A 57,671-nucleotide genomic window follows, 5' to 3' on the forward strand; every position below is an offset into this window, starting at 1 on the left:
CGCCCTGTGCCGAAAACACGACAAGCGCCTGCCCCGTGGAATCTTTCCTTCTGGAGCAGGCGCTTGCCTGGAGTGCTGCTGCAGTGTGCGCAGACATGTTCTTCCGGTTAAATATGTTTACAATAATGGGGGGGGTAAAATCACCCTTTTCCGCTTCTCTGTGTCATTGTCAATGTGCCGGATGGTCTTCATAAGCCGTCTTTTAGAGTTGATGATAGTTGCCTTAAAGTTGCATTATGTGACAAAGGTACATAATAATTCGGAAGAACAAAGGGATGAGGGTGTGTTTTTTCAGTTAAAGGAGTTAGTCTCTAAGTATATGTTGAAATTTATTTGTGTATCTCCGGCGATGTCTTTACCCCACTCAGAACACCTTCTGAAGGGGCTGCTTCTCCGACACCGGGGAACGAGGGGTTCGGCACCGGGGAACCCCACCTCCGGCACCGGGGAACCCCGCCTTCCCCGGTGTCGGAGAAACCGGAAATCAGCACAAGTCATCGGCTTGTCAACAAAAATCAGAAAGCATCTGCCCGAAGAGTGGCTCGTCGGCTTATTTTGTATGGTAAGAATCTGCGCCGCCACATACAAGGACAGACGAAAGCAGTCGGTCCTGTACGAGCCGCACGGCATACGGTCACCATGTAGCTTGATAGTCGAAATGTATCATCCGGTCGGAAATGTCATACGCTTTTCTGGCAAACTCGGCTTCTGCCGGGGTGGGCTCTTCTCCTACCACCTCCATTTGGGGACTGACGGCGAATGCTTTCTTGCGCGGGTCGAGGATGCTTTGTCCCAGTCCGCTCCAGTAGTAATCGTCCAGTTGGAGCAAGTTCAGCAGGGTGGGGTACATATCTATTTGCCCCATCACTTTGTCGTAGCGCATGCTTACCGGAGAGTTGATGATGATGAACGGGGTGAATGTCTTGTCGGACACGACCCCCTTGCCGCCGGGCGCGTTGCACAATTCTTCGCGGTAAGCGGCCAGCCCTTCGTGGTCGCCGGTGATGACGATAAGGGTCTCGTCGTACTGTGGAAGCGTTTTCAGGTACTCCACGAATTTTCCTATCGCCTTGTCTGTGTAGCGTGCGGTGGTCATATAGTCATTCATCTTCTGCGGGATGGCGGGAGAGAAATGGATTTCTTTCAGTTCCTCGGGCAGCTTGAAGGGGGCATGGCCGGAGTAGGTCACCAGTTGCATGTAGCATTCTCCCCCTTCCTCCATATTTCCCCGTTCTCTATCTTGCGGCTGCATTGTTCCAGGAAAGAACCGTCTCCGGTGCGCTTGTGCGTGCCGAAGGCCTCTGTCAGTTCAAAGTCATGGTAGGCTATGATGGTGTCGGTCCCGAAACTGTAGGCTATGACGCCCTGGTTCCAGGTAGACACCTTGTCGATGGTCAGGAGGTAGTTGCGCGAGTTCTTCTGCCGGTGCATGGCTTTTTGCAGGGTTCCGTAGGTGTGGTGCGGATACAGGCTGCTGTATGTGCCGCTGTTGATGGGCAGCATGCCGGCGCAAAGCATCAGCTGTGCGTCGATGGAGCGTCCCCCTTTCACCTGGGTCAGCATGTGGGGAGCGTATAGGGTGGTGGAGTCTTGCAGCAGCTTGTTGAGGTATGGAGTAATTTCCTGCCCTTCCACTTCCCTTTCCAGCACCCAGCTTTCAAGAGATTCTGCCAGGATGACGATGCAGTTGTTGCGGATTCCGATACGTCCGGCCAGGGGGCGATGTTCGGGCTTCCGGCTCAGCCACTCCTCTATCTCTTGCTTTATCTGCGGGGTGGGTTCCTGTTTCCGGTCAATGAGGTCGTAATACAGGTTTCCGAAGACGGTGTACATGGAAGTGGTGCTTGCGCAGAGGTAGGCTTTCTGGCGGACGGCGTTGTACGCTTCCTTGAATCCTCCTTTAGCCAGGGTGGTGGCGGCAAACAGCAGGATGCCGATTCCCAAAGTTCCTCCGTAATACTTGTATGATATTCTTCCGGCAGTATCTTTTTTGTAATGCCGGTAAAGGAAGATACCGGCAATGGTAGACAGAGGGAAGAAGATGTCGTACCAGCGGAAGGAGTCGAGGACGCTTCCGGTGAAGTCGGCAAGGTTTCCCGAAAGCCCATAGCTGGCAAGCGGTATGGCGGTATAGTAAGTGCGGAAATACATCAGGTTGACAATGAGCAGCACGTCCAGCAGCAACATGGCGGCTATCTCTGTCTTCCAAAGCCGGAAGAACTTGTAGGGGGCAAGCAGGATGAGCGTGGCTATTATCTTGGTCGCATAGAATTCGATGGTAGAGAATGAAGCGAATGTGGTGGGTATGCTCCAGATGAAATCGAACAGCAGGAATTTGAAAAAAATGATAATTCCGAACAAAATCGCTACTTTGTCTGTTACTCTCCGATGATTGTCGGAGCAATGAAAAAGATTTCTTCTCATAAAACAGTTTTTTTTAAGTATAGGGCTGCAAAGGTAGTAAATCGGGAGGACAAAATGCTTCATAAACAGTTACTTTTGAATAAAAGTACATAAAACTCGCATTTTTTTTCCCGTTGATGCAGTATATAAGGAATTCTTGTATTTACTTTGCAGATGTTTGAAGCAAAGAAAGCAGAACCTCTATAAGATTAAGACTTGACTTTATTGTCCTATTGGTAATTTGGGTGACATTTTGTTGTCACTGTGATATTTTAATTATATGAAGAAACATTACTTATTTTTCGTTTCAGTAGCCTATTCCTATCCTATACTTCGCCCGCTTCAAGAGGAAATTTGGCGTAGAGGAGATGACGTTGCATGGTTTATCGAGCCGGATTGCCCCGTTCTGTTGACCCAAGACGAGAGGTGGCTCCGTTCTGTCCGCGAAGTGATGGATTATGAACCTATTGCCGTTTTCGCACCGGGCAATTATATCTATGATTTCTTCCCCGGGGTGAAGGTTTCCCTTTTCCATGGTTATCCCATCAACAAGCGTGGCGATGAGAAGGACGACCACTTTTCCGTTCGCGGCTGGTTCGATGTATATTGCACGCAAGGAGAGTCGAGCACACTGCCCTTCAAGGAACTTGAGAGGAAATACGGTTTCTTCAAGGTGTACGAAACCGGCTGGTGCAAGGCGGACACTTTCGTGAAGGAGCGTGCAAACACCTCCCGCCATACCCGTCCGGTGGTATTGTATTCTTCGACGTTTACCAAGAGCATCACTTCCGCTCCCCATCTGTTAGATGCCATCCGGCGAATGGCGCAAGAGAAGGAGTGGGACTGGATTATTTCGTTTCACCCCAAGTTCTCGGATTCGGAACTCCTTAAGAAATACAAGGCATTGGCCGCTTCCTGCCCCAACGTTACCTTCCACGAGGGCGGGCTTGTGGATGCCCGGTTGCTGAACAGCGCGGATGTGTTGTTGTCCGATGCTTCGTCTGTCATTGTGGAGGCCATGATGCTGGACAAGCCGGTGGTGACCTATTGCAACACCATGCCGGGCAGCCACCTGCTGAATGTGACGGAGGCGGATGCGGTGGAAGGGGCTATAGAAAAGGCCATTTCCCGTCCTGCCGAGCTGATGGAGCAGATTCGCGCCTACGTGCACAAGCATGAAGCGCATCTCGACGGCGAGTCTTCTTCGCGGGTATTGGATGCGGTGAACAATTATATCTGGTACTATCAGGCAGGCTGTATAGCAAGCCGTTGAACCTGTTGCGCAAATTCAAGTTGCGTTGGCGGGTGGGCTATCCGTTGGTATCGTCATTAGGAATATGGTAACTGCTGTGCTTTATGGATGATACCGGTTCATTGCCTTTGATAAGCATTATAGTTCCGGTCTATAATGTGAAGGAATATTTGGAGAAGTGCCTGCAATCCGTTTGCGGGCAGACTTACCGGAACTTGGAAATCATATTGATTGACGACGGCTCTTCCGATGGTTCGGGAGAGCTTTGTGATTTTTTTGCCCAAAGGGACAAGCGGATAAAGGTTATCCACCAGACGAATGCAGGCCAGAGCGCAGCCAGGAATAGAGGTTTGGCGGTGGCTCAGGGTGAATACCTTGGTTTCGTGGATAGCGACGACTGGATTGAGCCGGATATGTACGAATTCTTGTACCGCTTGCTGAAGGAGAATGAAGCGGATATATCCATTTGTTCGCATTATAGGGATAAAGGAAAGAAGAGTGTGGCGAAGTATGCTTCGGGAGAGCAGTTTGTGTTTACTCGTGATGAGGGTATTCGCGCTCTGGCAGTAGACAAACATGTCAGAAACTATATGGTGGATAAATTGTTCAAACGCAGTCTGTTTGCGGGTATTTTCTTTCCTGTCAACCGTGTTTTTGAGGATTTGGCTATTTGCTATCGGGTGTTTTACGGAGCAGAGAAGATTGTGATGCAAGATACTCCTAAATACCATTATATGATACGGGAGGGGAGTACGATGCAGAGTAAGTATAATCCCCAGAAAGAATATAACCTTTTTCAGAGCGTCTACGAACAAGTAAAGTTTATATTGGAAAAAGGTATATGGGATAAAGCTGGAATTTATGTCATGCGTCGTGGGATACGTTTACTGGACCATACAATGATGATAAAAAACTCGATTTCCACCGATGAAATCATTTGTGATGTGATTGTCAAAATGCATGAATTTGACTGTGTTGGCTATAGACAATTGGGCTTTTCCCTTTTTTTAAAACGTTATCTTATTTATAATCATAAAGATTTCTATCGAAAAGTTTATCGATTGATAAGGTCAATCTTTAAATCGAAGCGTCATAAGTATTAAAGTTGATTGAGTATGGCTGAAATAAAGATATCTATTATAGTTCCGGCATATAATGCGGAGAAATATCTGGAACGTTGCCTCGATTCATTAGTAAATCAGGATTTGCCGACCGGGGAATATGAGGTGATCGTAATTAATGATGGTTCGACGGATAGAACTGAAGCTATTTTGCATGAGTATTCCGGTCGTTATTCTAATGTTCATTACGTGACTATAGAAAATAGAGGTGTCAGTGAAGCGCGGAATTATGGTTGTCGGGAGGCCAGAGGAAAATATTTCTTATTTGTTGATGCGGATGATTGGATTCAAAGTAATGTCTTACAATATGTTTATGACTCTCTTGAAAAAGAAGAGTTGGATATCCTGGTAATGGATTTTCAGTATTGGGATGAAAAAGGAAAACTTCCCAAAGAGTTTAACCGAGTGTCTGATGAAAAGGTTTTGTCTGCTCAAGTTTGGTCTGGAACGGATTTTATGCAACAGTTTTTGCCACAAGTGGTCTGGTGCAATGCTTATAGAGCCTCTTTTTGGCAAGAACATAAATTGAAGTTCTTGCCCATTCGTCATGAAGATGAAGAAATTATTCCCAGAATCTTCTTTTATGCAAGGCGTGTAAAATATTCATCTATAATTTTCTATCATTATTATAAGAATTCAGATTCGTTTATGATGAATTATGATGAACACGCTTCTCTTTATATGCTTCAGGCTATGGAGAGCTTGGAAGCATTCAGACAAAAGAATGTGAAAACGGAAAAAATGAATAGTTTTTTTAAAAATTTGATTGCAAGAAGACTATTGACTACTTTTCGTATAGGAATAAGAAAAGGGATACCGGCAAGATTCCAGCATGAGATGATTGTGCAGATGAAAGCAAAGGGACTGGCACCGTTACCTAAAGGAAAGGGAATTATGCATATCTTTTTATATAAGTATGCCCCTTCTTTATTTATTGCATATTATCGTAATAAAGAGAAACGAAAAAGAAAATAACTTTTGGACTGAATGATAGCTTTTTATGATGTAGGGAAAGTGATTTGCATTAGAGTCTGAGTTGAAACTAATTATGAAGCGAATTTTATTTTTTCATGAAGTGTTTCCTTGTGGAGGAGCAGAAAGGGTTACAATTGATATAGCTAATTATCTATCTGGCTATGGTTATGAAAGCTTTGTGGCTTTATGCCATAAAACGTATGATGTAGCTGGTATAGAAGTCATAGAACTTCCTGATAAGGACATTAATTCGTTGGAGAATGCAAATGCTTTTATTGAAATTATAAATTCACTCTTTATTGATGTTTTTGTATTGCCTATACATCTTCTGAAACATCTGGATTACATCATGGACGGTGTTCATTGCAAGCTGGTATTTGCGCCGCATAGTATTCCTTTATGGGAGGCTGTGGCAAAAGTGGCAGATAAAGGAAAACGCGCCGAAGGTTCGTGGTTGAAAATGTTGAAGTGGCGTTTTATAACTTGTCCAAGGGAAAAATGGTTCCCAAAATATGATAAGCCGTTTATTGAACAACATAAAAAATTGTATGGGCGGGCTGATGCATATGTTGTATTGTGTGAAGACTATAAGCATAGACTGATAAAGAAACTCGGTGTACCTTTTGAGAACAATAAATTTCACGTGATACCCAACTCTGAAAGGCAAATTCTTTCGGTCAACCATCATAAGAAGAAACAAATATTATTTGTAGGGCGCTTTACTTATGTTGATAAACGTGTGGATAGGTTGATTGATGTTTGGAAGCGGATTTATAAACAAGTGCCGGATTGGGAGCTGCTTCTGATTGGTGATGGTGTTGAAAGGCAGAATCTTCAGCAGAAAGCTGCTGCCTGCAATTTGCAAAGGATCCGTTTCTTGGGCTATCAGGAAGATGTGTCCGGTTTTTATAGGGATGCATCGGTGCTGTGTCTGACATCTACTTTTGAGGGGTGGGGGCTTTGCTTGACGGAAGCGCAGGCGAATGGAGTAGTGCCCGTGGCTTATGATTGTGGCGCCGGAGTGCGGGAGATAATTTCACCGTCAGGAGTGAATGGATTTCTTGTATCGCCTTTTAATCAATCTAAATATGCGCGAACACTGTTGAAGCTATTGAAGAACCCCGATATGTTGAAGCAAATGCAGCAGAATGTTGTCGTGAAAGCGCAAGAGTACTCTCCGCAGATTGTGGGAAAGAAATGGAAAGAGTTGTTTGAATCTTTGTGACAGACTAAAAGCTTTGATGTATGAATAATGATGCTTTGCCATTGGTTTCTGTTATCATACCTGTTTTTAATACAGAGAAATATATTGAGGATTGCATTTTTAGTGTGATAAATCAGAACTATAGTCGATTGGAAATTATAATAGTGAATGATGGGAGTACTGATGGCAGCCGTTCAATAATCCGGAAATATATGGAAGTTGATAGGCGTATTGTTTGTATAGACAAGAAAAATGAAGGGCTGCCTCTTGCTAGGAAAACCGGAATATTGAAGGCAACCGGGAAATATATTCAGCATCTTGACAGTGATGACACGTTGATTGATGGGGCTATTGAAAAGTTAGTATGTAGGGCAGAAGAAACTGATGCTGATATTGTTGCATCTTCTTTCCTTTTTTGTTATCCGGACAAAGAGCCTATTCTTTCAAAGCCTTATACATTCGGTGAGATTTCAGGAATCAGTTATTTTAGGCAGAAATTGAATTTGCAGGCTTATTGGAGTGTGTGGTCTCATTTTCAAAAGCGTTCATTGTTTCTTAACAACAAGATTGAAACTATCGCCGATATATCGATAGGTGAGGATGCCATCATGATGACACAATTGATTCTGGCGGCTGATAGAATTGTTTCTTTGAATATTCCTACTGTTAATTATTTTAGAAATTCGTCCTCGATGTCTTGTCTGCCGAATGAGGAAAAGTATAAGGACTTCAGGGCTTATCAACGATGGATTGAGAAATATGTGTCGGCTAAAGGCTTGTCGGAACAATTGGGAAAGGAGATTGCCTATATGCATCTTCAGACTACATATACGAGTCTTTATTGGAAACAATACGGGGATGTTGCAGATGACATGAGACGGTTGGTTGCTGATGTGAAGCGATACCCGGATTTGGTTGAAAATCTGTCCAGGCGGGAACGTAAGCTGTTGAAGGCTTACAAGCTTTCAACCTTTTGGGGGAATTTGAGGGTGAAATATTATATCTTAAAAAATAAACTATAGAATGAATATATTGCACAAGATAAAATGTAAAATATATCGTTTTCTTCTGAAAAATGGAATATTGGCTTCTAAGGTGGTACTTTTGATGGATGGTGGGGTCTGTTCACAGATGCATCAGTATTTGTTAGGGCATGTTTTTAGCCGAAAAGGTTATAAGGTGGAGTATGACTTGACCTTCTTTAAGGAGTGGGGGAGCGATATGGATTATCATTTTGTCAGAAACTTTGATTTATTGAAAGCCTTTCCCTACTTATCTGTCGAGGAGGCCTCTAAGGTAGCTGTTGACGTGTATAAGAGGAAATATTACAATTTAGGTAACAATACGTTAAGTCGGGAAAATGACTTTTCATTTCTACAAAAGAAGCCTCCTGTCTATTTGGGGGGATATTATCATGTCCCGGCTGACATTTGGCTTCCTGAATTCCGGTCGCTTTTTAGGGTGATGCCCGAAGTGCTGGATGAACAGAATAGATTGCTGTATTCCAAGATTGGTTCATGTGCTTGTTCCGTGGCAGTTCATGTAAGGCGTGGGGACTTGAAAGTGGAAATTCCGGCTTACGGAAAACCTGCTTCATTGGAGTATTTCAAGTCGGCGGTGACTTATATGCAGGGCAAGGATAAGTCTTCTTTCTTCTATTTCTTTTCGGATGAGCCGGACTGGGTGAGAGATGAACTTATTCCACAACTTCGTTTGACGGAGGGTAGTTGTAAAGTAATTGATGTGAACGGTTCGGATAAAGGATATATGGATTTGTTTTTGATAGCTCGTTGTAGGCATCAGATTACCAGTAAAGGGACTTTGGGCAAATACGGTGCTCTCTTGGGTGATAATCCGGAAAAAACGGTAGTGCTTTGTGATGATAAGGTGGAATATCCGTGGAAGGAACTGTTTCTGAATCCGGTGTTTTTATAAAACCACTTCGTTGTCGTTCCCAATAGAATGAATAAGATGGCGTATATTTGCAAATTATAGAAATTTTAAAATCAGCATGAGACCTAAACTAAGCATTATAACTGTAAACTTTAATAATAACAGTGGTCTAAGCAAAACGTTGGAAAGTGTCAGACACCAGTCTTTTTCCTCTTACGAGCATATTATTATTGATGCCGGTTCCAAGGATGGTAGTCTGGAAACAATCAAGCAGTATGCGGAAGGAAACCCACATGTGACATTCTGGGTGTCAGAACCGGACAAAGGGATATACGACGGAATGAATAAGGGAATAGAACATGCTGGTGGAGAATACTTGCAATTCCTTAATTCCGGTGATTTTTTGGTGGGAGATGTTTTAGGTCAGGTGGATTTTGATGGGACGGAATACATTTATGGCGATGTAAGGGTTGCTGTTTCGGCAAATAAGACGATAGATGTGCAATCTCCTTTTCCTCTCGACCTTGTTTTCATTTTACTGAAAGATACAATTTGTCATCAAGTGTGTTTCATTCATCACTCCCTTTTCAATAATCAACGATACAGAACAGACTATATCTTGGCATCCGATTGGATTCATATTGTAGAGAATATCATCCTGAAAGGATGCAGTTATAAACGTGTGCCGATATGCATTGCCGAATACGATGGAAATGGAATTAGTGCGTCCAGTGGGTCTTTAGGGGTGGACGAACGGATGCGTTGGATAAAGGATAATATACCGGCAGCATTTTATGATAGCTTGCTGGAACTCGATAGAACCCGGATGGAACTTAATGAGTACAAGAATTCTGAGTTAGGTAAAATAATCCCCATAGTGAGCCATACAAGGAGGTTCTCCAAACGTGCCCGGAAACTCGTTCTGTTCTTGTATAGAATAAATTCCATCTTCTCGTCTTCGTCAAAGCGGAATAAGAATCAGATAAAAAAGAAGTAGTGGCATGGATGTTGTGATATGTGTTTCTTCCAAAGACTGCTTGATTGTTAAGAAGACTATTTTTTATATTCACCGGAATATAGAAAGCGATAATATCTATCTTATAACAGACAAGCATAGTTTCGGTTTCTTCTCAAAAAGGTTTCGGAGCAGATATAATGTCAGCCTGATTGATGAGGAAGAAATTGTTGCGGACCGTCGGCAGCTGGAGGGAATAGCTAGGCGGCACTTCACATGCGAGTATAGATTCGGATGGTATTACCAGCAGTTCCTCAAGATGGAATTTGCGCGTAGCCGATACGCCAAAGATTATTATCTGATATGGGATAGTGACACCATACCTCTTAATCGGTTATCCTTTTTTACCTCAAATAAAATGATATTTACTCCGAAAACAGAATATCATGAGCCCTACTTCAGAACGATGCAGGCACTCATCGGCTATGATAAGGCTACGGACTATTCATTTATTGCCGAACACATGCTCGTTTCTGTTCCTATTATGAAGGAGCTGATTCGGAAGATGGAAACTTCCGGTATTCCGGGCGATTCATGGTTTGAGAAGGTTATCAATGCAACTCCTGCGGATGAGCCAAATGGATTTTCTGAATTTGAGACTTATGGAACCTATTGCCGTGCTAATTATCCGGATTGTTTCATCTTGAAGGAACTCCGTACATTCAGAGAAGCAGGAAGCATTTATAGTCGTAGCATCTCTAAAAGAAAGCTCCGGAAATTATCCAGGAAATACGATACTATTTCGTTGGAGAGCTGGAGCACTCCCCATAAGTTCGTTAGAAGATTTTGCAACGATATGGGGGAACATGTGTTCTATCCATTGATGAAACTGATTTCAAAATTACGGTAAAACTGAAGGTGTGAAGCTGAATACTTTGGAGGAGGTTAGTCAGAAATAACCTGAAACCCTTTTCCATTCCCCCGTTTTCTTGTATCTTTGCGACCTCATAATTCACTTAACTACAAGCAATGAAGGAATTTCTGCAGCTGATGCGGCGCTTTGTGTCGCCTTACAAGAAGTATATCGGTTGGGCAATCGTGCTCAATGTACTGTCTGCCATATTCAACGTATTTTCATTCACATTGTTGATTCCTATTCTTAATATCCTCTTCAAAACGGGGGAGAATACCAAAGTGTACGAGTACATGGAGTGGGGGAGCGAAGGCATCAAGGAAGTGGCGGTGAATAATTTCTATTACTACGTCACCCAGATGATTGAGACACACGGACCGCAGATGACATTGCTGTTCATGGGACTCTTCCTTGCTTTCATGACTATGCTGAAGACTTCCTGCTATTTCGGCTCTTCCGCCATTATGATTCCCCTTCGTACGGGAGTGGTACGCGATATCCGCGTGATGGTCTATTCCAAAGTGATGCACTTGCCGCTCGGCTTTTTCTCTGAAGAACGGAAAGGGGACATCATTGCACGTATGAGCGGTGACGTAGGCGAAATTGAGAACTCCATTACCAGCTCACTGGATATGCTGCTCAAGAATCCTATCCTGATTCTGCTTTATTTTTCCACTCTGATTGTAACCAGCTGGCAGCTGACCCTGTTTACTGTCTTGGTATTGCCGGGTATGGGCTGGCTGATGGGAAAAGTCGGCAAGAAACTGAAACGCAAGTCGTTGGAAGCCCAAGGGAAATGGAGTGATACCATGTCTCAACTGGAAGAGACGCTTGGCGGACTGCGTATAATCAAGGCTTTCATAGCCGAAGACAAGATGGTGGACCGCTTTAAGCAATGCAGCGACGAGCTGCGTGATGCCACCAACAAGGTAGCCATCCGTCAGTCGTTGGCACATCCGATGAGCGAATTCCTCGGTACGCTGCTCATTGTATTGGTGCTGTGGTTCGGTGGTTTGCTCATTTTGGGCGAAAGCTCTTCCATCGAGGCATCTACATTCATATTCTATATGGTGATTCTGTACAGCATCATCAATCCGCTGAAGGACTTTGCCAAGGCAGGATACAACATCCCGAAGGGTCTGGCATCCATGGAACGTGTGGACAAAATACTGAAAGCCGAGAACCCCATTAAGGAACCGGTAAACCCGTTGCCGCTGCATGGGATGAATGACCGGATTGAATTTAAGGACCTCTCCTTCAGTTACGACGGCAAGCGCGAAGTGCTGAAGCACGTCAATCTGACGGTGCCCAAGGGGCAGACCATTGCACTTGTCGGCCAGTCCGGCTCCGGCAAATCTACATTGGTGGATTTGCTGCCGCGCTATCACGATGTGCAGTTAGGTGAGATTACAATTGACGGCGTGAATATCAAGAATTTCCGCATCCACGACTTGCGCGCGTTGATAGGGAACGTGAACCAGGAGGCCATTCTGTTCAATGACACCTTCTTCAACAACATTGCCTTCGGTGTGGAAAATGCCACCATGGAGCAGGTGGTCGAAGCGGCAAAGATTGCCAATGCCCACGACTTCATCATGGAGACCGAGCTCGGTTATCAGACCAACATCGGCGACCGTGGCGGCAAGCTTTCCGGCGGACAGCGCCAGCGCATCAGCATTGCCCGTGCCATCTTGAAGAATCCGCCTATCCTGATACTCGATGAGGCCACTTCAGCACTCGATACTGAAAGTGAACGTCTGGTGCAGGAGGCTCTGGAACGGCTGATGAAGACCCGTACCACGATTGCCATCGCCCACCGCCTTTCCACCATCAAGAATGCGGATGAGATTTGTGTACTCTATGAAGGTGAAATAGTGGAACGCGGCAGACACGAGGAGCTTCTCGAGAAGAACGGCTACTATAAGAGACTGAATGATATGCAGTCTCTCTCATAGAAATAAAATTCTGCGTACTTTGCTTCCACCCGCTTGTGCTAGGCTGTTATGACTAAATAGGAAGTTAATTTCCTGCAAACAGCCTATTAATTCTTCTTTCTCTTCTATATTTCTTACGCAGAAGCTATGATGCAGGTGGGTGTTGGCGGCTGCCGGCAGAGTGTTTCACGGCCGTTAGGCGATGATGAATAAAGGGCGTTCTTTTACCTTTTACGCTTTTTTAATATCCGCTTGCTTCCATTCTATCACTAATTATCCTATTTTTGCAAAGAACACATACATAAACATTGCAAATATCATGAAAAAATTATATCCAACGTCTACGACGACAGCTACTATGACTATCAGTCCAAGTACTCTTAATCATGTAATTCAATCGACCCCGATAATACTATAACTGTAAATATTTAATATTCGCCTACCATGAAAATAAAAGTTGGTTTGATAGGGTTCGGCAGAATGGGGCAAATGTATTGGGAGGAAATGCAGAAAAGCGGTCGATGGGAGATCGCATATATCTGCGATACCGATCCGGCCTCCCGAGAATTGGCAAGAAACCTTTCCCCTTCATCCAGAATCATATCCGATGAACAAGAAATCTTTGACGACCAGAGTGTAGAAGCTGTTGGTCTTTTTGCATTGGCAAATTCCAGAAAAGAACAAATAGAGAAAGCTGTCCGGAGCCATAAGCATATCCTGACGGAGAAACCCATTGCCGATACCATTGACAAGGAATGGGAAATTGTGGACCTGATTGAAAAGTATGACCGCATTGCCGCTGTCAACCTTTATCTGCGCAACTCCTGGTATCACCAGGCTATGAAGCAGTTTATCGATGAAGGCGAGATTGGCGAACTGGCCATTTTGCGTATCTGCACATGACTCCGGGACTGGCGCCGGGTGAGGGACACGAATATGAGGCCCCGCCTATCACGACTGCGGCATGCACTACATAGACATTGCCCGCTGGTATGCCGACAGTGAATACAAGACCTGGCATGCGCAAGGTATGCGGATGTGGGACTACAAGGACCCTTGGTGGGTACAGTGCCACGGTACGTTCGAGAACGGCATCGCCTTCGATGTCACACAAGGATTCGTCTACGGACAACTCTCCAGAAACCAGACTCATAATGCATATACGGACATTATCGGTACAAAAGGTATCGTGCGCATGACGCATGATTTCCGGACTGCCGTGGTGGAACTTCACGGCGTGAACCGTACGCTTCGCCTGGAGAAACCGTTTGGCGGGAAGAACCTGGATAAGCTATGCAATATTATGGCCGACTCCATCGAGAGCGGGAAACGCGATCCGAGATTGCCGCAGATGCGCGACTCGGCCATTGCTTCCCAATATGGATGGACCTTCCTGGAGGACGCGCGCCGCCACGACCTGCCCGGCATAGGCGACTTGCAGACGCTGGAGGAAATCAGGGAGCGCCGGAGGCATATGAAAGAAGGTTACGGACTGCTCCGTCCGAAGAAGACGGTAGTCTGATGCCTACTGTAATAGGGATTGTTTTAAAACTCATTATATTAACCGATTTTAAAATCTAAAGAACCATGTCGAAATTTACAAGAAGAGAATTTCTTAAGACCGGAGGTTTAGCTTTGGCGGGTCTTACCATTGCTCCAAGCAGCATTTTGGGTAAGAGCCACGGACACGTACCTCCCAGTGACCGTTTGAACATTGCTGCCGTAGGTATCGGTGGCATGGGACACACTAACATTAATCATGTAAAGGCTACGGAAAATATCGTGGCGCTTTGTGACGTAGACTGGCGCTACGCGAAAGGTGTGTTCGATGAGCTCCCTAATGCGAAGAAGTATTGGGACTATCGTAAGATGTACGATGAGATGGGCAAGGACATCGATGCCGTTATCATCGCTACTGCCGACCATACACATGCCATCATCACTGCTGACGCCATGACGATGGGCAAACACGTATATTGCCAGAAGCCGTTGACGCACTCTGTATACGAGTCCCGTCTGCTTACCCGCCTGGCTGCTTCTACGGGTGTAGTTACCCAGATGGGTAACCAGGGTTCCTCGGATGAAGGTACCGACCTGGTGTGCGAGTGGATATGGAACGGCGAAATCGGTGACGTGACGAAGGTGGAATGTGCTACCGACCGTCCCATCTGGCCGCAAGGTTGAATGTGCCGGAGAAGGAAGACCGCATTCCCAAAACCCTGAACTGGGATTTGTTTACCGGTCCTGCCAAGATGAATCCATATAACGAAATCTATCATCCCTGGAACTGGCGCGGATGGTGGGATTATGGTACGGGTGCTTTGGGCGATATGGCTTGCCACATCCTGCACCAGCCGTTCAGAGCTTTGAAGTTGCTGTATCCTACCAAGGTAGAAGGTTCGTCTACATTGTTGCTCAATGCCTGCGCTCCGCAAGCACAGCACGTGAAGCTGACTTTCCCCGCACGCGAGAATATGCCGAAGGTGGCTATGCCCGAAGTGGAAGTTCACTGGTATGATGGTGGCATGATGCCCGACCGTCCGAAAGGCTTCCCCGAAGGAAAGCAACTGATGCAGAGCGGTGGCGGTCTGACCATCTTCCACGGAACGAAGGATACGCTGATTTGCGGTTGCTACGGACAGAATCCGTGGTTGCTTTCTGGCCGTGTGCCCAATGCACCGAAGGTTTGCCGCCGCGTGCCGAAGGCTATGAGTGGCGGTCATGAGATGGACTGGGTACGTGCTTGTAAGGAAAGTGCTTCCAGCCGCGTAATGCCTAAGTCTGACTTCTCCGAAGCCGGACCGATGAACGAAATGGTGGCAATGGGTGTACTGGCCATTCGTCTGCAGGGTCTGAACAAGACACTGGAATGGGACGGCGCCAACATGCGCTTCACCAATATCGGCGATGACGAAACATTGCGTACAGTCATCAAGGACGGCTTCAAGATACACAACGGCCATCCGAGCTTCGACAAGACATGGACAGACCCGGTAAATGCCAAGGCTTTTGCAGAAGAGCTCATCAAGCACAACTACCGCGAAGGCTGGAAGTTGCCCGATATGCCCAGATAAACATTAAAAAGAGCATCGGAACTTGGTTTCTGATGCTCATAAACGAATACTAATCATTTAATTTTTCAGATTATGAAGAAAATATATTATCCTTTGGCTTGTTGCCTTATCGGAGGTATGCTCGCCTCTTGTGGTGGCGGTGCAAAGAAATCGAACGCTACGGAAGAAGCCGCAGCTTCCACTACAACTACTTTGTCTTACTCCAAATCCTTGAAAGCCGACGAAACCGAAAGCTTGAATCTGCCGGTAGACGCAGATGGTTACATTACTATCTTTGACGGAACAAGCTTCAACGGATGGCGCGGTTACGGCAAGGATAAGGTGCCTTCCCGCTGGATTATCGAAGACGGTTGTATTAAGTTCTGCGGAAGTGGTACAGGTGAAGGTCAGACCGGTGAGGGGGGCGACTTGATTTTCGCTCACAAGTTCAAGAACTTTGAGTTGGAGCTGGAATGGAAGGTTTCCAAAGGTGGTAACTCCGGTATCTTCTATTTGGCTCAGGAGGTCACTTCCAAGGACAAGGACGGCAACGAAGTGTTGGAACCCATCTATATCTCTGCTCCCGAATATCAGGTGTTGGACAATGCCAACCATCCTGATGCCAAACTGGGCAAGGACAACAACCGCCAATCGGCTTCTCTCTATGATATGATTCCGGCTGTTCCGCAGAATGCAAATCCTTTCGGCGAATGGAACAAGGCCAAAATCATGGTATATAAAGGCACCGTGGTTCACGGTCAGAACGATGAGAATGTAGTGGAATATCACTTGTGGACCAAACAATGGACTGATATGTTGCAGGCTAGCAAATTCAGCGAAGAGAAGTGGCCCTTGGCATTCGAGTTGCTGAACAATTGCGGTGGTGAGAATCACGAAGGTTTCATCGGATTGCAAGATCATGGCGATGACGTATGGTACCGCAACATCCGTGTAAAGGTTCTCGACTAATCCTTTCTAAAAAAGATAGTACTATGAGAATCAAACATATGATGATCTTGTCAGCATTGTGCTTATCCATGATGGCCACAAGCTGTAGCAGCCAGAGCACGGAAACGACGCCGGAAACGACGAAAAAGGAAGTAGCCATCCAACTCTACTCTGTAAGAGACTTGGTGAAGGACGGCAGTAACCTCGACCAGATTCTGAAAGACTTGGCTGATATGGGCTATACCAGTGTGGAGGCCGCCAACTACAATGACGGTAAGTTCTACGGCAAGACTCCCCAGGAGTTCAAGCAGATGGTGGAAAAGAACGGTATGACCGTGCTTTCTTCGCACACTACCCACGGGTTGTCGGACGAGGAACTGGCTTCGGGCGACTTTACGGAAGCCTTGAATGGTGGGACCAGTGCATTGCTGCCCATAAGGAGGCCGGTATGGAGTATATCGTGACTCCGTATCTCTCCGTTCCCAAGACATTGAAAGACTTGCAGACCTACTGCGACTATTACAATGAAGTGGGCAAGCGCTGCCAGGCTGCCGGTCTGAAATACGGTTACCATAATCATGCCCATGAATTCCAGAAAGTGGAAGACAAGGAGCTGATGCTGGACTACATGCTGCAACACACCAATCCCGAATATGTATTCTTCCAGATGGACGTTTACTGGGTAGTGCGCGGCCAGAATAGCCCGGTGGATTACTTCAACAAGTATCCCGGACGTTTCACCATGCTCCATATCAAGGATCACCGCGAGATTGGACAGAGTGGTATGGTAGGTTATGATGCTATCTTCAAGAATACGGATGTTGCCGGTGTGCGCCACATCGTAGCTGAGATTGAGAAATACAGCTGCCCCGTAGAAGAGAGTGTGAAGCAGAGTCTTGACTACTTGCTTGATGCTCCTTTCGTGAAGGCATCGTATAGCAAATAAAACCTGTTTCACCACAGATTACACGAATTTGCACTGATTGATATTGCAGGTTATCAATAGGCTTAATTGATGCTGCGGATCTGTGTAAATCTGTGAAATCTGTGGTGAAATTATTTTATTTCCTTCCGAAGTCGGCCGGAATTTCTCCCCATTGCTTTGTTTCCCATTTCAGGATGCGGGTGGTATAGGTGTTTTCGCGCAACCACTTCTCCGCACGTTCTATCAGGCGGAAAAGCTCTTCGGTCTTGGCGTCGCGCGGCAGTTTGGTCTTGCATTTTTTCTGTTTTATCCAGTTGATGGCGTTTACGCTGTCGCTGTAGATGGGCATGTCGAAACCTTTCTGTTTCAACAAGGCAAGTCCGTGGACAATGGCGAGGAATTCGCCGATATTGTTGGTTCCATACATCGGCCCGAAGTGAAAGATTTCCTGACGGCTGGCGACGTGTACTCCCCGGTACTCCATGGCACCGGGATTTCCGCTGCAGGCGGCGTCTACGGCAAGGCTGTTTTCTGCAACGGCGGCAGGAAGGGGAGCGTCGGCGTCGGGAATGGTCTTGGCAGGAGAAGGGGCCGACCGCTTGATGTACGCGTACGGCGAAGAGGCAAAGGCTTTTTCCGCTTCCTCGCGTGATTCGAACGACTTGTATTTTGCTCCTTCGTAGCCTTTGGTCTGCAATTGGCAGTCTGTCCAGGAAGTGTAGATACCCGGGCTGACTCCCGCCCATACGACGTAGTATTTTTCTTTCTTCATAACTGCGGACAAAGGTAAAAAAAGAAAATCCGAACAACTTACTCTTTTATTTGTTTCTTTCTATGGTGGATATAAAATAAATAAGAGAAAACTCAATAAAAAAAGAAAGGACAAAAAATGAAGAGAACATTTGCAGAAGCCATGGCGCATCGCCGTAGTTATTACTCTATCGGCAGCGATTCGCCGGTACTGGATGAAGAAATAGTACACGTTATTCGTGAAGCCGTAAAGAATGTACCGTCAGCTTTCAATTCACAGTCTACAAGAATTGTATTGTTGCTGGGCGACGAACATAAGAAATTGTGGAACATCGTGAAGGAAACCCTGAAAGCGCGCATCTCTGCCGAGGCTTTTGCCAAGACGGAAGCCAAGATTGACGGCTGTTTTGCCAGCGGACACGGTACTGTGCTCTATTTTGAGGACACTTCTGTAGTCAAGAAGCTGCAGGAAGCATTCCCTTCCTATAAGGATAATTTCCCCACTTGGTCACAGCATACTTCCGCAATGCACCAGTTTGCCATCTGGACTATGCTGGAAGATATGGGGTTGGGTGCTTCTCTGCAACACTATAACCCCTTGATTGACGACGAGGTACGCCGCACCTGGAACCTGCCCGACGACTGGATGATGATTGCACAGATGCCCTTCGGTACACCCACCGGTGAGCCGGGAGAAAAGGAATTCGAAGATTTAAGCAAGCGTATCAAAATTTTTCTCTGATACAGAGGCGTTTTCAGCTTGGAATTGCTACCTTTGCAGGAAACCTGTAACTCGTAGCAGATATGATACGTATTTTCTTGACCGGCTACATGGGAGCCGGTAAAACTACTTTAGGAAAGGCTTTTGCCCGCGAAATGAATGTGCCGTTCATTGATTTGGACTGGTACATCGAAGAACGTTTTCACAAATCAATCCGTGAATTGTTCACCGAGCGGGGAGAAGCCTCTTTTCGTGAATTGGAGCGAAACATGCTGCATGAAGTAGGGGAATTTGAGGATGTCGTGGTCTCTACCGGTGGCGGTACTCCTTGTTTTTTTGACAATATGGAGTATATGAACGGTTGCGGGCAGACGGTGTTCCTGGATGTACACCCCGATATTCTGTTCCGCCGGCTCCGGGTGGCGAAGCAGCAACGCCCCATCCTGCAAGGCAAGACGGACGAAGATTTGCGCACCTTTATTGTGGAGGCGCTGGATAAGCGTGAGCCTTTTTACTCGCAGGCCCGTTATCGCTTTGATGCCGGTTATCTGGAAAGCCGCAGCCAGATTAGCGAATCCGTGCAACGGTTACGCCAACTTTTAGGACTTTAATCCCTTGTAAATGTGTATTTTTCAGTCCGAGGAGCTGGATATATTAGATTTATGTGTATTTTTGTCACCCCCTTTATAAGACACACTATAGTGGGAAAATAGTAAATTGTAAATAGTCTAATAGTAAATGTACTGATGAGAAAATGGCGTATTGAAGATTCAGAAGAGCTGTACAACGTAACTGGTTGGGGCACTTCGTACTTTGGTATCAATGACAAAGGTCATGTTGTGGTGACACCGCGTAAGGATGGAGTTGCCGTCGATTTAAAAGAGTTGGTGGACGAGTTGCAGTTGCGCGATGTAGCGGCTCCGGTATTGGTGCGTTTTCCCGATATTCTGGACAACCGTATCGAGAAGGTGTCCTGCTGCTTCAGACAAGCCGCCGACGAGTACGGGTATAAAGGAGAGAACTTTATTATCTATCCCATTAAAGTGAATCAGATGCGTCCCGTGGTAGAAGAGATGATTAACCATGGGAAGAAGTTCAATCTGGGGCTGGAAGCGGGTTCAAAGCCGGAATTGCATGCTGTGATAGGGGTCAATACAGACCCGGGTTCCCTCGTGGTTTGTAACGGATATAAGGACGAGAGCTTCATTGAACTGGCACTGTTGGCACAGAAAATGGGCAAACGCATTTTTCTTGTTGTAGAGAAACTTAATGAGCTGAATCTTATTGCCAAGATGGCGAAGCAATTGAAGGTGAAACCTAATATCGGTATTCGCATCAAATTGGCTTCCAGCGGAAGTGGCAAATGGGAAGAAAGCGGAGGAGATGCCAGCAAGTTCGGCCTGACATCCAGTGAACTGCTCGAAGCGCTGGACTTCTTGGAGAAAAAAGATATGAAGGACTGTCTGAAGCTGATACATTTCCATATCGGCAGTCAGATAACCAAGATACGCCGCATCAAGAATGCTTTGCGTGAAGCTTCGCAATTCTTTGTGCAGCTGAACAAGATGGGCTTCAACATCGAATTCGTGGATACCGGTGGCGGTATGGGAGTTGATTATGACGGTACACGCTCTTCAAGCAGCGAAAGCTCCGTCAACTATTCCATCCAGGAATATGTCAACGATGTGGTGTCGACTTTCGTCGACGTTGCCGACAAACACGGGTTCCCTCATCCCAATATCATTACCGAAACGGGACGCAGCTTGACTGCCCATCACTCCGTGCTTATCTTTGAAGTACTGGAAACAGCTTCTCTGCCCGAAATGGACGACGACTGGGAACCGGGAGAGGATGCCCACGAACTGGTGAAGGAACTGTATGACATCTGGGACAACCTGAGCCAGCGCAGTATGCTGGAGCCCTGGCACGATGCGCAGCAGATACGCGAAGAGGCACTCGATCTTTTCAGCCATGGCATCGTCGACTTGAATACGCGCGCACAGATAGAGAAACTCTATTGGAGTATATGCCGCGAAATCAACTCCATTGCCAGCGGCATGAAGCACTGTCCCGAGGAATTCCGCAAGTTGAGCAAGCTACTTGCCGACAAGTATTTCTGTAACTTCTCGCTATTCCAGTCATTGCCCGATTCCTGGGCTATCGACCAGATGTTCCCCATCATGCCCATACAGAGGCTGGATGAAAGACCCGACCGCGAGGCTACTTTGCAGGACATGACTTGCGACTCGGATGGCAAGATTGCCAATTTCGTCAGTTCGCGTGCCGATACGACTACCCTGCCGTTGCACTCGTTGCGCGACAAGGAGCACTATTATCTGGCGGTTTTTCTGGTCGGAGCTTATCAAGAGATTCTGGGAGATATGCACAATCTGTTCGGTGATACGAATGCCGTGCATGTATCTGTCAATTCCAAAGGCTACACCATCGACCAACTGATTGACGGCGAGACGGTGGCTGAGGTGTTGGACTACGTGCAATATAATCCTAAGAAACTGGTACGTACGCTGGAAACTTGGGTGACGCAATCCGTCAAGGAAGGGCGCATCTCTGTGGAAGAAGGAAAGGAATTCTTGTCTAATTACCGTTCCGGACTGTACGGATATACTTATTTGGAATAAAATGGAGAAACTGACTGTAATAAAGGTGGGTGGCAAGATTGTAGAAGAGGAAGCCACCCTCTATAAGTTATTGGATGACTTTGCAGCCATCGAAGGCTACAAGGTCTTGGTACACGGAGGCGGACGCTCGGCCACGAAGCTCGCCGCCCAACTGGGTATTGAAAGTAAAATGGTGAATGGCCGCCGTATCACTGATGCCGAAACGCTGAAGGTGGTGACAATGGTATATGGCGGACTGGTGAATAAGAATATTGTTGCGGGCCTGCAGGCGCGCGGTGTCAATGCACTGGGCTTGACGGGAGCCGATATGGATGTAATCCGTTCGGTAAAGCGTCCCGTGAAAGAGGTGGATTATGGGTTTGTGGGCGATGTGAAGCAGGTGAATGCTGCTTTCCTTGCCGACCTTATACATAAAGGGGTAGTTCCCGTAATGGCTCCGCTGACGCACGATGGCGAAGGACACATGCTGAATACGAATGCCGACACCATTGCCGGAGAGACGGCAAAGGCTTTGGCGGGTTTGTTCGACGTAACCTTGGTGTTCTGCTTTGAAAAGAAAGGTGTGCTGCGCGACGAGAACGACGATGACAGCGTGATTTCGCAGATAACGCCGGAAGAATTCAAGCAATACGTGGCAGATGGAGTGATTCAAGGTGGCATGATTCCGAAGTTGGAGAACTCTTTCGAAGCGTTGAATGCCGGTGTGTCCGAAGTAGTGATTACCTTGGCTTCGGCGATAGGAGAAGAAGGAGGTACACATATCAAGTTATGATGATGTCTCATCACAAATTACACCGATTGGTACAGATGAATGTTGCAGATTATCAATGGTATAGAATAATTCTGTGTGAATCTGTGTAATCTGTGGTGAAAAAAAATGCCTTTACCCTGTAACTTTCTGAATACTTAACCGTCAATTTATTAGAGATGCAAGAACTCAGCTTTCGTAATGACATTCTCCCGCTGAAGGATAAGCTCTTTCGGCTAGCCTGAGAATTACGTTCGATAGGGCAGAGGCAGAGGATGTTGTGCAGGAAACGCTGATAAGGGTTTGGAACAAGCGTGACGAGTGGCCGCAGTTCGGTTCTATCGAGGCCTATTGCTTGACAGTGGCAAGGAATTTGGCAATAGACCGTAGCGAGCGAAAAGACTCCCGCACTGTGGAGCTGACCCCTGAAATGGAGCAGGCCTCCGATGCATCGAGCCCTTACGAAAAGCTGGTGAACAAGGAACGAATGACGTTGATACACCGGCTGATAAACAAGCTTCCCGAAAAACAGCGGTTGATTATGCTGCTTAGGGATGTGGAAGGTAAGAGCTATAAAGAAATAGCAGCGGTCCTGAACTTGACCGAGGAGCAGGTAAAAGTGAACCTCTTCAGGGCGCGGCAAAAAGTAAAACAAACGTTTATTGATATAGAAGGTTATGGACTCTAAATATATAGAACAACTCTTGGAACGCTACTGGCAGTGCGAAACTTCTTTGGAAGAGGAAGCCTGCTTGCGTGCTTTCTTTAGCGGAAACGATGTTCCCGGGCACTTGCTTCGCTACAAGGATTTGTTTGTATATCAGCAGCTTCAGCAGGAAGTGCATCTGGGAGAGGATTTTGATGCCCGGGTGCTTGCCGAAGTGGAAGTTCCGGTAGTCAAGGCAAAGCGCCTGACATTGACCGCACGCTTCATGCCGCTGTTCAAAGCCGCCGCAGTAGTGGCAGTGGTCCTTTCGATGGGGAATATGATGCAACATTCATTTTTCTCGGATGTGGAGGAGGTGGCAGCAGCTGATACTATCGGTAAACAGATTTCCGCACCGTCGGTAGCTCTCTCGGGAGATGTGGCCGTGTCTCATGAGAAGCAGGTGATGGACAGCCTGCGCCGGGTAGACAAGGAGTTGGAAATCAAGGAATAGATATTTTCATTTGCTTTTAAAATAACATTTTCATTTGCTTTAAACATAATAGTTAGTGTGCTTTATTAAAACAACTTGAGGCTGTGAAGTTTCAATTCTCTCAAAATCTTATAAAAACTAACTAAGATAGAAGGGACGCCGCGTGATGCAGCGTCCCTTTATTGTTTTGGTAGTGAATTATTGTTTACAGTACATTGGGTTTGGAGTCTATCGTTTTTTTTTCTCAACTTTGCGCACTTCAAATGTATATATAATAAGACTATGAGAAACATGCTATATATCTGTATAATGTTTTTAGGCATTATATGCTTTATAGGTTGCAAGGACCCTAATGGCAATAAAATACTTCTGGCGCAGGCGGACTCCTTGTTGCAGAGCCGTCCGGACAGTGCCTTGAAATTGCTCAATTCTGTAGAAAAGGATGTCCGCTTTTCAGAAGCGGAGTGGATGCAGTTCATTTGGAACTGTGCGCAGGCCCGTCACCGTATGGGCATGTCGTTGGTGGAAGATTCGCTGTTGCCCGGTGCAATAAACTACTATCGTGAGCGGAAAGACTCTTCCCGCATGTTCGACAGCTATTTGCTGGAAGCCGCCTATTACAAATGGATGAACCAGGAGGAACGCATGAACGAAGCGATTGAAAACGGCTTGAATTATGCCGAAGCCCGGAAAGACACCTTCTGGCTCCTGCTCTTTTATCGGGGAAAGGCGGAGATAGCCTATCTGAAGAACGATCACAACCAGGTGATAGGACTGATGGAAAAGATACTGCAATATGCCGATAGGCTGTCTGTCCACGAGCACTGTTCCGTGCTCTACAATTTAGGGCTCAATATGGCATTGGTCAATCATCCTTCTTCTTCCGATTATTTTGAGCGAAGCGTTGATATGTCGTTGGCGGCTGCTGATACCGTTGCGGCTTGTCACTATATGAGGAATTATGCCACAGCGCTTGCCAATAACCGCGAATACGTCAAATCCAATGACCTCCTGCGCCGTGTCAAACGTCTGATGCCGGCAGTGGGCAGCCATGTGATGCTGCAAATTACCTTTGCCGAAAACTTCCTTAATCTTCATCAGCTTGATTCTGCCCGTTACTACTGGAACCAGGCATGGGCCAATGAACAGAATCACGGAGGAGATAAAGCCGAAGGCTTTTCCGTACGCAGTGCATTGGTACAGCTGAAAACCGTTCTGGACTATACTTCCGGTACACCTTTGGATATTATCAGCTTCGGCAGGTTTGCTGACTCCGTCAGAGTAGAGATGAGGAATAGAAACAGCGTGATAGAGCAACAGTTGGAGACCAAAAATAATCTTCAGCGGTTGAACTACGAGCTGATAATCAAGCGGCAAAAGACACGGATGTATTCTGTACTGGTTGCCATTCTGCTTGTCGGGGCGCTGGTATCTTTGAGTTTTTATATCCGCAACAGAAGGAAACGCCTTGTCGAAGCCGAAGAACGTATTGATGCGCTGACCCGCCTACTGGAAGATGCCCAGAAAGCATCGGATAACCAAGAGGAGAATAGCGACGCTTTCTTCAAGAAGTTGCTTCTGCAGCAGCTGGGTATCATACGGCTTGTTGCCAATACGCCTACCTCACAGAACCAGGCATTGCTGAAACTTATCTCAGGCATTAGCAATAAGGAGATTCCGGTGGAGGGACTGCTTGCCTGGGCGGACCTTTATCCGGTGATCGATAGACTATACGACGGATTCTACTCCTGCATGATGGAAAGATTCGGACAACTCTTATCCGATAAGGAAGTGCAGATATGCTGCTTGCTCTGTGCAGGTTTCTCCACCAAAGAAATTGGAGTAGTGACCCAACAGACAAGTGCGACCATCTACGTGCGTAAAACTTCCATCCGAAAGAAGATAAATGCAGGCGAAAAGCAGGATATTGTGGAGTGCATAAGAGGCATTTAGACCGGAAGAATCCGAATTAAGACTTTTATAATATATTGTTATTGATAATCAGAATTTTAAGTACCGAGTATTAAGACTTTTAATAGTGCGATTTAGTAGGAGTTAAGCGACTTTTCGCCTTAACTTTGCATCAAATCAAAAAACAAAAAGTCTTATGAAAAGTACATTCAGAACAATGACAATCGCAGCGTGTTTCGCACTTGTATCTCTTACTTCATGTTACTTCCCCGGAAGCGACCAGTATAAAATAAAGTCGGCAACCAAGGAATATGTTAAGTCGCAGTTAGGCGAAGGTGAGAAATTCCGTTACGGATACCTGGAGCGTAAGTGCGGTCGTGACGTAGACGGCAGGTTTTGCAAGTATGCCGAAGTGCACTATGAAGTGATAAGTGCGTCGGGTGAAACTTCAGAGAAAATGCTCTTTCTGCTGATGTCGGAACATTGTGATTCCGTATTGGATATCTCGGAGGAGAGAGACAAGGAGTGGACTAATAAAGAATCCCTCTCGTCAGAAGAAATAAAGGCAATCATCAAATCAGCTTTGAAAGACAGACTCTAAAACACCGGCATTTATGAAAAAGATTCTTATTATAGCTATTGTATTCCTATTAGGCAATCTTGCCGCCATAGCACAAACAGTAAAAGTAAACGGCACAGTTATCGACGAACAAAACCGACCGGTGGAATTTGTCAATGTAGTCATGATTTCTTTGCCCGACTCTTCATTCGTTACGGGAAGTACTACGAATGGAAAAGGCAAATTTACCTTGAAAACTACTGCCAGTTCGGATTTTCTGCTGAAACTCTCTTATATCGGCTACGTCAATGAGCAAATTGTCATCAAGAATCCCCAAGGCACTGTAGAGATGGGGGATATCATCTTGAAAGAACAGTCGGTATCACTGGACGAGGTAGTGGTATCGGGCAGCAACATCACGCAGAAAGTAGACCGTATGGTGGTAGTGCCTACGGCTACTGCGCTGAAGAACTCTTATAATCCGTATGACCTGATGCTGAATCTTGCCATCCCGCACTTGAAGGTAGACGCCCTCACCAAAGGGCTGGAAGCCAACGGTGGCAACGTGCAGACCCGCATCAACGGCATTGTGGCTACCGCTACCGAAGTGGCAGCCCTTCTGCCCAAAGACATTGTAAGAATAGAATTCATCGAGAATCCGGGAGAGCGGTATGGCGACAACAGTCTGGGAGCAGTGGTCGACATCATTGTCCGCCGCCGCGAAACGGGCGGACTGGTCAATATACAGGCCACCAACGCTCCCCACAAGCTGTTTAGCGATGACAATGTAGTGGCTAAATTCAATCATAAGAAGTCACAATGGGGTTTGTTCTATAATCTGTCTGCCCGCAACTTCAAGAAGATGTACACGGATATAGATGAAACCTATGTCTTGGAAAACAAGACCGTACACCGCGTGCAGGAGGGACTCTACGACCAAAACAAGCACTTCACCCACAACATCGACCTCTCCTACAACCTGACCGAGCAGGACAAGTACGTATTCAACGTGGTATTCCGCAACGGCATTTATGACGCCCCCTTCCTCAACCAGTCTAACAAGCTCTACAATGCCGGCAATACTGACAGCTATATCTTTGCCAAGCTGAAGAACAGCCAGTCCAGCTATACCCCTGCGCTCGACCTCTATTACCAGCGTACATTGCCAAAGAATCAGATGCTTACGATGAGCGTAACCGGTACGCTGATGCACACCGACAACAACCGGCTCTATAACGAATATACCCCCCAGAACGATAACCTGGCAATGATTGAAACAGACGTGACCGGAAACAAACGTTCCATCATCGGCGAAGCCATCTACGACAAGCGCTTCAAGTCCCTTGTATTCAGTGCCGGACTGCGCCACTACCAGATGTATGCCAGGAATGAGTATGCCGGTTCCTCGCCCGTAGTGTCGGAAATGAACCAGGCAAAGACGGCAGCCTTTGCCGAGGTGCAGGGAAATATCAAGAAAGTGAGTTATGGAGTAAGTGCCGGGCTGACCCGCTCTTATTTCAAGGAAGGAGGAGAGGACCATGCCTATTACACCTTTACCCCCACCGTCCGCCTGAACTTTGCACCGCATAAGAACGGTAACATCAACTACCGCTTCAATGTCGACCCCAAGATACCTTCACTTAGTGCATTGACCAATGTGGAGCAGGCGATAGATACCATCCAGATAGTACGCGGTAATCCGGCATTGGAGACTTACAGTGTTTTTAACAATACGTTGAACTACTCCTATATGAAGCAGAAGTTCGTCTTCATGCTGAATGTGACACATGGCTATCATAAGAATATCATCATGGAGAGTGTGTTTGCCGAGGGAGACAAGTTGGTTTCGATGAACGAGAATCAGCGTTCTGCACAGTTTCTGCGCTTTGGCCCTTCTTTCACATTCCGCGGACTGAACATCGGTAGTCTGAAGAACTTCCTGACACTGAGTATAGACGGTGGATTTACACGTTACTGGTCCAACGGCAATACCTATACCCATACGTACAATGACTTCTATTACAATCTGGGTGCTGTGTTCAATTATAAGCAGTTCTCTCTGTTGGGACAATTCAGTAAAAGGGCGAACGAGCTGGTGGGGGAAACGATTTATAAGGGTGAGAACCAAACTGCCATTCTAGCTACTTATACCCACAAGCGCCTGCAGCTGGGTGTAGGGATGATGTTCCCGTTCACCAACAATTACAAGACGGGCAAGGAGCGGGTAAGCAAAGTAGCACCCTATACTTCGTGGAGCCATGCGAAAGAGGTCGGACAAATGGCCATTATCAAGCTGAGCTATAACTTAGAGTTCGGCAAGCGTTACAAGTCATCCAACAGACGTATCAATAACAGCGACAATGAGTCGGGTATTCTGAATGTAGACAAATGATAGTTGTTCCCATGCTTCGGAGGTGTGGGGTGATAAAAGAACGAAGGACTTCCTCGCGGGAGTCCTTCGTCATTTTTATAGGTAATTATTTGAGAGAGAATTTAGTTTAGGTTTATAATCATCAATCTTAAAGTCTATATTTTCCAATGTTAGAGCTTATACAGCCCTTTCTTCGGATAGTCCAGTTCCGGATTACCCTTGTAACCTACACTGCCGCTTCCGCTGGTGCGTACTTTCAGGAAATCTGTGGCATGGCACTTGATGTCGCCTGAACCGGCAACACTGGCAGATGCTTTCTTGGCAACGAAATCGGAAGCAAACAAATCACCCGAACCTGCTACACTGTATTCAGCTTCTTGGGTGCTGCCACTCAGGATAGCGGTGCCCGAACCGGCAACGGATGCTTTGGTGAAGTTGGCTGTTACATTGTTCAGCTTCATGTCACCTGAACCTGCAACGGATACTTGGAGATCATTGCAAGTGATGTCGCTGCTGTTGATGTCTCCCGAGCCTGCGATGGAAATATCGAGGTCTGTGCAGGAGATGTTGTTTCCACTGATGTCACCCGAACCGGCTACGGAAATTTTGAGGTTGTCCGTCTTCAGTCCGTTTTTCAGTTTCACGTCTCCCGAACCTGCCACGCAATGCCGTTCAACTTTTCTGCGGACACACGTACTTCCAGCTTGTCATAGGAGACGTTGACGTTCTTCTTGAAGCCGATGTAGAGGGTATTGTCCTTGACACGGATATCCAGTAAGTCTACAATGTTGTCCGAGGTGTATACTTCCACTGACGGTTTGCCGGACTTCTGCGTGTAGGTCACGTCGGGGCTGCCGGCTACACTCAGCTTGGTGAAGTTGTCCACTTTTATGTCTTTGGTTACATAGTTTTTGCTTGCCTTGACCGTCTTGCTGCCGAAGCCTCCGGAACGGTATGTGTGTTGTTGTGAACAAGCAGTTGTACTGAATGCCAATAAGGCGATTGCGATAAATGTTGTTAGAGCTTTCATATTCTTTTGTTTTTTGTGATTCAGTGTTTATTAGTTAGACGTGATTTGCCTTGAAAAAGTTGCATGTAGAAATACTTTTTTCAAAGGACGCTCGGTCATCATACTTTAATCAATTATTGTGCCACAAGTGTAAGTCGCTGATAACTAAAGTATAATAACTTTTGCATAGTGTTCATTATCGGACACTCCGTCCGTTTTTACTAAGTATTTACTTGCTTTTTCGGACGATTCTTTGTTCATTTGCAAAACTTGAAGGTCAGTATTCACCACAGATTACACAGATTTGCACAGATAAGCATCTTTGGTTATCAGTAGATTAAGCTTATTCTGTGTTAATCCGTGTAATCTGTGGTGAATTTTGACAACATCCCCAGAGAGACTTTGATTTATGACAGTAAACCGCATTATAGAAGATAAAGAGCTTGGCCCTTTGTTTGTCCGGGTCAATGCCCGGGCACGGCGTCTCACTTTCCGTACAAAGGAAGATGGAATTTACGTGACTGTGCCTCCCCGGACTTCTCTTGCCGAGGTAGAGAGTGCTATCGAGCAGCTTCGTCCGCGTCTGAAAGCTGCCAGACAGAAGCAGGTCAGAAAGCTGATTGATTTGGATTACCGCATTGATACGGAGTTCTTTAAACTGACGTTGGTCAGCGGACAACGGGAACGGTTCTTGTCCCGTTCGGAATTGGGGGAAATGCAGATAATCTGTCCTCCTGATGCCGATTTCTCGGATGAGAATCTGCAGGCTTGGCTGCGCAAGGTGATTGAAGAGGCTCTGCGCCGGAATGCGAAGATTATCCTTCCTCCCCGTCTGTATATGCTCTCCATGCAGCACAATCTGCCTTATAAAAGTGTGAAGATAAATTCCAGCAGCGGGCGTTGGGGAAGCTGTTCCACGCGTGGCAATATCAATCTGTCCTATTACTTGATACTTCTTCCCAAGCATCTGATAGACTACGTGCTGCTGCACGAACTGGCGCATACCCGCGAGATGAATCATGGGGAGCGTTTTTGGGCGTTGCTCGATGGGATGACTGATGGAAAGGCACAAGCATTGAGAGCGGAGCTTCGGAGGTACAGAACGGAGATATAGAGGAACCGCTTCTTTTTTGAGCCTATTGTAACTTCTTTTCTTGATCTGCAATGAGGCTGTAAAAGCATCTTCTTTTTGTTTTACTAAAACTCTCCGGACGATTTACTAAATCTTCACCAACGTTTTAGTAAATCGTTACCCAAGATTTACTAAAACGTTTTCTCCTGCCTTGCAGCACATTCTGCCGATGTTTTTGGAAATTATCTTGAAGGAATGGAAACTGTAAATTTTTGTAACTGATTATCTTCTGATGTAGTAGCTGCTATTCCTGTGCCAGCTGCTTCACTTCTTCCCCTTCCTTCTCAAAGCGGTATTCTCCTCCTTTTTCGCTTAGTTCAAATAGGGAAAGCTTTTCGGTTGCATTGTTCACAATCATCAGTGCGCTCTGTTCGGCAAAGCGTTTCACTTCGATGGTGAAAGGTTCTTCTGCAATGGTGCGGTTCACCAGCAGGCTGTCGTTGATGAATATGGAAGTGGAATCTCCGGCAAATCCTTTCGTCAGTGTGATGGTGTATGTCTCGATGAAGTTGCGTTCTCCTTCTTTCCGTTGTTGCAGCCTCATGCTCATGTAGACAAAGATGACAACTACAAAAATCACGGCGAAAGCAAGGATGCCGTTGCCTATCATAAACTGCTTGTTGGTATTAAGACGATGTGCCATATACGGGTTAGTTTTAAGAGATACTGCAAATGTAATGAAAAAAAATGAACCGGAGGATAAACATTTGAACAAATAGGAAAGAATGCTTTGAGGGCAATTTGCTAATATTGCGGTCGTAAAAACAAATTGTTAAAGATACAATGAAATTGAATTTTGCTTTTTGGCTCATGTTTTCTGTAGTTGCACTACAGATGAAAGGGGCTGGCGGAACCCATGAAGGGCTTCCTCCGTTTGTTCGTTTTCCTGGATTGGAGCAGGAAGTTTACATTACGCGTGATACGTGCAAAAGTGTAGAGGGACGTTTTCCCGGCTTTTCCCCTTTTTTCGTGATTTATCCGGACAAGCCGTGCGATGCCTCCGAAGCGGCGGCGTTGACGGATGAATTGGGTATTGCGTCCTATGCTCACACCTACTCGGGGACGGTTTGTGTGATGAATCCCTTGGGAAAGGAGTATGACGTGGTGAAGGATTTGGAAGCTTATAAGAGTTTCCTGAACAAGATGCGTGTTTTTACTAATCTGAAGATAATCGGTATAGGTAAGGGAGCGACGTTTGTCAATAAGACTGTTGCCGCACATGCGGGTGCTGTTGCTGGTATTGTATCGCTGAATGGCCGACCGGGCAAGACGGTTGAAGGTGCTGCCCCTGTTCCTGCTTTTATTGCCGGAACACACAGTCGGCAGGTAGCGGCTGCCTATATCTTGCAGAACCAGGCGGAATTGGTGCGGAAAGAAAACGGGTTGGCTTGTTATGCCAACCGGAAGGAGCCGTTACAGCAAGTTGTGGTAAGTGCAAACAAGTACACTTCCCTGAAAGAGGCTTTTGCAGAAGCCTGGAAGACATTGCTTTGCAAGAACTACCGTTTCAACAATTACGAACATACCTGGTACACGGGAGCTCAATTTGACCAATATGGTACGTATGAGCTGGAGCCGTATATCATGCCTGAAGATTGGGGAATTACTCGTTGTGTGATGAAGAAAGACCTTATCGGGACGGGCGATTTCCTATGGTATGAATTCCATCCGGAAGCTACTTTGAAGGCAGAAAAGGCTTCTGTGCCGTTGTTGCTTTTGCTGCATGGCAACAACAATGATCCGCGTACGCAGGCTGAGACATCCGGCTTCATTGAGTTGGCGGCTGAGGAAAACTTCATTGTTGCCGAACTGGAGTGGCAGGGCAACGGTTATGCTCCTATGGGGTTGGACGGCATCGAGCAAGTGGTATATCATCTGTTGAAGACCTATCCGCAGATAGATCCTTCGCGGGTATATGCCGAAGGGCTTTCGGCAGGCGCTGCCACAGCGACGGGGCTTGGTATACGCAAGTCGCACGTGTTTGCCGCTGTGGGTGCCCAATCGGCGGGGCTGACTCCCGACCGGTATATGTTCGGTTATAATGGCGAAGCGTTGATGAACGAGGCAGTGCAGAAACGGGGCAGTGTGGAGACCGCTTATTTTTCTGTGACGGGTACGGACGACGAAGTGGTGCCTTTTGTAAGCGAAAGCAATTGGCGTACCAATGCCTTCTTCTGTGCCTGGACTGCCTATCAGACCATGAACGGCATGGAGGTGAGCAGTCGGCCTGACTTTTCGAAAGATGCCACCTTCGGCATGGCACTGAAGGATAGGGAAGTGATTTCCACCAACAAGCGGGTCACGATGGAAGCGGGAGTGCTTTACAAGGGAGACATTCCGCTGATTAAAGTCGTAGCTGTGAATGACTACGGTCATTGGAACTTCAAGCCTGATGCACGGTTGATGTGGGATTTCATGAAACAATTCTCTCGTGACCCTCGGACGAAGAAGCTCGTTTATAGTAAGCGGTAATTGGTAGTTTCTATCGGACTATAAAAAGAAGAAAAACATGAAAAGAAATTTAGTGATATTTGTCCTGCTGTTGGTTTGTATGGCTATGGGGGCGCAAACGGTATTCAAGAATGAAGAGGTAGAAGTTTCTTTGCTGAAAGAGAAGACTTGGGTATTCTCCACTTGGGACTATACTACCATGTATCTGATAGAGGGCGAAGACAAGGCCGTGCTGATTGATACCGGCACGCGTTGTGCGGATTTGGATAAGATTGTGGGACAGATAACCGGGAAACCGCTGGAAGTAATCGTCACCCACATGCACCCCGACCATGCCGGCTGCATCAAGTATTTCGATAAAGTATGGATGCATCGGGCCGATACGGTGCTGGTGCCCCAGCATGCGGCGGATTATCAAGGAGAATTCCTCTATATGGAAGAAGGACAAGTGTTCGACTTGGGTGGACGCAAGCTGGAAGTGGCATGGATGCCCGGGCATACGCCCGGCTCGGTGGTACTCCTGGACAAGGCAAACGGAGACTGTTATTCGGGTGATGCGTTCGGCTCGGGTGAAGTATGGCTGCAGTGTGTGCCGATGTCTCCCATCGCCACTTTTCATGAGTCGTGTTGCCGTATGGAAAAGCTCATGAAGGAAGAGCACATCCAGAATATCTGGTGTGGACATTATCCTTATCTGAAATCCTCTTTACCGCTGGCCTATATGCAGACGATGATATGTATTTCCCACAGGCTGATGAATGGAGACCAGGAAGGCTCGGAACCTTATTCCAACTATTTCATCAAGATGCCTCCCACTGCGAGGAAGTTGACCGAAGGCCGGGCGATGATTGTATATGATTCGACTAATATTCCGGAAGTCCGGTAGGCTATTCCTGCTTTATTTTAAGACGTAACTTTTTTATGCACGAGATGTATATCTCATGTGTCTCGAAATGTGTATCTCGTGTTGTATGAGATATGCATCTCGTGCATAGAAAGACCGGTTGATAGAAGAATGAGGGTTATACCTTCATTCCTGAGAGGCATAATCCTCATATAATAGGCTAAGTAGCCGCGCCCTTCTATTTGCCATATTCGCTCGGACTCACCCCGAACTGTTTCTTGAAGCTTTTCGAGAAGTGGGACAGTGTGCTGAATCCCGTCAAGTCCGCAATTTCCGAGACGGTGTATATTCCTTCCGTTATCAGTTCAGCGGCACGGTTCAACTTGTAGGTCTTGAAGAAGGTGCTGGGGTTTTCGCCGGTCAGTCCTTTTACTTTATAGTAGAACTTGGTGCGTGATATTCTCAGCAGCTCGGTCATGCGGGCAATGTCCAGTTCGGGGTTGGAGAGTTCGCTCTCCATCAGGTGGTAGAGTTCGGTCATGAAGACATTGTCTTGTGGGGAAAGGATGTTTTCTTCTATCTTGTCCGTCTGGGTGGCTCTGCCAAGCATGTTACGTGCTTTTTCACGGTTCTTGAGCAATGACTTGATGAGTGCCAGCAGATAGGTAGGGTCGAAAGGCTTGGTCACGTAGGCGTCGGCTCCGGTATTCAGTCCTTCCACTTGGTTTTCCATTGTGGCTTTAGCGGTTACCAGAATCACCGGCAGGTGGCAAAGCAGCAGGTCTTCCTTTATTTCCCGGCAGAGTTGGTAACCATCTTTTCCCGGCATTACCACATCGCTGAGGATGAGGTCGGGAGCTTCCTCGCGCATGGCTTTCAGTGCGTCGTCGGCATTGAAACGGCATATCACCTTATAGTGAGAGGAGAGGAGCATACGCAGGTAGTGGGCCACTTCGGTATCGTCGTCCACAACCAGTACGTTGGATTGCTTTTCGTCGGTGTCGGCCTTGTCTCCGGTAAGCTGCGAGGTAGAGGTGAGCGGGAAGGCTTCCGATTGGTTGCTTTGTTCGGTAGTCCGTTCATCCTCGGCATACACTGCATCGTTGACGGGCAGTATGAAGGTGAATACGGCACCGCTTCCTTCGTCGGGCTGCCGGGCTTTCAGTTGTCCGTGATGAAGTACGGCCAGGCTGCGGGCATAGTATAAACCGATGCCGGTTCCCCAGTTGTAGGTTCCTTCTGCTTGGTTTCCTATCTGGTAATAGCGTTCGAAGATTTTCTCTATCTTGTCTTCAGGGATGTTCTGTCCCGTATTGGCTACGGATACTTTGATGTATTGTGTGGCTCTATCGTCCGGCTGCAGGCTGAAGGATTGCGAGGCATTGGCACGGCTTATCACGTCGAAGTTGACGTTGATTTTCCCGCCTTGGGGAGTAAACTTCAGGGCATTGGACATCAGGTTGTTGAAGATTTTCTCCACTTTGTCTTCGTCCAGCCACATCAGGAAGGTATCTTCCAGCCCATGGGTGCTCAGGTCGATGCATTTGTCACCGGCATTTACTTGAAAGACGCTCACTTGCCGTTGCAGGCAAGCGATGATGTCGGTACGTTTTACTTGCAGGCGCAAGGTGTCGTTCTCCAGTTTGTTGAAGTCCATCATCTGGTTGACAAGCCTTAACATGCGGCTTACGCTACGCTGTACGATGAGGAGCAGGTTTTTGTCCTCGCCTTCTATCCGGGAGCTGTTGCAGAGTTGCGTTACCGGTCCGGAAATCATGGTAAGGGGAGTACGGAATTCGTGTGAGATGTTAGCAAAGAAACTCATGTTCATTCGGTTAACCCGTTGTTCTTGCTCTTTTTCCTGTCGTGCATGCCGTGCAGCTTTTTTTTCTGCCCTGATGCGTAAAAGGGCACGCAGGAAGAGAAGGGCGAGGGTGGTTGCCAGCATGAAGTAGATGCTGTATGCCCACCATGTACGCCAAGGGGCAGGATATACTTTGATACGGATGGAGTTTTCGGCTTCTACAATGCTTTTGTCATTGTTGGTAATCTTGACATGGAAGATATATTCTCCGACGGGTAGGTTGGCATAGTAGGCTTCTCGATTGTTGCGGGCGTCTATCCAGTAGTTGTCGAAACCTTCCAGATGATATTGATAGTGTACACGGTCAAATTCGCTATAGTCTAAGGCGGCGAAGGAGATGCTGAAACTGTTCTGGTCGTGTTCTAGATGGATGTCGGGGCAATAAGAGAGGTGTTTCTCGATGGTTTGTCCGCTTTGTTGGGGGCGTATCAGCTTGTTGTGTATCTTCAGGTCGCAGAACAGCAAGGGGATGCTGCGCTTTATGGTCACATCGATGGGATTGAAGAAAGTAAGCCCGTGTGTGCCGCCAAAGACCAGTGTCCCGTCGGACAAGCGGCAGGATGCGCGGTCGTAGAACTGGTTTCCGCCTATGCCGTCGGCGGCGTAATAGTTGGTGAAGTGCTCTGTCGTGCGGTCGTATTTGCTCAGTCCGTATTGCGTGCTTATCCAGAGGTTGCCTTGCAGGTCTTCCTCAATGCCCGATATGTCGAGGCAGGAAGTGCCGGGTACGGGTGTCATCCTGCCCGTTTGGGGTTGGTAGCACATCAGGCCGTTGCTGACAGTCCCTATCCAGATGGTTCCATACGTGTCTTTGTGCAGGGCGGTGGGGATGAAGACGGAGCGGCGGATGCAGGCTTTCCGGTCTTCCTCCGTAATCTCCACCGGACTGGCTGTCAAGTCTTCGATGTTAATCTGCTTCAGTGGCTGGTAGAATCCTGCTGCCAGTAGCCGGTGATTGTCTATCATCTCCAGACCGGGAACGAAGGTGAATCCTTCAAAGAGTTTCATCCCCTTGAATTCCTTTTCGCCAGGGCGTAGCGCATAGACATTGATTGTGGCGGTCCCTATCCAAATGGTACCGTCGGGTGACTGGGTGATGGACATGGGCAGGAAAATCCGGTGTCGTTCTTCTATTTTCACTTGTCCGTCGGGGGTGTATCTCACTTTCAGCACTTCGTGGTTGGTGCTTGTCATCCAGATGGCGTTGCTGTTGTCCACCATCAGCTGGTTCACATAGACTGCCTTTTGTTTCTCTTGTGTGAAGAGCGTTTCAGGGTCGATGTGTTTGATTTTGCGGTTCCGAGTGTCATAGATGTACACACCGTCCATGAGCGTAGATATCCACAGCTTGTTGTCTTTGTCGGCACTGAGGGAGACGACTGATTTGTTGTTCAGTTCGGAGCGGAGGTAGTTGTCGTTGTTGAAGCGTTCTTTGTAATGGTAGCATACGGTGTATCCTTGGTCCACGGAGCCTATCCATAGGTTTTGTTGCGAGTCGGTGAACAGCTGGCTGATTTTGAAGCGGGGCATCTTGAAGGGGAATCCGTTTTCGCCTTGGCGAGTCACGTTTCCGGTACCTGGGTTGTAGTAGAACATGCCGTGTTTGGCGGTGTTCAGCAACAGACAGTTGTTGCCGTAGGGATGTATATAGTCGATGTCGGCATTGCATAGCATGGCGTTTTGGGCAATGGGATTCGGCAACGGCTTGAAGCTGCGTGTACGGGTGTCGAAGATGTTGATGGTCCGGTTGCCGGTTATCCACAGCTCGTTATTGTGCAGATAAGAATAGTAGGGATATCCGTTAAGAGGGATGGATTCTTTCAGTTGCAGGGTGGAGAGGTCGTAGCGGTAGAGCTTGATGGAGGTCATAACCCAGAGGTTGTTGTCCGGGTCGATGTGGCATTGTGCGTAGAAAGTATGTCCGGGGCTGATGTCGGGCAGCACGCAGGTTATTTTTTCTACTTCGGGGTTGTAAGCATAGAGTTGGAAGCCGGTGTTCAGAAAGATGCGACCGTTGCGGTCTTCCATAATTTGCCTCACGTTCTTGTTGTTGGCTTCGACGGGAATTATCTGGAAGTTGTCCTTATCGGTATATAGCACACGCCATTTACGGTAGCCACCCAGAAGCGGTTCTTCGAGTCGCGCAGCAGTTGGGTAATCTGGTTGTCGGGCAGTCCCAGCGAGTCGTCAGTACAGAAGTACTGGTGGTATTCGTGCACGTTGTATTTGTTCAGTCCCCGGAATGTACCTATCCATATATGGCCTTGTGCATCTTCGGCCATGGCGGTGACTTTTTGGTTGGAGAGGTCGTTGGCGATGACGGGGCTTTCGATCTCGGTATTCTGGTTTTCGGGCAAAGGCTCCTTAGCGTCGCATGCCAGCAGACAGACAGCGGCTAAAATACCGGTCAGCAAGTGGAACAATGTGCGGAGGTAGATAAAGGCATATATGAAGTTTTTGAATTGTTTGCGAAAATAAGGATAAAAAATTGAATATAAGTTGCTTTGCAGCATGTTTTGAACAAAAGAACAAATGTTTGAACGTATGGGCAAGCGCTTTTAAACCTCCGGGCAAGTCCTTTGTACATGTCGGCCAGCCCTTCCGGCGCAATAGGTGTAATATTGCAACCGGAACAACTTAATTCTTTAAACTAATATGTAGCCATGAAAAAACAACATCTATCCATGCTGGTATTTGCATCCTTGCTTCTTCTTGCTTCCTGCGGACAGACAGTAGGCGTGAAAGTTTCCGGCACACAGACAGCGGGCGAAATCATCGCCTCCTCCGAGACAGCCATCATCCAGACCGAATCTGGCAAAGTGGGAGGTTTTTTGCAAGACGGTATTTATATATATAAAGGTATTCCCTACGCCAAGGCGGAACGCTTCATGCCGCCCGTGCCCGTGGAGAAGTGGGAGGGCATTCGCAGCAGCCGCATGTTCGGTCCCACCTGCCCCCAGGGAAAACGCGCAGGGTGGGGTGCCGACGAGCATGCTTTCGCCTTCCATTGGGACGACGGATTTTCCGGCGAAGACTGCCTGCGGGTCAACATCTGGACTCCGGGACTGAATGACGGCAAGAAGCGTCCTGTCATGGTGTGGCTCCACGGAGGAGGCTATTCTGCCGGAAGCGGTCAGGAACTGCCCTCTTACGATGGCTTCAACCTTGCCAAGAAAGGTGACGCGGTAGTGGTGACGCTGAACCATCGCCTCAACGTCCTCGGTTTCCTCGACCTTTCTGCCTACGGTGACAAATATGCCAAATCCGGCAATGCCGGTCTGCTCGACCTGGTAGCAGCACTTCAATGGGTAAATAAGAATATAGCGGCGTTCGGTGGTGACGCGCAGAATGTAACCATCTTCGGGCAGTCGGGCGGTGGCGGAAAGGTATCCACGCTGCTTGCCACTCCATCGGCAAAGGGACTCTACCACAAGGCTATCGTGCAGAGCGGTTCCATGCTTCGCACGATGGATGCCAAGTACTCGCGCCGCATCGGTGCTGCCGTGATGGACGAGTTGGGCTTGAAAGCCTCGCAGATAGACGAGTTGCAGCAGATGCCTTACGAGAAGCTGCTTGCCGCCGGCGAGAAGGCAGTGGCCAAGGTGAAGGCTGAGGCCGAGAAAGAGGACGGCGTATCTACCTTCATTTTCGGATGGGCGCCACCGTGGATGGAGACGTGCTGCCCGCACAGCCTTTCGACCCGCAGGCTCCCGCGCAGAGCAAGGACGTGCCTGTGATGATAGGAACTACCTTGCACGAGTTCACCATGAGCACCTACGTGCCTGCTTTCCGCACCATCTCCAAAGAGAAAGCCGTGGAATTCCTGAAGCAGCGCTACGGCGACCGCACGGACGATTTCCTCGCTGCCTTTGAGAAAGCTTATCCCGGCTACCAGCCCAAGGACTTGGTGGATGTGGATTTCGTATTCCGTCCCAGTGCCGTGGAGCAGGCTAAACTGAAAGCTGCGCAGCAGGGGGCTCCGGTCTATATGTATATGTTTGCATGGGAGTCTCCGGTGCTCGACGGCATGTTCCGTAGCACGCACTGCATGGAGATACCTTTCGCCTTCAACAATGCTGTGCTCCACGCTTCCATGACGGGCGGCGGTGCCGCAGCGCAGGCTCTGGCCGAAAAGATGAGCAGCGCTTGGCTGAACTTCGCCCGTACCGGTAATCCCAATGCAGAGGGCCTGCCCCAGTGGGATGCTTATACCGAAGAGGGAGGAGCCACGATGTTCTTCAATAATACGTGTGAGGTGAAGCATCACCACGACAAGGAGTTGCTGGAGGTGGTAAGGGCGTTTCCGACACGGGGGTTCTGAATTTAGTTTATTGTCTTAATATGTTGACAGCCAGTGAATACTGGTGTCGGCGTGCTACCAAAAGGTTGGCAAGAAAGGCAAGATATATTTGACTTGTAACCAATGAATGTAACTATAAATCTAATTTTAAACTAACTAAAATGAAACAAATCATGAAGCAAACAGCCCGAAAGAGACTTGCCGCTATGGCACTCTTTCTCTTAATCTGCCTTCCTTTCTCTCTGGCACAAGCCCAGACCGTGAAAGTGACCGGCAAGGTGACTGACAACCTGAATGAACCGATGATTGGTGTAAGTATCGTAGAGAAAGGTACTACCAACGGTTGTATTACCGATATTGACGGTAATTATACATTGAATGTAAATCAGGGAGCGACAATCATTTTCTCTTACATCGGCTACGTAACCCAAGAGAAACAAGCCGTTGCCGGTGTGATGAACATTGTCTTGAAAGAAGACAGCGAGACACTGGACGAAGTGGTGGTAGTAGGTTACGGTGTGCAGAAGAAAAGCTCCGTGACGGGAGCCATTTCGCAGGTGAAGGCCGAAGACATGCAAAACCGTACTATCAGTGATGCTTCACAAGCCTTGCAGGGTAAGACAGCCGGTGTGCAGTTGATTACGACTTCTGCCGCTCCGGGTTCCTCACCTACGGTACGTGTGCGCGGTTATTCGTCCAATGCGGCTTCCAATCCGCTTTATGTGGTGGACGGTGTACGCATGAGCAGCATTGCCGGTATCGACCCCAACGACATTGCCAGCATGGAAGTGTTGAAAGATGCTGCTTCCGCTGCTATCTATGGTGCTGAGGCCGGTAACGGTGTTATCCTTATATCAACAAAGAAAGGTAAAGCCGGACAAGGAAAAATTACGTATGACTTCCAGCTTTCCACGCAATCCATTGCCCGTATGCCCAAGTTGCTTAATGCAGAAGAATACGTTGATTACATGTCGGAAAGCAGTGCTTTCGACCCCAATTTCATAAAAGCCAATTGGGATGGAAAGACCAGTACGGACTGGCTGGATATTGCCTTTGAAAATTCATTGATGATGAAGCATAACTTGGCTTTTGCCGGAGGTGGCGAGCAGGGCAATTATTATTTGTCGCTGACTTATCTGGACAATGACGGTATTGTAAAAGGGAAAGACGATGTTTACCAACGTATGACGGCTACCATTAATGCCGAATACAACATAAAGCCTTGGTTGAAGGTAGGTACGACAAACCAGATTGAGAAGTATAATACCCGTGGCGTATCTACGCAGAATGCGTATGGCAGCTTCCTGCAATCCGTTCTGATGATGGATCCCTTGACTCCTGATACTTATGCACCGGACAAATTGCCTGCCCACATGCAGAACGCCCTGAATCAGGGCAGCACATTGTTGCAGGACGAAAACGGCAATTATTATGCCTCTTCTCTTTTCTATGAAGGTGAAAACTACCATCCTACTGTGATGCGTAAGAGCACCATCGGTCGCAACAGCGGATTCAATGTCAATGGTTCTATCTATGCGGATTTCACACCTATCAAAGGCTTTACCTTTACTTCTCGTTTCGGTTATCGTTTGGGAGGCACTCGCTCTGCCAACACAAGCCTGCCTTTCTATGGCAATTCGACCCAAAGACGTGACTATGTAAGTATCAATAGTCAGTCTGCTACAAGCATTTACTATCAGTGGGAAAACTTTGCCAATTATGTGAAGACATTCAACGGTCATACCATCAATGCCATGTTGGGTATGTCGTTCCAGGAATCTTCTTACGACTATGTAAAGGGGTCTCTCGACCCGGATGGCGAACATGCCGTACTCCAGAACAATCCGTTATTCTTTTATCTGAATTACGCTGCTTCCTCAGCAGTCAAAGGTCTGAATGGTGAAAAGACCCGTTCTGCCAAAATGTCTTACTTCGGTCGTGCAAGCTATGACTACATGGGTCGCTACATGGCGCAATTCTCCTTGCGTGCCGATGCAGCCGATATGTCGCAATTGCCTGTTACGAACCGTTGGGGTTACTTCCCCGCAGTCTCTTTGGGATGGACGGTTTCAGAAGAAAAGTTCTTTGAGCCTGTAAAGGAAAGTGTCAATAGCTTGAAGTTGCGTGCCAGCTGGGGACAGAACGGTAGCCTTTCCGCATTGAGCGGTTATGCCTATAGCACGGATATGGCTTCCAGCGGCATTTATCCGTTGACTGGCGGCAATGGCTTTACTACCGGAGTAAATCCTGCTTCATTGGGTAACGATGAATTGAAGTGGGAAACTTCCGAACAGATTGACTTTGGTTTGGATGCTCGCTTTTTGCGTGACCGCTTGACCTTCAGTGTGGACTATTATGAAAAGAAGACGAAAGATTTGTTGGTTTTAGATACAAAACCTTCTCTCAGTATTGGTGGAAAGACTTCTCCGATGAATGCCGGTAACGTAAGCAATAAAGGTTGGGAATTTGAACTGGGCTGGCGCGATAATATCAAGGATTTCAGCTACAGCATTCGTGCTAACCTGGCTACGTTGAAGAATGAAGTAACTTATCTTGACCCTTCGCAACCTCGTCTGAATGGAGCTTCTTTCCATACTTACCAGCTCAGTTTCTTTGAGAAGGGATATCCGGTGTACTATTTCCGTGGCTATCAGTTCAATGGTTTGGACGAGCAAGGCAATCCTACTTTCAAAGACCTTGATAACAGTGGCGGCCTCAACGAAGGTGACTTGACTTACATTGGCGATGCTATTCCTGACTTCACGTATGGTATAACCTTGACGGCAGCTTACAAGGGACTTGACCTGACAATATTCGGTACTGGTTCACAAGGTAACGATATTTTTCATTGTTACTATCGTCCCGATTATAAGACAAGTAACCGCCTGAAAGAGGTTTGGTATGATAATCATTGGTCTGCCAACAATCCAACCGGTACGAAGCCTTTGGCAAATGCCAACAATATAGACCAATACATTCAGTCGGATGCCATGGTTTATGATGCTTCTTTCTTCCGTATCAAGCAGATTCAGTTGGGTTATACTTTGCCGAAATCATTGTTGAAGAAAGTGTTTATCAATAACATGCGCCTTTATTGTTCACTCGATGATTTTATCACTTTCACTAAATATCCCGGTTTCGACCCAGAATCTTCAGCTAACGCTACTACAGGCATGGGTATTGATATGGGCGGTTATCCTGCTTCCAAGAAAGTGGTGCTTGGCTTCAATATAGAATTCTAACTTTTAAATTTAATGTATAAAACAATGAAAGCAACACATTATATATATGTACTTTTTGCAGCCTTGTTCACTTTGGTATGTGCCGGTTGTGAAGACCGCTTGAATATTGAAAAGCATGGTAGTTTGGGAGGTCCTGAAAATTACTACCAAACTGATGAGGAGGCTGAGGCTGCCGTGGCTTCTATGCTTATCTCTTGGCGTGATATGTATTCTAACTGGTTTTATGTAAAAAACTGTCTTTCTGACGATGCCTATACGGGCGGTGGCTCTCGTGGTGATAATGCTATGATGGAGCAGTTGAATGAATTTACGTTCTTTACGGATAACGGTTTGATTTCTGGTTTGTATTCCGGGCTTTATGCTGTGGTTTATAAAGCCAATCTGATTATAGAGAATGTCACAGGAGATTCATCGGTCATGAGACGTGCCGTAGCTGAGGCAAAATTCTATCGTGCATGGGCTTATTTTGAGTTGGTGACTTTGTGGGGGAATGCGCCTTTGGTGGATCACTTGTTGACTCCGTCTGAGTATCATGTAAGCAACAGCACGCCTGAAGCTTTGTGGGCTTTTGTGGAACAGAATCTTGAAGAGGCTATTTCTTCAGGGGCTTTGCCTTCCAAAGCTAATGTGGACGATGCGGATGCTACTTCACGTGTTACGCTTGAAACTGCTAAAGCTTATCTTGGCAAAGCTTATCTTTTCCAAGGTAAATATTCTGATGCTGCTACTGTTTTGGACGAAGTCATTGATTCTAAGAAATATGAGTTATATCAAGGCAGCTTTGACATGTTGGGACATGCTGTGACCAACAATTGTAGTGAATCTATGCTTGAAGTGCAACGTCGCAAAAACAGCGAACAAGCTTGGAATCAGTTCGTTCAATTCTATATCATGTTGGGCTGGCGTACAAGTCACATGTCATACGGCCCCAAGGCATTGTTTGAAGAAGGCATTGCAATGGGTACTTATGGATTTTTCAATCCTACTAAGTCATTGTATGACGCTTTTGTTGAAAGAGAAGGCGTGGACGGTTATCGTCTGAAAAGTACGATGCGTACTTACGAACAAATGAATGAAGTGGAAATGGCTATCAATCCGGGTCTTTATTTAGTTGGTAACGAAGGTTATTTCTTTTGGAAAACCCGTCTTTTGGGCTCAGACAACATTATCGACCAAAGTTGGTTCCAAAGTCTTCAATATACTAACCTGCGTGTGATGCGTTATGCCGAAGTATTACTCATGGCCGCTGAGGCTCATGTAATGGGTGGTGGCTCTGCCGACAAGGCTGTGAAGTATATTAATGAAATCCGTACTCGTGCCAAGCTTGCCCCACTTTCTTCCGTGACATTGGATGATGTGAAGAAGGAGAAACGTCTGGAACTCTGTTTGGAGAGTGTCCGATTCCAAGATTTGGTTCGTTGGGGGGATGCAAAAGCTGTGTTGGGTGAGCAAGGTAAGTTTATTCCGGCTTATGGATATTTCCCGAAAATTGATCCTTCCACAGGTGAAGTGATGAAGGATGCTCAAGGTAATCCGATATTTGAATTTAAATTGGAACCGGAAAATACCAAAAATTCTGTATATGGCTTCCAAGACAAACACATGCTGTTGCCTATTCCTTACACAGAATTGAATGTGAATCCCAATATCAAGCAAAATACAGGTTGGTAATTCTAATAAAACATGAAAAGATTCTTAACTCCCCTTTTCACCTTTTGCGTGGCGCTGGCTGTGAATGCACAGCCGGTGCCCGCCACCGGTTCGCCCGTGCTGCGTGCCGACAACATTGACGAAGTGGTCAGTGCCCTGACCCTCGAAGAGAAGGTGCACCTCGTCATCGGTTGCGGCATGTCGATGGGCAGTGACTCCAAGTTCCCCGGTACTGCCGGACGTACCTACGACATTCCCCGCCTGGGCATCCCATCGGCTTTCCTTGCCGACGGACCGCACCGCCTGGCGATGGCTTCCAAACGGGAATTCGACAGCCGCACCTATCACGCCACCGAATTCCCCTCGAGCACCACGGTGGCAGCTACGTTCGATCCCGATGCCGCCTACCGTGTAGGCCAGGCTCTGGGCACCGAAGTGAAAGACTACGGTATGGACGTGCTCCTCGCCCCCGGTGTCAACCTGATGCGTAACGCCCTCTGCGGACGAAACCACGAGTATTATGCCGAAGACCCCGTGCTGGTGGGCAAGATAGCCGCCGCCTACATCAACGGCATCCAGAGCGAAGGTACCGGCACCTGCCTGAAGCACTTCGCCGTGAACAACCAGGAGACCAACCGTAACAACAACGACTCCCGACTGACGCAGCGCCCCTTGCGCGAGCTTTATCTGAAATGCTTCGAGATAGCCGTCAAGGAGGCTCAACCCTGGAGCGTGATGACCGCCTACAACAAGGTGAACGGCAAATACACCTGCGAAGACCGCGAACTGACCGAAGATATCCTCCGCGACGAATGGGGATTCAAGGGACTGGTGATGTCCGACTGGAATGCCGGAAAAGATGCCGTGACTTCCATCGCGGCAGGCAACGACATGTTGCAGCCGGGGCAGGAACGCCAGTACAACGCCATTCTGGAAGCCGTGAAGAACGGCACGCTGGATGAGGCGCTCCTCAACCTCAGCGTGAAGCGTGTGCTGGAGTTTGTGGTGAAGAGCCACACCTTCTCCGGTTACAATTATCCCAACGAGACCGACCTCAAAGCCCATGCGCAAGTGGACCGCCGGGTAGGTGCCGAGGGCATCGTGCTGCTGGATAACAAGAATGCGCTGCCTATGGCTGCCGGCATCAGGAAGGTAGCCCTTTACGGCACTACTTCCTACGACATGGTTCCTGCCGGTATGGGATTCGGCAGTACGGGCTTCGGCTACTACACGGTGTCTATGGTAGAAGGCTTGCGCAATGCGGGCTATACGGTAGATAAGGATTTGTTGAACCGCTACAAGAAGCACATGGCCGACGAGCAGAAACGCCTCTTCCCCCACGGTCGCCCTCCTTTCGCGTTTACTCCGCTGCCCCGTGCCGAAGAGTTCCTGCCCACTGCCGAGGAACTGGCCGCGCAAGTGAAAGCCAACGACATCGCCGTGCTTACGCTGGGACGTGTCAGTGGTGAAGGCTGCGACCGCCGTGTGGAAGATTTCCTCTTGAAGGAGAACGAACTGGCCCTGATCAAGCAAGTGTCTGCCGCCTACCGTGCCGCAGGCAAGAAGCTGGTGGTGGTTCTCAACATCTGCAGCCCCGTGGAGACAGCTTCATGGAAAGGACTGGCAGATGCCGTGGTATGCGCATTCCAGCCGGGTCAGGAAGTGGGCAATTGCATTGCCGACGTATTGTCCGGCAAGGTGAACCCCAGCGGCAAGCTGCCCATGACCTTTGCCATGAAGTATGGCGATGCTCCCTCGGATGCCAATTTCCCCTTCGACTATGAGTTCAAGCTCCCATCGTTCGCCATGGGTACCGGTATGAACTTCAAGTCCGATAAGAAAGAGGAGAAGCCGAAAGAGCCGGAACGCAACGTTGATTTCACCCTCTACGAGGAAGGCATCTACGTGGGCTACCGTTATTTCGATACCTTCGGCAAAGAGGTGTCTTACCCCTTCGGTCATGGACTGAGCTATACCACCTTTGAATATGCGGTGGAAGAGGCTACCATCGACGGTGATTGTTGCCGCATGAAAGTGAGCGTGAAGAATACCGGCAAGGCGGCAGGCCGTGAAGCCGTGCAATTGTATGTCAAGGCTCCCAAGGGCAACATGGACAAGCCTGCTAAGGAACTGAAAGCCTTCGGCAAGACCCACCTGTTGAATCCCGGCGAGAGCCAGATACTGACTCTGGAATGGGACGTGATGGACATGGCATCTTTCAACGAGAAAAACAGCTCTTGGGAGTTGGCTAAGGGCGAATATCAGTGGATGGTCGCCGCTTCTTCCGCCGATGTGCGTTGCACCACGGTGCAGAAGGTGGCAAAGGCACGCAAGCAGAAAGTGCACGATGCCATGCGTGCGCAAGTGTCTGTGGCTGTGCATCCGATGGTGAAAAGATGAGGTGTGCATCACCTGAAAAAACTGATAAATATCAGTTCGTTTTAGAATGGAAATCACTTATTTTGTAGCACATTTTAAAATCTATACCATGAAAAGATTGATACTTTCTCTTTTTGCCGTCTGCTCGTTGTGGATGGTAAATGCACAGAATCCTGCGTGGGGACCGCAAAGCAAGGTCGTGACCGACAGCATCTACAGCCGGGTGCTGAAGACACACCGCGCCTATACCATTTATCTGCCTCAGAGCTATGACAAGGAGGCGGACAGGAAGTACCCCATTCTCTACCTGCTACACGGCATGTCGGGGGTAAATACCAGCTGGTTTACGGACCAGCGTGTGAAGGACGTGATGGACCAGTTGACGGCATCGGGCGAGGCGTGCGAGATGATTATCGTCAGCCCAATGCCGGAGGCAATCCGGCCACGTGCTGGAACGGTTACTTCAACATGCCGGGATGGGCTTACGAAGATTTCTTCTACAAGGAGTTCATGCCCTATATTGAGAAGACTTACCGTGTGGTGGGCGACCGTCAACATCGTGCCGTTGCGGGCCTTTCGATGGGTGGCGGCGGAACCACGAGCTACGCGCAGCGCTATCCCGACCTCTATTGTGCGGCATACGCCATGAGTGCCTTGATGAACATCCCCGTCAGTGGTGAGGCGGCGGGAAAAGACCCCGACCCCACAAACAAGATGGCTGTGCTGACCCGTTCGGTGCAGGAGCATAGTTGCATCAAGTATGTGCTGGAGGCTGATGAGGCCCGTAAAGCTGCTCTGCGCACCGTGCAGTGGTTTGTGGATTGCGGTGACGATGATTTCCTGCTCGACCGTAACATCGAGTTCTTCCAGGCGATGCGCAATGCCGGCATTCCTTGCCAGTTCCGCGTGCGCGACGGAGGGCACACCAGTGAATACTGGCATTCGGCATTGTATATGTGTTTGCCTTTTGTGAGCCGGTGCTTTTCTTCCAACCCCTTAAACAATTAAAATGATTATGAAGAAATTTACACTTTTATTTACCTTGTTGCTGATGTGTGCAATAACCTTTGCGCAGCAAGCCTTGTGGGGCGGCGCTCCGGTAGTTTCACCGGAGATTCATGAAGACAATACGGTGACTTTCCGTCTGAAGGCGCCGAAAGCCGTGAAGGTGCAGTTGACGGGTGACTTCCTGCCGCCGCACACCATCCAGACACCGAGGGGCGAGTATGACGCTCCGGGTATCGTCGATATGAAGGAAGGCAAGGACGGCGTGTGGGAATATACCACTGCCGAACCGCTGAAACCTGAATTATACGGTTATTCATTTTATGTGGATGGCCTGAAAATAATGGATCCCAGCAACGTCTATATGATTCGCGACGTGGCAACTGTGACGAATGTGTTCATCATCGGCGGTGACCGTGCCGACCTCTACAAGGTGAACAAAGTGCCTCACGGAACAGTGAGACGTATGTGGTACAATAGTCCCACGCTGGGCATGGATCGCCGTCTGACAGTTTATACACCCGCCGGCTACGAGAACGGCAAGAAGCGTTATCCCGTCTTCTACCTGCTGCACGGTGCCGGAGGTGACGAAGAGGCATGGATTGCCTTGGGCCGTACTTCACAAATCTTAGACAATTTGATAGCGCAGGGAAAGGCGGAGCCAATGATTGTAGTGATGACCAACGGCAATGCCTGGCAGGATGCCGCTCCCGGCGAGTCGCCCAAAGGCTTTACTGTTCCTTCCATGAATCCGAAGGAACGCGCTTCTGCTCCGGAAGGAGGCTTCGAGCTTTCTTTCCCGGAAATCGTGAAATTCGTGGAGAAGAATTTCCGCACATTGCCGAACAAGAAGCACCGTGCCATTGCAGGCCTCTCGATGGGTGGCTTCCATTCTTGTAGCATCTCGAAGTACTATCCGGATATGTTCGACTATGTGGGCTTGTTTTCGGGTACTGCTTCCAGGAACGATAAATCCACTTGTCCGGTCTATACTGACTTCGAGGGTAAACTGAAGACACAGTTTGCCAAGAAACCGGCACTCTATTTCATCGCTTGCGGTAACCGTGATTTTGTCTTCAAAAGCGTGACGGACTTCCGCAAACTGCTCGATGACAACGGTTGCAAGTATGAGTATCTGGAAACGGGCGAGGGACATATCTGGAGGAACTGGCGCATCTATCTGACGGAGTTCGCGCCGAAGTTGTTCAAGTGACCTCGTGCCGATTAATTCACTCTGCACTTCGCCAATCCGAAGTGCTGGATTATAGACAATCTGTTTAATAACAAAATAACAAACCCATTATGAAAAGAATTTCTATTTTATCAGCCCTGTTGCTGATGTGTGCGATGTCCTTCGCACAACAAGCTCTTTGGGGTGGTGCCCCGGTGGTATCGCCTGAGATACACGACAACAACACAGTAACTTTCCGTCTCAAGGCGCCAAAAGCAGTGAAGGTGCAAGTGACTGGCGACTTCCTGCCAACTCAGAAAATCAAGACTCCTTTCGGTGAGTTCGACGGGCCGGGCGTGGCCGACCTGAACGAGAACAAGGACGGCGTATGGGAATTTACTACTCCCGAACCGCTGAAACCGGAACTTTATAGCTATACTTTCCTGGTGGACGGACTGAAAATCAACGACCCCTCCAACGTTTATATGATTCGCGACGTGGCAAGCGTAACGAATGTGTTCATCATCGGCGGTGACGAGCGCATCGACCTCTACAAGGTGAATAAAGTTCCTCATGGAACGGTGTCCAAGGTATGGTACAACAGCCCCACGCTGGGTATGGACCGCCGTCTGACTGTCTATACACCTGCCGGATATGAGACAAGCGGCAAGCGTTACCCCGTCTTCTACCTGCTGCACGGCATGGGCGGTGACGAGAACGCATGGAGCGAACTGGGACGTACGGCACAGATTCTGGACAACCTTATCGCACAAGGCAAGGCTAAACCGATGATTGTAGTAATGACCAACGGCAACGCTGCATTGGAAGCGGCTCCGGGTGAATCTTCACTGGGCTTTACCGCTCCTAATATGAACCTGCCCAAGACGATGGAAGGCTCTTTCGAGACTGCTTTCCCCGACGTGGTGAAGTTCATCGACAAGACTTATCGCACACAGGCCAACAAGCAGGGGCGTGCCATTGCCGGTCTCTCTATGGGTGGTTTCCATTCCATGCACATCTCCAAGCAATATCCGGATATGTTCAATTACGTAGGTCTGTTCTCTGCCGCTATCATGCCCGACAAGAACGTGAAGTCTCCGATTTACGATAACCTTGAGGCCAAGCTGAAAACCCAGTTTGCCAAGAAGCCGGCGCTCTATTATATCGCCATCGGTGACAAGGACTTCCTGTTCCAGGCCAACAACGAATATCGCAAGATGCTGGACGAGAAGGGCTACAAGTATGAATATTATGAAACCGGCGAAGGCCATATCTGGAAGAACTGGCGTATCTATCTGACAGAGTTCGCACCGAAAATCTTTAAATAAAATGATGAAGAAAAATCTTGTATCAATGGCAGCCGCCCTGGCTGTCCTGTCTGCTTGCGGGCCGAGTGTGCCGCAGCTGGGAAAGGCATCGTTGGATGAGGTGATTGGTGCTATGACCTTGGAAGAGAAGGCGCATCTGGTAGTAGGTACCGGTATGGCGGGTTTCTCGGGCGACAGTGCCGTTATCGGTGCCACGAAGAAACTGGTGCCAGGCGCGGCAGGAACCACATACCGATTGAGCGTCTCGGCATTCCCGCCGTGGTGCTGGCCGATGGTCCCGCCGGACTGCGTATCGACCCCACACGTGAAGGGGATTCGGCTACGTATTATTGCACCCATTTCCCTATCGGGACTTTGCTCGCTTCTACTTGGGACCAGGAATTGGTGGAAAGTGTAGGTCAGTCCATCGGTAACGAAGTGCTGGAATACGGTGCGGATGTGCTGTTGGCTCCGGCACTGAACATTCACCGTAACCCGCTTTGCGGACGTAACTTCGAGTATTATTCCGAAGACCCGGTGGTTTCGGGTAAGATTGCCGCAGCTTACGTACGTGGTGTGCAGAGTAACGGTGTGGGTACCAGCATCAAGCATTTTGCCGTGAACAATCAGGAAACCAACCGTATGGCTACGGATGCACACGTGTCTCCACGCGCCCTGCGCGAAATCTACCTGAAAGGATTCGAGATTGCCGTGAAGGAATCGGCTCCCTGGACCGTGATGTCCTCATACAACTACCTGAACGGTGTCTATACTTCGGAAAACAAAGAGTTGCAGACAACGATGCTGCGCGACGAATGGGGCTTCAAGGGCATGGTGATGACCGACTGGTTCGGCGGCAAGGATGCCATGGCGCAGATGGTGCAGGCAACGACATGCTGCAGCCCGGTCTGCCCAAGCAGTACGAAGCCATCGTGAAGGGTGTGCAGGACGGAGCGTTGGATGAAGCCATTCTCAATCAGAATGTGAAGCGCATTCTGGAAATGATTCTCCAGACTCCCCATTTCAAAGGATATAAATATTCCAACAAGCCTGATTTGAAAGCACATGCTGCCGTTACCCGCCAGTCGGCGACAGAAGGCATGGTATTGCTGAAGAACGATAATGCTTCTCTGCCGTTGGCAGCCGACGTGAAGAACGTGGCACTCTTCGGTTGTACTTCCTACGACTTCATTGCCGGAGGTACAGGCTCGGGCAATGTGAATCGTGCTTACACCGTTTCGCTGCTGGACGGCTTGAAGAATGCCGGCTATGTGGTGGATGAAGCGCTGAAGAATAGCTATGAAGCTTACCTGAAAGCAGAGAAAGGACGTCTGTCCAAAGATAAGAAAGAGTGGTTTATGCCCGACGAGCGTCCTGCCGAGATGGCTGTGTCCGCAGAGGTCATCCGTGAGCAGGCAGCCAAGGCCGATGTGGCATTGGTAACTCTGGGTCGTACTTCCGGTGAGTTCCTCGACCGTATGGTAGCAGACTTCAACCTCACCAAAGAGGAGCTGGACATGCTGAAAGCCGTGTCCGATGCTTTCCATGCTGCCGGAAAGAGGGTAGTGGTGGTACTCAACATCGGTGGTGTGATTGAAACCGCTTCTTGGAAATCTGTTCCCGATGCCATTCTTTGTGCATGGCAGGCAGGCCAGGAGGGAGGAAACAGTGTGGCCGACGTGTTGAGTGGCAAGGCTTCCCCCAGCGGCAAGCTGACAATGACTTTCCCGGTGAAGTTTGAAGATGCCGCTTCTTCTGCCAACTTCCCGATAGACATGCGCGTAAGCATCGACCTCGTGAACAAGGGCGGGAAGAAGAACGACGTGAAGAATGTGGATTATACCAATTACGAAGAGGACATCTACGTGGGCTACCGTTACTTCGACACCTTCGGCAAGCAGGTTTCCTATCCTTTCGGTTACGGTCTTTCCTATACCACTTTTGCTTACGACAAGGCTGCTGTCAAGGCTGACAACGGCGTCTATACCGTATCTGTAGAAGTGAAGAACACCGGTAAGGTAGCAGGCAAGGAAGTGGTTCAGCTTTATGTATCCGCTCCCGATGCTGCAGACGCCAACAAGCCCGAAAAGGAGCTGAAAGCCTTTGCCAAAACCAAGGAACTGAAACCGGGCGAAGCTACTGTGGTAACGTTGAAAGTGAGTGCTGCCGACCTGGCTTCCTATGATGAGGCTGCATCTGCATGGGTGGTAGCTCCTGGAAACTATAAGTTCCTTGTTGGAGCTTCCTCTCGCGATATCAAAGCTACACTGGAGGCTGAAGTGGCTGCTTCGTCAGAGAAGACAAATGACATTCTGAAACTGCAAGAACCGATAAGTCTCTTGGAGAGATGAGACGGATTTGTCTGAAAAGATAACAAATCATACCCTAAAAAACATCCTGTTGTACCTTTCGGTATGGCAGGATGTTTATATATTTGTACCGCATATAAACAGATAGTGCAAACTATTATAAACCAATATCACAACCATGAACAAAAAGTTAATCTTATCTTTAGCCTATCAGGGTTAGTATTTACCGCTACGGCGCAGACCACTGTTGCGCCTGCCATCCCGAGAGACGAGAAAATAGAACAGCAGATTGAGACTTTGCTGAAGAAGATGACGCTGGACGAGAAAGTCGGTCAGATGTGCGAACTCACCATCGACCTCTTGCAGAAACGCGCCAATCCCTTCGCCGGTCTCGACCCGAAGAACATCACGGTGAAAGACCTGCAAAAAATCATCAAGAAATACAAGCTGGAGAAAGAGTTCAAGCTGGGCAAGGAGATGCCTTCACAGGACGTGATGATGCAGCTCTATATGCGCATTCAGGGCATTGAGAATGCCAAGGGCTTCCAGTTGGACGAGGCGATGCTCGACTCTGTCATCGGAAAATACAAAGTGGGCTCCATCTTGAACGTGCCCAACGGTGTGGCACAGAGCGTGGAGAAGTGGCAGGAAATCATCAAACGCATTCAGGAGAAGTCCATGGAGGTGATGGGTATTCCTTGTGTGTACGGTGTAGACCAGATACACGGAACTACCTATACGTTGGGCGGTACTTTCTTCCCGCAAGGCGTCAATATGGGAGCTACCTTCAACCGTGAACTGACTCGCGAAGGTGCACGCATCTCCGCTTATGAAACAAAGGCGGGAAGCATTCCCTGGACGTATGCTCCGGTGACCGACCTCGGACGTGACCCGCGCTGGCCTCGTATGTGGGAAAACTATGGTGAAGACGCCTACGTCAATGCCGAAATGGGACGTGAAGCAGTTATCGGTTTCCAGGGCGAGAACCCCAACCTGATTGGCGAGAACAACGTTGCCGCTTGTATGAAGCACTATATGGGTTATGGTGTTCCCGTTTCCGGTAAGGACCGTACACCGTCTTCCATCACCGAGCAGGATATGCGTGAGAAGCATTTCGCTCCTTATCTGGAAATGGTGAAGGCAGGTGCCCTCTCCGTGATGGTGAACTCCGCCATGAACAACGGTCTGCCTTTCCATGCCAACTATGAGCTGCTGACCAAGTGGCTGAAAGAAGACCTCAACTGGGACGGTATGATTGTGACTGACTGGGCGGACATCAACAACCTTTATAGCCGCGACCACATTGCCAAGGATAAGAAGGAGGCCATCAAGCTTGCCATCAATGCCGGTATCGACATGTCTATGGACCCGTACGACTGGAAGTTCTGTACACTCTTGAAGGAGCTGGTGGAAGAAGGCGAAGTCCCCATGAGCCGCATTGACGATGCTGTCCGTCGTGTACTGCGTCTGAAGTATCGCTTGAACCTGTTTGAAAAGCCTTACTATGATTTGAAAGACTTCCCCTTGTTCGGTGGTGCAGAACATGCCGCCGCCGCACTCCAGGCTGCCGAAGAGTCTTTGGTGCTCCTGAAGAATGCAGACGGCATATTGCCGCTGGCAAAAGGCAAGAAGTTGCTGGTTACCGGTCCGAATGCCAACTCCATGCGTTGCCTCAACGGTGGCTGGTCCTACTCCTGGCAGGGTGACAAGGCCGATGAGCATGCAGGCCAATATAACACCATCCTCGAGGCCTTCACCAATAAATTCGGTGCGGAGAATATCATCTACGAAGCCGGCGTCACTTATAAGCAAGGTGGCAACTGGTGGGAAGAAAACACTCCGGAGATAGAGAAAGCTGTAGCTGCCGCTGCGGGTGCCGACTACATCGTGGCTTGCATCGGTGAGAACTCTTATTGCGAGACTCCGGGTAACTTGACAAACCTCTTCCTCTCCCAGAATCAGCTCGACCTGGTGAAAGCTCTTGCCAAGACCGGCAAACCCATCGTTCTGGTACTGAACGAGGGTCGTCCCCGTCTGATTGCCGACATCGAACCACTGGCCAAAGCGGTTGTCAATACCATGCTTCCGGGCAACTATGGTGGCGATGCGTTGGCAAACCTCATTGCCGGCGACGCCAACTTCAGCGGAAAGATGCCTTTCACTTATCCGAAAGAAATCAACTCTCTGATTACGTACGACTACAAACCGTGCGAACACATCGGCAAGCAGATGGAAGGTGCTTATAACTACGATGCGCAAGTGTCCGTACAGTGGGCGTTCGGTTATGGATTGAGCTATACCACCTTTGCATACAGCAACCTCAAGGTGGATAAGTCGGACTTTACCGCTGATGATGTGCTTACTTTCACCGTAGATGTGAAGAATACCGGCAACCGCATTGGTAAGGAAAGCGTGCTGCTCTTCAGCAGCGACCTCGTTGCTTCCCTTACTCCCGATACCCGCCGTCTTCGCGCTTTCGAAAAGGTGGAACTGAAACCGGGTGAGACAAAGACCGTGACACTGAAACTGAAAGGCTCCGACCTTGCTTTTGTAGGCTATGACGGCAAGTGGATTTTGGAGAAAGGTGACTTCCGCATTCAGACGGGTGACCAGACAGTGAACGTGGTTTGTACGGATACCAAGAAGTGGGAGACTCCGAATAAATGAGAGTGGGTTTCTTGTGCTTCGCATATCCATTTCTTCTGAAAGACCTTTTGGTCTGCCGACGCTCCACCTTAGTGGACATATCGGTTCATCCGCGTGAGCTGATTCGTTCACTATCGTGAACAAGACAGCTCACCTCAGTGGGCCGGTAGCCGGTCTTCTGTATTTATAGTAAGAAATATCAATGTTTCCCCTATAAAAGACGTGGGAGAGAGACAACAAGCAAGTGGGTACACCCAAGAGGGTGAGGGCAAAGTTTTCCCTCACCCTTTTTTATTGCTTTCACCCACCTCTGTAAGCCCGATGAATAGAGAGGTTCGGGAAAGTGGTGAGGGTGGTGAGGGCGGGCTGAGTAACTTTTGTTTTGTTTTCAGCCGCGCGTTACCCCGAACACAGGGCAAGCCGGGCTTCGTCATCCGATAATCCGCTTTCGGTCGGCACTTTTCCCGCTTGGGTAAATTAGAAACGGACGGATATTCTTTATTCTCTATTTTTGTGACCGTTAATTACAAATATGCACATGAGAATAAATGTATTTTTATGGATGCCGATAGCGTTGGTGCTGTTTGCATCTTGTTCCGGGAATAAAGAGAAGAAAAAGAGCTGGGTTCTTGTCAAGACCGAAAAGGCAGTCGGGCATTCTACCGGAGGCGAACAGGAATATCCGTTCATCTCCCGTCCTTATCGCACTTCGGAGCTTTCTTTCCGGGTAGGCGGTCCGATTGACCGGTTTGATGTGTTTGCGGGAAACTATTACAAGCAGGGCAGCATCATTGCAGAGATTGACCCTCGCGACTTCCGCATACGCAAGGAGCGTTCCGAAGCGGTATACCAACAGATGAAAGCGGAGTTTGAACGCATACGGAAACTCTATGAGAAGAATAATATCTCTGCCAGCCAATACGAGAAGGTGAGGGCAGACTATGTCACTGCTAAGACGGCTTTCGACATAGCTTCTTGTGAAGTGGAAGATACCAGGCTTGCAGCTCCGTTCAACGGCTATGTAGGCGAGGTCTACATAGAGAAGTTTCAAGACGTGAAAGCCACGCAGCCCGTCTTGTCATTGATAGACATCGACCGGTTGAGGATTGAGGCGTACGTCACTCAGGAAGTGGCGGCTTCGGTGCAGCCGCTTGATTCGGTGGAGGTCTGCTTCGACTTGTATCCCGGCAAAAGATATAGAACGCAAATAGTCGAAGTATCCAAAGGAACCACCCGCAACAACCTCTCTTACCTGCTTACGGCTTTGCTGCCCAATCCTGACGGCAAACTGCTTGCCGGAATGTCCGGTAAACTACGGCTCCACATAGCCTCCGATGGTGGAAGCAAAGGGGTGGTTGTGTCGCAATCCTCCTTGTGCCATCGTCCCACGGAGGGCGATTATGTGTGGGTGGTGGATGAGCATAACGCCACGGTCAGTTTGCGGAAAGTAAACAAAGGCGGTCTGCTTCCCGACGGGAAGGTAGTCATATCCGGGGGATTGGAAGAGAATGAGGTGATTGCCGCAAGCGGGCTTCGCTTTCTTTCGGACGGTATGCAAGTGGAACTCTCTTCTAAAAAGGATTGAAGCGTATGAAGTTCGTTAAATTTTTCTTGCAGAAGAAGTCGGTCACCATCTTGCTGCTGCTCCTGGTGCTTGCCGGAGGATTGTTCTCGTACGTCAAGATGGGCAAGCTGGAAGATGCGCCTTTCACCATCAAGCAGGCGTTGGTATTGACACCCTATCCGGGAGCTTCGCCCTCGGAAGTACAAACACAAGTAACTGATATATTGGAGGAGGCCATACAGTCGATGGGCGAACTCTATTACCTGAAGACGGAAAACCGTACGGGTCTTTCCAAAATCACCGTTTATGTAAAGAAAGAGATACGCGCCGACGAGATGCAGCAGCTTTGGGACAAGTTGCGACGGAAGGTGGGCGATGTGCAGA

At 48.2% G+C, this 57,671-nt stretch carries 35 protein-coding genes and 9 pseudogenes (1 of these 44 running past the window's edge); 38 read left to right on the forward strand and 6 right to left on the reverse strand.

Annotated elements, in window-relative coordinates; all coding sequences use genetic code 11:
* The first annotated feature begins 333 nt into the window (after positions 1-333).
* Positions 334-645, forward strand: a complete 312-nt coding sequence (locus tag JCM16496_RS21830; RefSeq protein ID WP_128809563.1) for a hypothetical protein — start codon at positions 334-336, stop codon at positions 643-645.
* Here the strand turns inward: JCM16496_RS21830 and JCM16496_RS11140 are convergent.
* Positions 635-2,424: pseudogene (locus JCM16496_RS11140) on the reverse strand (LTA synthase family protein). The gene JCM16496_RS21830 and the pseudogene JCM16496_RS11140 sit on opposite strands and share 11 nt — an antisense overlap.
* A gap of 259 nt (positions 2,425-2,683) precedes the next feature.
* On the opposite strand from JCM16496_RS11140, the gene JCM16496_RS11145 reads away from it, so the two are divergent.
* From JCM16496_RS11145 to JCM16496_RS11205, 13 genes and pseudogenes are all read left to right on the forward strand, one after another.
* Positions 2,684-3,676, forward strand: coding sequence for a CDP-glycerol glycerophosphotransferase family protein (locus JCM16496_RS11145; RefSeq protein WP_244440332.1), 993 nt, complete (start codon positions 2,684-2,686; stop codon positions 3,674-3,676).
* 83 nt (positions 3,677-3,759) lie between these two features.
* On the forward strand, positions 3,760-4,758 hold the full coding sequence (locus JCM16496_RS11150; protein WP_025834329.1) for a glycosyltransferase family 2 protein: 999 nt from the start codon (positions 3,760-3,762) through the stop codon (positions 4,756-4,758).
* A gap of 12 nt (positions 4,759-4,770) precedes the next feature.
* Positions 4,771-5,751: a glycosyltransferase gene (locus JCM16496_RS11155; RefSeq protein ID WP_128809564.1), complete on the forward strand. Its 981-nt coding sequence runs from the start codon at positions 4,771-4,773 to the stop codon at positions 5,749-5,751.
* A gap of 73 nt (positions 5,752-5,824) precedes the next feature.
* On the forward strand, positions 5,825-6,976 hold the full coding sequence (locus JCM16496_RS11160) for a glycosyltransferase (RefSeq protein WP_025834333.1): 1,152 nt from the start codon (positions 5,825-5,827) through the stop codon (positions 6,974-6,976).
* A gap of 20 nt (positions 6,977-6,996) precedes the next feature.
* Positions 6,997-7,977, forward strand: a complete 981-nt coding sequence (locus tag JCM16496_RS11165; RefSeq protein WP_025834335.1) for a glycosyltransferase family 2 protein — start codon at positions 6,997-6,999, stop codon at positions 7,975-7,977.
* A 1-nt stretch (position 7,978) separates the two neighbouring features.
* Positions 7,979-8,890, forward strand: coding sequence for an alpha-1,2-fucosyltransferase (locus JCM16496_RS11170; RefSeq protein ID WP_025834337.1), 912 nt, complete (start codon positions 7,979-7,981; stop codon positions 8,888-8,890).
* 76 nt (positions 8,891-8,966) lie between these two features.
* On the forward strand, positions 8,967-9,845 hold the full coding sequence (locus tag JCM16496_RS11175; protein WP_025834339.1) for a glycosyltransferase family 2 protein: 879 nt from the start codon (positions 8,967-8,969) through the stop codon (positions 9,843-9,845).
* Positions 9,846-9,849: 4 nt separating this feature from the next.
* Positions 9,850-10,713, forward strand: coding sequence for a DUF6492 family protein (locus tag JCM16496_RS11180; RefSeq protein WP_025834341.1), 864 nt, complete (start codon positions 9,850-9,852; stop codon positions 10,711-10,713).
* A 119-nt stretch (positions 10,714-10,832) separates the two neighbouring features.
* Positions 10,833-12,671: an ABC transporter ATP-binding protein gene (locus JCM16496_RS11185; RefSeq protein WP_025834343.1), complete on the forward strand. Its 1,839-nt coding sequence runs from the start codon at positions 10,833-10,835 to the stop codon at positions 12,669-12,671.
* 423 nt (positions 12,672-13,094) lie between these two features.
* Positions 13,095-14,172, forward strand: a pseudogene (locus tag JCM16496_RS11190) (disaccharide 3-dehydrogenase).
* Positions 14,173-14,237: 65 nt separating this feature from the next.
* Positions 14,238-15,724 (forward strand): annotated as a pseudogene (locus tag JCM16496_RS11195) (glycoside 3-dehydrogenase).
* Between the two features lie 72 nt (positions 15,725-15,796).
* On the forward strand, positions 15,797-16,672 hold the full coding sequence (locus JCM16496_RS11200; RefSeq protein WP_025834345.1) for a 3-keto-disaccharide hydrolase: 876 nt from the start codon (positions 15,797-15,799) through the stop codon (positions 16,670-16,672).
* Between the two features lie 71 nt (positions 16,673-16,743).
* Positions 16,744-17,597, forward strand: a pseudogene (locus tag JCM16496_RS11205) (sugar phosphate isomerase/epimerase family protein).
* A gap of 115 nt (positions 17,598-17,712) precedes the next feature.
* Here the strand turns inward: JCM16496_RS11205 and JCM16496_RS11210 are convergent.
* Positions 17,713-18,348 carry a ribonuclease H1 domain-containing protein gene (locus tag JCM16496_RS11210; RefSeq protein WP_025834347.1) on the reverse strand — a complete coding sequence of 212 codons (636 nt, stop codon included), beginning with the start codon at positions 18,346-18,348 and terminating at the stop codon, positions 17,713-17,715.
* Positions 18,349-18,465: 117 nt separating this feature from the next.
* Here JCM16496_RS11210 and JCM16496_RS11215 point away from each other — a divergent pair, with 117 nt between their 5' ends.
* The 9 genes and pseudogenes from JCM16496_RS11215 (at position 18,466) to JCM16496_RS11255 (ending at position 28,435) form a co-directional block, all read left to right on the forward strand.
* Entirely contained in the window at positions 18,466-19,068 is a 603-nt protein-coding gene (locus JCM16496_RS11215) for a nitroreductase family protein (RefSeq protein WP_025834349.1), read from the forward strand.
* A gap of 62 nt (positions 19,069-19,130) precedes the next feature.
* The gene (locus tag JCM16496_RS11220; protein WP_005825881.1) at positions 19,131-19,658 is read left to right on the forward strand and encodes a shikimate kinase; all 528 of its coding nucleotides are present in this window, start codon (positions 19,131-19,133) and stop codon (positions 19,656-19,658) included.
* 135 nt (positions 19,659-19,793) lie between these two features.
* A complete protein-coding gene (gene speA, locus JCM16496_RS11225) occupies positions 19,794-21,686 on the forward strand; it encodes a biosynthetic arginine decarboxylase (RefSeq protein ID WP_005825878.1) in 1,893 nt (630 codons plus the stop codon).
* A gap of 1 nt (position 21,687) precedes the next feature.
* Positions 21,688-22,458, forward strand: coding sequence for an acetylglutamate kinase (argB, locus tag JCM16496_RS11230; RefSeq protein WP_025834353.1), 771 nt, complete (start codon positions 21,688-21,690; stop codon positions 22,456-22,458).
* Positions 22,459-22,613: 155 nt separating this feature from the next.
* A pseudogene (locus tag JCM16496_RS11235) lies at positions 22,614-23,122 on the forward strand (GFO_1088 family ECF-type sigma factor).
* Positions 23,112-23,594, forward strand: coding sequence for a PG0215 family putative anti-sigma factor (locus tag JCM16496_RS11240; RefSeq protein WP_025834355.1), 483 nt, complete (start codon positions 23,112-23,114; stop codon positions 23,592-23,594). Before JCM16496_RS11235 ends, JCM16496_RS11240 begins: the two are co-directional and overlap by 11 nt.
* 261 nt (positions 23,595-23,855) lie before the next feature.
* A complete protein-coding gene (locus JCM16496_RS11245; RefSeq protein WP_025834358.1) occupies positions 23,856-25,526 on the forward strand; it encodes a LuxR C-terminal-related transcriptional regulator in 1,671 nt (556 codons plus the stop codon).
* A gap of 154 nt (positions 25,527-25,680) precedes the next feature.
* Positions 25,681-26,085: a hypothetical protein gene (locus JCM16496_RS11250; protein ID WP_025834360.1), complete on the forward strand. Its 405-nt coding sequence runs from the start codon at positions 25,681-25,683 to the stop codon at positions 26,083-26,085.
* A gap of 13 nt (positions 26,086-26,098) precedes the next feature.
* The gene (locus tag JCM16496_RS11255; RefSeq protein ID WP_025834362.1) at positions 26,099-28,435 is read left to right on the forward strand and encodes a TonB-dependent receptor; all 2,337 of its coding nucleotides are present in this window, start codon (positions 26,099-26,101) and stop codon (positions 28,433-28,435) included.
* A 149-nt stretch (positions 28,436-28,584) separates the two neighbouring features.
* Here the strand turns inward: JCM16496_RS11255 and JCM16496_RS11260 are convergent.
* Positions 28,585-29,444, reverse strand: a pseudogene (locus tag JCM16496_RS11260) (head GIN domain-containing protein).
* A gap of 388 nt (positions 29,445-29,832) precedes the next feature.
* Between JCM16496_RS11260 and JCM16496_RS11265 the strand changes: the two are divergent.
* A complete protein-coding gene (locus JCM16496_RS11265) occupies positions 29,833-30,537 on the forward strand; it encodes a YgjP family zinc-dependent metalloprotease (protein WP_025834364.1) in 705 nt (234 codons plus the stop codon).
* Positions 30,538-30,799: 262 nt separating this feature from the next.
* On the opposite strand, the gene JCM16496_RS11270 is transcribed toward JCM16496_RS11265, so the two are convergent.
* Positions 30,800-31,198: a hypothetical protein gene (locus tag JCM16496_RS11270; protein WP_025834366.1), complete on the reverse strand. Its 399-nt coding sequence runs from the start codon at positions 31,196-31,198 to the stop codon at positions 30,800-30,802.
* A gap of 140 nt (positions 31,199-31,338) precedes the next feature.
* On the opposite strand from JCM16496_RS11270, the gene JCM16496_RS11275 reads away from it, so the two are divergent.
* The gene (locus tag JCM16496_RS11275) at positions 31,339-33,027 is read left to right on the forward strand and encodes an alpha/beta hydrolase family protein (RefSeq protein WP_025834368.1); all 1,689 of its coding nucleotides are present in this window, start codon (positions 31,339-31,341) and stop codon (positions 33,025-33,027) included.
* Between the two features lie 37 nt (positions 33,028-33,064).
* Positions 33,065-33,892 carry an MBL fold metallo-hydrolase gene (locus tag JCM16496_RS11280; RefSeq protein ID WP_025834370.1) on the forward strand — a complete coding sequence of 276 codons (828 nt, stop codon included), beginning with the start codon at positions 33,065-33,067 and terminating at the stop codon, positions 33,890-33,892.
* Between the two features lie 196 nt (positions 33,893-34,088).
* On the opposite strand, the gene JCM16496_RS11285 is transcribed toward JCM16496_RS11280, so the two are convergent.
* Positions 34,089-37,814 (reverse strand): hybrid sensor histidine kinase/response regulator transcription factor, encoded by a 3,726-nt coding sequence (locus JCM16496_RS11285; protein ID WP_244440334.1) that lies wholly within the window; start codon positions 37,812-37,814, stop codon positions 34,089-34,091.
* Positions 37,781-38,137 (reverse strand): two-component regulator propeller domain-containing protein, encoded by a 357-nt coding sequence (locus tag JCM16496_RS23745; protein WP_244440335.1) that lies wholly within the window; start codon positions 38,135-38,137, stop codon positions 37,781-37,783. The genes JCM16496_RS11285 and JCM16496_RS23745 overlap by 34 nt, the downstream gene beginning before the upstream one ends.
* Before the next feature lie 240 nt (positions 38,138-38,377).
* On the opposite strand from JCM16496_RS23745, the gene JCM16496_RS24625 reads away from it, so the two are divergent.
* The 12 genes and pseudogenes from JCM16496_RS24625 to JCM16496_RS11340 all read left to right on the forward strand — a co-directional run.
* The gene (locus tag JCM16496_RS24625) at positions 38,378-39,451 is read left to right on the forward strand and encodes a carboxylesterase/lipase family protein (protein WP_262482770.1); all 1,074 of its coding nucleotides are present in this window, start codon (positions 38,378-38,380) and stop codon (positions 39,449-39,451) included.
* Positions 39,367-40,035: a carboxylesterase family protein gene (locus tag JCM16496_RS24630; protein ID WP_262482771.1), complete on the forward strand. Its 669-nt coding sequence runs from the start codon at positions 39,367-39,369 to the stop codon at positions 40,033-40,035. The genes JCM16496_RS24625 and JCM16496_RS24630 overlap by 85 nt, the downstream gene beginning before the upstream one ends.
* A gap of 152 nt (positions 40,036-40,187) precedes the next feature.
* Complete coding sequence (locus tag JCM16496_RS11295) at positions 40,188-43,256, forward strand: SusC/RagA family TonB-linked outer membrane protein (RefSeq protein ID WP_025834372.1); 3,069 nt, start codon at positions 40,188-40,190, stop codon at positions 43,254-43,256.
* A gap of 24 nt (positions 43,257-43,280) precedes the next feature.
* Positions 43,281-44,927, forward strand: coding sequence for a RagB/SusD family nutrient uptake outer membrane protein (locus JCM16496_RS11300; protein ID WP_025834373.1), 1,647 nt, complete (start codon positions 43,281-43,283; stop codon positions 44,925-44,927).
* Between the two features lie 12 nt (positions 44,928-44,939).
* Positions 44,940-47,306 (forward strand): glycoside hydrolase family 3 C-terminal domain-containing protein, encoded by a 2,367-nt coding sequence (locus tag JCM16496_RS11305; protein ID WP_025834374.1) that lies wholly within the window; start codon positions 44,940-44,942, stop codon positions 47,304-47,306.
* 88 nt (positions 47,307-47,394) lie between these two features.
* Positions 47,395-48,293 (forward strand): annotated as a pseudogene (locus JCM16496_RS11310) (alpha/beta hydrolase).
* A 7-nt stretch (positions 48,294-48,300) separates the two neighbouring features.
* Complete coding sequence (locus JCM16496_RS11315; RefSeq protein ID WP_025834375.1) at positions 48,301-49,503, forward strand: esterase; 1,203 nt, start codon at positions 48,301-48,303, stop codon at positions 49,501-49,503.
* Positions 49,504-49,592: 89 nt separating this feature from the next.
* Positions 49,593-50,789: an esterase gene (locus JCM16496_RS11320; RefSeq protein WP_025834377.1), complete on the forward strand. Its 1,197-nt coding sequence runs from the start codon at positions 49,593-49,595 to the stop codon at positions 50,787-50,789.
* 4 nt (positions 50,790-50,793) lie between these two features.
* Positions 50,794-53,119 (forward strand): annotated as a pseudogene (locus tag JCM16496_RS11325) (glycoside hydrolase family 3 C-terminal domain-containing protein).
* A 105-nt stretch (positions 53,120-53,224) separates the two neighbouring features.
* Positions 53,225-55,744 carry a glycoside hydrolase family 3 N-terminal domain-containing protein gene (locus JCM16496_RS11330; RefSeq protein WP_439644530.1) on the forward strand — a complete coding sequence of 840 codons (2,520 nt, stop codon included), beginning with the start codon at positions 53,225-53,227 and terminating at the stop codon, positions 55,742-55,744.
* 517 nt (positions 55,745-56,261) lie between these two features.
* Positions 56,262-57,308 (forward strand): efflux RND transporter periplasmic adaptor subunit, encoded by a 1,047-nt coding sequence (locus JCM16496_RS11335; RefSeq protein WP_128809566.1) that lies wholly within the window; start codon positions 56,262-56,264, stop codon positions 57,306-57,308.
* Between the two features lie 5 nt (positions 57,309-57,313).
* Positions 57,314-57,671: pseudogene (locus JCM16496_RS11340) on the forward strand (efflux RND transporter permease subunit) (it continues 2,674 nt past the right edge of the window).

Origin of the sequence: Bacteroides rodentium JCM 16496 (assembly GCF_000614125.1) — a bacterium.
In the GTDB taxonomy this organism is placed as follows: Bacteria; Bacteroidota; Bacteroidia; order Bacteroidales; family Bacteroidaceae; genus Bacteroides; species Bacteroides rodentium.

What these genes read in the sequence shown, in the direction of transcription:
- JCM16496_RS11145 (WP_244440332.1), top strand. Translation starts at nt 2,684, where the DNA reads ATGAAGAAACATTACTTATTTTTCGTTTCAGTAGCCTATTCCTATCCT.
- JCM16496_RS11150 (WP_025834329.1), top strand. Translation starts at nt 3,760, where the DNA reads ATGGATGATACCGGTTCATTGCCTTTGATAAGCATTATAGTTCCGGTC.
- JCM16496_RS11155 (WP_128809564.1), top strand. Translation starts at nt 4,771, where the DNA reads ATGGCTGAAATAAAGATATCTATTATAGTTCCGGCATATAATGCGGAG.
- JCM16496_RS11160 (WP_025834333.1), top strand. Translation starts at nt 5,825, where the DNA reads ATGAAGCGAATTTTATTTTTTCATGAAGTGTTTCCTTGTGGAGGAGCA.
- JCM16496_RS11165 (WP_025834335.1), top strand. Translation starts at nt 6,997, where the DNA reads ATGAATAATGATGCTTTGCCATTGGTTTCTGTTATCATACCTGTTTTT.
- JCM16496_RS11170 (WP_025834337.1), top strand. Translation starts at nt 7,979, where the DNA reads ATGAATATATTGCACAAGATAAAATGTAAAATATATCGTTTTCTTCTG.
- JCM16496_RS11175 (WP_025834339.1), top strand. Translation starts at nt 8,967, where the DNA reads ATGAGACCTAAACTAAGCATTATAACTGTAAACTTTAATAATAACAGT.
- JCM16496_RS11180 (WP_025834341.1), top strand. Translation starts at nt 9,850, where the DNA reads ATGGATGTTGTGATATGTGTTTCTTCCAAAGACTGCTTGATTGTTAAG.
- JCM16496_RS11185 (WP_025834343.1), top strand. Translation starts at nt 10,833, where the DNA reads ATGAAGGAATTTCTGCAGCTGATGCGGCGCTTTGTGTCGCCTTACAAG.
- JCM16496_RS11200 (WP_025834345.1), top strand. Translation starts at nt 15,797, where the DNA reads ATGAAGAAAATATATTATCCTTTGGCTTGTTGCCTTATCGGAGGTATG.
- JCM16496_RS11210 (WP_025834347.1), bottom strand. Translation starts at nt 18,348, where the DNA reads ATGAAGAAAGAAAAATACTACGTCGTATGGGCGGGAGTCAGCCCGGGT.
- JCM16496_RS11215 (WP_025834349.1), top strand. Translation starts at nt 18,466, where the DNA reads ATGAAGAGAACATTTGCAGAAGCCATGGCGCATCGCCGTAGTTATTAC.
- JCM16496_RS11220 (WP_005825881.1), top strand. Translation starts at nt 19,131, where the DNA reads ATGATACGTATTTTCTTGACCGGCTACATGGGAGCCGGTAAAACTACT.
- speA (WP_005825878.1), top strand. Translation starts at nt 19,794, where the DNA reads ATGAGAAAATGGCGTATTGAAGATTCAGAAGAGCTGTACAACGTAACT.
- argB (WP_025834353.1), top strand. Translation starts at nt 21,688, where the DNA reads ATGGAGAAACTGACTGTAATAAAGGTGGGTGGCAAGATTGTAGAAGAG.
- JCM16496_RS11240 (WP_025834355.1), top strand. Translation starts at nt 23,112, where the DNA reads ATGGACTCTAAATATATAGAACAACTCTTGGAACGCTACTGGCAGTGC.
- JCM16496_RS11245 (WP_025834358.1), top strand. Translation starts at nt 23,856, where the DNA reads ATGAGAAACATGCTATATATCTGTATAATGTTTTTAGGCATTATATGC.
- JCM16496_RS11250 (WP_025834360.1), top strand. Translation starts at nt 25,681, where the DNA reads ATGAAAAGTACATTCAGAACAATGACAATCGCAGCGTGTTTCGCACTT.
- JCM16496_RS11255 (WP_025834362.1), top strand. Translation starts at nt 26,099, where the DNA reads ATGAAAAAGATTCTTATTATAGCTATTGTATTCCTATTAGGCAATCTT.
- JCM16496_RS11265 (WP_025834364.1), top strand. Translation starts at nt 29,833, where the DNA reads ATGACAGTAAACCGCATTATAGAAGATAAAGAGCTTGGCCCTTTGTTT.
- JCM16496_RS11270 (WP_025834366.1), bottom strand. Translation starts at nt 31,198, where the DNA reads ATGGCACATCGTCTTAATACCAACAAGCAGTTTATGATAGGCAACGGC.
- JCM16496_RS11275 (WP_025834368.1), top strand. Translation starts at nt 31,339, where the DNA reads ATGAAATTGAATTTTGCTTTTTGGCTCATGTTTTCTGTAGTTGCACTA.
- JCM16496_RS11280 (WP_025834370.1), top strand. Translation starts at nt 33,065, where the DNA reads ATGAAAAGAAATTTAGTGATATTTGTCCTGCTGTTGGTTTGTATGGCT.
- JCM16496_RS24625 (WP_262482770.1), top strand. Translation starts at nt 38,378, where the DNA reads ATGAAAAAACAACATCTATCCATGCTGGTATTTGCATCCTTGCTTCTT.
- JCM16496_RS24630 (WP_262482771.1), top strand. Translation starts at nt 39,367, where the DNA reads ATGGGCGCCACCGTGGATGGAGACGTGCTGCCCGCACAGCCTTTCGAC.
- JCM16496_RS11295 (WP_025834372.1), top strand. Translation starts at nt 40,188, where the DNA reads ATGAAGCAAACAGCCCGAAAGAGACTTGCCGCTATGGCACTCTTTCTC.
- JCM16496_RS11300 (WP_025834373.1), top strand. Translation starts at nt 43,281, where the DNA reads ATGAAAGCAACACATTATATATATGTACTTTTTGCAGCCTTGTTCACT.
- JCM16496_RS11305 (WP_025834374.1), top strand. Translation starts at nt 44,940, where the DNA reads ATGAAAAGATTCTTAACTCCCCTTTTCACCTTTTGCGTGGCGCTGGCT.
- JCM16496_RS11315 (WP_025834375.1), top strand. Translation starts at nt 48,301, where the DNA reads ATGAAGAAATTTACACTTTTATTTACCTTGTTGCTGATGTGTGCAATA.
- JCM16496_RS11320 (WP_025834377.1), top strand. Translation starts at nt 49,593, where the DNA reads ATGAAAAGAATTTCTATTTTATCAGCCCTGTTGCTGATGTGTGCGATG.
- JCM16496_RS11335 (WP_128809566.1), top strand. Translation starts at nt 56,262, where the DNA reads ATGAGAATAAATGTATTTTTATGGATGCCGATAGCGTTGGTGCTGTTT.